This is a genomic window from Enterococcus sp. S22(2020) (assembly GCF_020295385.1).
Classification (GTDB): Bacteria; Bacillota; Bacilli; order Lactobacillales; family Enterococcaceae; genus Enterococcus_L; species Enterococcus_L dunnyi.
This window is the reverse complement of sequence record NZ_JACFUD010000003.1, coordinates 346,028-403,698: the sequence shown is the minus strand read 5'-3', so window position 1 is coordinate 403,698 and position 57,671 is coordinate 346,028. Positions and strand designations below refer to the sequence as shown.

At 38.3% G+C, this 57,671-nt stretch carries 49 protein-coding genes (1 of these 49 cut by a window edge); 40 read left to right on the top strand and 9 right to left on the bottom strand.

All coding sequences use genetic code 11. From position 1 onward, the window contains the following. Positions 1-172: 172 nt before the first annotated feature. From H3T55_RS07615 to H3T55_RS07590, 6 genes are all read left to right on the top strand, one after another. The gene (locus tag H3T55_RS07615) at positions 173-1,513 is read left to right on the top strand and encodes an aldehyde dehydrogenase family protein (RefSeq protein WP_225533989.1); all 1,341 of its coding nucleotides are present in this window, start codon (positions 173-175) and stop codon (positions 1,511-1,513) included. A 182-nt stretch (positions 1,514-1,695) separates the two neighbouring features. Beyond that, a complete protein-coding gene (gene der, locus H3T55_RS07610) occupies positions 1,696-3,006 on the top strand; it encodes a ribosome biogenesis GTPase Der (protein WP_087640043.1) in 1,311 nt (436 codons plus the stop codon). A 247-nt stretch (positions 3,007-3,253) separates the two neighbouring features. Further along, a complete protein-coding gene (locus tag H3T55_RS07605; protein WP_010761417.1) occupies positions 3,254-3,529 on the top strand; it encodes an HU family DNA-binding protein in 276 nt (91 codons plus the stop codon). Positions 3,530-4,005: 476 nt separating this feature from the next. Beyond that, entirely contained in the window at positions 4,006-5,070 is a 1,065-nt protein-coding gene (locus H3T55_RS07600; RefSeq protein WP_225533988.1) for a hypothetical protein, read from the top strand. Beyond that, positions 5,057-6,319, top strand: a complete 1,263-nt coding sequence (locus H3T55_RS07595; RefSeq protein WP_225533987.1) for a tetratricopeptide repeat protein — start codon at positions 5,057-5,059, stop codon at positions 6,317-6,319. The genes H3T55_RS07600 and H3T55_RS07595 overlap by 14 nt, the downstream gene beginning before the upstream one ends. A gap of 9 nt (positions 6,320-6,328) precedes the next feature. Beyond that, positions 6,329-6,868 (top strand): ReoY family proteolytic degradation factor, encoded by a 540-nt coding sequence (locus H3T55_RS07590; RefSeq protein ID WP_225534150.1) that lies wholly within the window; start codon positions 6,329-6,331, stop codon positions 6,866-6,868. Between the two features lie 56 nt (positions 6,869-6,924). Here the strand turns inward: H3T55_RS07590 and H3T55_RS07585 are convergent, their stop codons facing one another. Then, positions 6,925-7,815, bottom strand: coding sequence for a YitT family protein (locus tag H3T55_RS07585; RefSeq protein WP_225533986.1), 891 nt, complete (start codon positions 7,813-7,815; stop codon positions 6,925-6,927). Positions 7,816-7,977: 162 nt separating this feature from the next. Between H3T55_RS07585 and H3T55_RS07580 the strand changes: the two genes are divergently transcribed. The 22 genes from H3T55_RS07580 (at position 7,978) to H3T55_RS07475 (ending at position 28,799) form a co-directional block, all read left to right on the top strand. After that, positions 7,978-8,325 (top strand): nucleotide pyrophosphohydrolase, encoded by a 348-nt coding sequence (locus H3T55_RS07580; protein ID WP_225533985.1) that lies wholly within the window; start codon positions 7,978-7,980, stop codon positions 8,323-8,325. Further along, a complete protein-coding gene (gene dapB, locus H3T55_RS07575; protein ID WP_225533984.1) occupies positions 8,318-9,106 on the top strand; it encodes a 4-hydroxy-tetrahydrodipicolinate reductase in 789 nt (262 codons plus the stop codon). Before H3T55_RS07580 ends, dapB begins: the two co-directional genes overlap by 8 nt. Further along, on the top strand, positions 9,103-10,314 hold the full coding sequence (locus H3T55_RS07570; protein WP_225533983.1) for a CCA tRNA nucleotidyltransferase: 1,212 nt from the start codon (positions 9,103-9,105) through the stop codon (positions 10,312-10,314). Before dapB ends, H3T55_RS07570 begins: the two co-directional genes overlap by 4 nt. A 5-nt stretch (positions 10,315-10,319) precedes the next feature. Then, the gene (locus H3T55_RS07565) at positions 10,320-10,691 is read left to right on the top strand and encodes a thioesterase family protein (protein WP_225533982.1); all 372 of its coding nucleotides are present in this window, start codon (positions 10,320-10,322) and stop codon (positions 10,689-10,691) included. A gap of 81 nt (positions 10,692-10,772) precedes the next feature. Beyond that, on the top strand, positions 10,773-11,225 hold the full coding sequence (locus H3T55_RS07560) for a hypothetical protein (protein WP_010772458.1): 453 nt from the start codon (positions 10,773-10,775) through the stop codon (positions 11,223-11,225). Positions 11,226-11,695: 470 nt separating this feature from the next. Further along, entirely contained in the window at positions 11,696-12,565 is an 870-nt protein-coding gene (gene aroE / locus H3T55_RS07555) for a shikimate dehydrogenase (RefSeq protein ID WP_225533981.1), read from the top strand. Positions 12,566-12,594: 29 nt separating this feature from the next. Beyond that, on the top strand, positions 12,595-13,617 hold the full coding sequence (gene aroF / locus H3T55_RS07550) for a 3-deoxy-7-phosphoheptulonate synthase (RefSeq protein ID WP_087640052.1): 1,023 nt from the start codon (positions 12,595-12,597) through the stop codon (positions 13,615-13,617). A 69-nt stretch (positions 13,618-13,686) separates the two neighbouring features. Next, positions 13,687-14,748: a 3-dehydroquinate synthase gene (gene aroB, locus H3T55_RS07545; RefSeq protein WP_225533980.1), complete on the top strand. Its 1,062-nt coding sequence runs from the start codon at positions 13,687-13,689 to the stop codon at positions 14,746-14,748. Between the two features lie 12 nt (positions 14,749-14,760). Continuing rightward, on the top strand, positions 14,761-15,927 hold the full coding sequence (gene aroC, locus H3T55_RS07540; protein WP_225533979.1) for a chorismate synthase: 1,167 nt from the start codon (positions 14,761-14,763) through the stop codon (positions 15,925-15,927). A gap of 28 nt (positions 15,928-15,955) precedes the next feature. Beyond that, entirely contained in the window at positions 15,956-17,053 is a 1,098-nt protein-coding gene (locus tag H3T55_RS07535) for a prephenate dehydrogenase (protein ID WP_225533978.1), read from the top strand. Positions 17,054-17,085: 32 nt separating this feature from the next. Next, positions 17,086-18,369, top strand: a complete 1,284-nt coding sequence (gene aroA / locus H3T55_RS07530) for a 3-phosphoshikimate 1-carboxyvinyltransferase (protein ID WP_225533977.1) — start codon at positions 17,086-17,088, stop codon at positions 18,367-18,369. A 12-nt stretch (positions 18,370-18,381) separates the two neighbouring features. Beyond that, the gene (locus H3T55_RS07525) at positions 18,382-18,882 is read left to right on the top strand and encodes a shikimate kinase (protein WP_225533976.1); all 501 of its coding nucleotides are present in this window, start codon (positions 18,382-18,384) and stop codon (positions 18,880-18,882) included. Positions 18,883-18,894: 12 nt separating this feature from the next. Then, positions 18,895-19,743 carry a prephenate dehydratase gene (gene pheA, locus H3T55_RS07520; RefSeq protein WP_225533975.1) on the top strand — a complete coding sequence of 283 codons (849 nt, stop codon included), beginning with the start codon at positions 18,895-18,897 and terminating at the stop codon, positions 19,741-19,743. A 114-nt stretch (positions 19,744-19,857) separates the two neighbouring features. Further along, positions 19,858-20,985, top strand: coding sequence for an LCP family protein (locus H3T55_RS07515; RefSeq protein ID WP_225533974.1), 1,128 nt, complete (start codon positions 19,858-19,860; stop codon positions 20,983-20,985). Between the two features lie 75 nt (positions 20,986-21,060). Then, positions 21,061-21,909: a DegV family protein gene (locus H3T55_RS07510; RefSeq protein WP_087640060.1), complete on the top strand. Its 849-nt coding sequence runs from the start codon at positions 21,061-21,063 to the stop codon at positions 21,907-21,909. Between the two features lie 189 nt (positions 21,910-22,098). Next, a complete protein-coding gene (locus H3T55_RS07505) occupies positions 22,099-22,290 on the top strand; it encodes a hypothetical protein (RefSeq protein ID WP_087640061.1) in 192 nt (63 codons plus the stop codon). A 136-nt stretch (positions 22,291-22,426) separates the two neighbouring features. Further along, positions 22,427-22,813, top strand: coding sequence for a hypothetical protein (locus H3T55_RS07500; RefSeq protein WP_225533973.1), 387 nt, complete (start codon positions 22,427-22,429; stop codon positions 22,811-22,813). 181 nt (positions 22,814-22,994) lie between these two features. After that, positions 22,995-23,273 carry a hypothetical protein gene (locus H3T55_RS07495; RefSeq protein WP_087640063.1) on the top strand — a complete coding sequence of 93 codons (279 nt, stop codon included), beginning with the start codon at positions 22,995-22,997 and terminating at the stop codon, positions 23,271-23,273. Between the two features lie 26 nt (positions 23,274-23,299). Next, positions 23,300-25,354 (top strand): cation:proton antiporter, encoded by a 2,055-nt coding sequence (locus H3T55_RS07490; protein WP_087640064.1) that lies wholly within the window; start codon positions 23,300-23,302, stop codon positions 25,352-25,354. 69 nt (positions 25,355-25,423) lie between these two features. Next, positions 25,424-27,310, top strand: coding sequence for an ABC-F family ATP-binding cassette domain-containing protein (locus tag H3T55_RS07485; RefSeq protein ID WP_225534149.1), 1,887 nt, complete (start codon positions 25,424-25,426; stop codon positions 27,308-27,310). 12 nt (positions 27,311-27,322) lie between these two features. Then, on the top strand, positions 27,323-28,270 hold the full coding sequence (locus tag H3T55_RS07480) for a thymidylate synthase (RefSeq protein WP_225533972.1): 948 nt from the start codon (positions 27,323-27,325) through the stop codon (positions 28,268-28,270). 19 nt (positions 28,271-28,289) lie between these two features. Further along, the gene (locus H3T55_RS07475) at positions 28,290-28,799 is read left to right on the top strand and encodes a dihydrofolate reductase (RefSeq protein WP_225533971.1); all 510 of its coding nucleotides are present in this window, start codon (positions 28,290-28,292) and stop codon (positions 28,797-28,799) included. Positions 28,800-28,842: 43 nt separating this feature from the next. Here H3T55_RS07475 and lexA read toward each other — a convergent pair whose 3' ends face one another. Then, complete coding sequence (lexA, locus tag H3T55_RS07470) at positions 28,843-29,463, bottom strand: transcriptional repressor LexA (RefSeq protein ID WP_176372773.1); 621 nt, start codon at positions 29,461-29,463, stop codon at positions 28,843-28,845. A gap of 246 nt (positions 29,464-29,709) precedes the next feature. Here lexA and H3T55_RS07465 point away from each other — a divergent pair, with 246 nt between their 5' ends. From H3T55_RS07465 to H3T55_RS07455, 3 genes are all read left to right on the top strand, one after another. Further along, positions 29,710-29,952 (top strand): DUF896 family protein, encoded by a 243-nt coding sequence (locus H3T55_RS07465; RefSeq protein ID WP_087640068.1) that lies wholly within the window; start codon positions 29,710-29,712, stop codon positions 29,950-29,952. A gap of 98 nt (positions 29,953-30,050) precedes the next feature. Beyond that, positions 30,051-32,045 (top strand): transketolase, encoded by a 1,995-nt coding sequence (tkt, locus tag H3T55_RS07460; RefSeq protein WP_225533969.1) that lies wholly within the window; start codon positions 30,051-30,053, stop codon positions 32,043-32,045. Positions 32,046-32,477: 432 nt separating this feature from the next. Beyond that, complete coding sequence (locus tag H3T55_RS07455; RefSeq protein WP_225533968.1) at positions 32,478-33,305, top strand: glucosaminidase domain-containing protein; 828 nt, start codon at positions 32,478-32,480, stop codon at positions 33,303-33,305. Positions 33,306-33,355: 50 nt separating this feature from the next. Here the strand turns inward: H3T55_RS07455 and H3T55_RS07450 are convergent, their stop codons facing one another. After that, on the bottom strand, positions 33,356-34,351 hold the full coding sequence (locus H3T55_RS07450) for a 4-hydroxy-3-methylbut-2-enyl diphosphate reductase (RefSeq protein WP_225533967.1): 996 nt from the start codon (positions 34,349-34,351) through the stop codon (positions 33,356-33,358). Positions 34,352-34,636: 285 nt separating this feature from the next. On the opposite strand from H3T55_RS07450, the gene cysK reads away from it, so the two are divergent. The 8 genes from cysK (at position 34,637) to H3T55_RS07410 (ending at position 48,555) form a co-directional block, all read left to right on the top strand. Next, positions 34,637-35,566 (top strand): cysteine synthase A, encoded by a 930-nt coding sequence (gene cysK / locus H3T55_RS07445; protein ID WP_225533965.1) that lies wholly within the window; start codon positions 34,637-34,639, stop codon positions 35,564-35,566. 190 nt (positions 35,567-35,756) lie between these two features. After that, positions 35,757-36,194, top strand: a complete 438-nt coding sequence (gene perR / locus H3T55_RS07440; RefSeq protein ID WP_087640071.1) for a peroxide-responsive transcriptional repressor PerR — start codon at positions 35,757-35,759, stop codon at positions 36,192-36,194. 8 nt (positions 36,195-36,202) lie between these two features. Next, positions 36,203-36,583, top strand: coding sequence for a RidA family protein (locus tag H3T55_RS07435; protein ID WP_087640072.1), 381 nt, complete (start codon positions 36,203-36,205; stop codon positions 36,581-36,583). Between the two features lie 253 nt (positions 36,584-36,836). Continuing rightward, the gene (locus tag H3T55_RS07430) at positions 36,837-38,192 is read left to right on the top strand and encodes an NADH oxidase (RefSeq protein WP_225533964.1); all 1,356 of its coding nucleotides are present in this window, start codon (positions 36,837-36,839) and stop codon (positions 38,190-38,192) included. A gap of 144 nt (positions 38,193-38,336) precedes the next feature. Beyond that, positions 38,337-38,966 (top strand): YczE/YyaS/YitT family protein, encoded by a 630-nt coding sequence (locus H3T55_RS07425; protein WP_225533963.1) that lies wholly within the window; start codon positions 38,337-38,339, stop codon positions 38,964-38,966. A 434-nt stretch (positions 38,967-39,400) separates the two neighbouring features. Further along, positions 39,401-45,841: an Ig-like domain-containing protein gene (locus tag H3T55_RS07420; RefSeq protein ID WP_225533962.1), complete on the top strand. Its 6,441-nt coding sequence runs from the start codon at positions 39,401-39,403 to the stop codon at positions 45,839-45,841. Positions 45,842-46,067: 226 nt separating this feature from the next. Then, positions 46,068-47,003 (top strand): homoserine O-acetyltransferase MetA, encoded by a 936-nt coding sequence (metA, locus tag H3T55_RS07415; RefSeq protein ID WP_225533961.1) that lies wholly within the window; start codon positions 46,068-46,070, stop codon positions 47,001-47,003. Between the two features lie 208 nt (positions 47,004-47,211). After that, positions 47,212-48,555, top strand: a complete 1,344-nt coding sequence (locus H3T55_RS07410; RefSeq protein WP_225533960.1) for an FAD-dependent oxidoreductase — start codon at positions 47,212-47,214, stop codon at positions 48,553-48,555. A 786-nt stretch (positions 48,556-49,341) separates the two neighbouring features. On the opposite strand, the gene cls is transcribed toward H3T55_RS07410, so the two are convergent. Continuing rightward, positions 49,342-50,802, bottom strand: coding sequence for a cardiolipin synthase (gene cls / locus H3T55_RS07405; protein ID WP_225533959.1), 1,461 nt, complete (start codon positions 50,800-50,802; stop codon positions 49,342-49,344). A 205-nt stretch (positions 50,803-51,007) separates the two neighbouring features. Here cls and H3T55_RS07400 point away from each other — a divergent pair, with 205 nt between their 5' ends. Continuing rightward, a complete protein-coding gene (locus H3T55_RS07400; RefSeq protein WP_225534148.1) occupies positions 51,008-51,547 on the top strand; it encodes a DUF2179 domain-containing protein in 540 nt (179 codons plus the stop codon). A gap of 84 nt (positions 51,548-51,631) precedes the next feature. On the opposite strand, the gene H3T55_RS07395 is transcribed toward H3T55_RS07400, so the two are convergent. The 5 genes from H3T55_RS07395 to parC form a co-directional block, all read right to left on the bottom strand. Then, the gene (locus H3T55_RS07395) at positions 51,632-52,549 is read right to left on the bottom strand and encodes a DUF1803 domain-containing protein (RefSeq protein ID WP_225533958.1); all 918 of its coding nucleotides are present in this window, start codon (positions 52,547-52,549) and stop codon (positions 51,632-51,634) included. 91 nt (positions 52,550-52,640) lie between these two features. Continuing rightward, positions 52,641-53,567, bottom strand: coding sequence for a manganese-dependent inorganic pyrophosphatase (locus tag H3T55_RS07390; RefSeq protein WP_225533957.1), 927 nt, complete (start codon positions 53,565-53,567; stop codon positions 52,641-52,643). Between the two features lie 96 nt (positions 53,568-53,663). Further along, entirely contained in the window at positions 53,664-54,428 is a 765-nt protein-coding gene (gene pflA / locus H3T55_RS07385) for a pyruvate formate-lyase-activating protein (protein WP_225533956.1), read from the bottom strand. A 66-nt stretch (positions 54,429-54,494) separates the two neighbouring features. Further along, positions 54,495-56,741 (bottom strand): formate C-acetyltransferase, encoded by a 2,247-nt coding sequence (gene pflB / locus H3T55_RS07380; protein WP_087640082.1) that lies wholly within the window; start codon positions 56,739-56,741, stop codon positions 54,495-54,497. A 285-nt stretch (positions 56,742-57,026) separates the two neighbouring features. Continuing rightward, on the bottom strand, positions 57,027-57,671 hold the end of the coding sequence (gene parC / locus H3T55_RS07375) for a DNA topoisomerase IV subunit A (protein WP_087640083.1). 1,821 nt of this gene lie beyond the right edge of the window; only the last 645 of its 2,466 coding nucleotides appear in the window; its start codon lies beyond the right edge, outside the window; the stop codon is at positions 57,027-57,029.

Genomic DNA, 57,671 nt, shown 5'->3' with positions numbered 1-57,671 from the left:
TTACAATCTTATCATACATTGAATAAGTAGCGCTTTCAAGTGTAATTCTTTGTGAAATAATTACAGGAAAAAGTAAATATTGTCCATAATCTTCTTAAATTTGTCCCTAACAAATTGGCTAAAATAGATTAAACTCTATTTGTAAGCGTTTAAAAAAGAAGGGGTGGCCGATATGACAGAAGAAATCAAAGTAAAAGAAATCGAAGCTCTTGTTGAGACAGCAAAAAATGCGCAAAAGAAGTACGAGCACTTTACGCAGGAACAAGTAGATGCGGTTGTTAGAAGTGTTTACCAAGCTACGCTAAAGAATGCAGAAAAATTGGCTATAGCGGCAAATGAAGAGACAGGATTTGGGAAAGTATCTGATAAAATAATCAAGAATACTTTTGCAAGTGAACAAGTGTATGAGAGCATCAAAGATTTAGCGACAGTTGGAATCATCAATCGCCTTGAGCAGGAAAAAATCATCGAGATCGGTATACCTTTAGGAGTGGTTGCTGGCTTGATTCCATCAACAAATCCAACGGCAACGGTCATTTTTAAATCATTGATTGCTCTAAAAACTGGAAACGCAATTATTTTTTCACCACATCCGAAAGCATTGAATGCGATTTTATTAGCTGCTGAAATTATTGAAAACGCAGCTGTTGCTGCTGGCGCGCCGGCAGGTTTGATTCAAGTGATCAAAGAGCCCACTTTAGAAGCAACAGGAGCTTTAATGAAGCATCCGGATGTCTCTTTGATTCTTGCGACGGGTGGCAAGGCAATGGTCCAAGCAGCTTATAGCTCGGGAAATCCAGCAATTGGTGTAGGGCCTGGCAATGTTCCTGTATTGATCGATCACTCTGCAGATATTAATCATGCAATAAACTGTATTGTCAGCAGTAAAACTTTTGATAATGGTATCATTTGCGCTTCAGAACAGGCTTTAGTCGTGGAAGCATCTGTCAAAAATGACGTCATTGAACAATTAAAAGCGAAGAATGCTTATTTTATGAATGAGGAAGAAGCGGCTAAAGTCAGCCGTTACATTTTGAGAGAGACAGGCACTCTGAATCCTGAAATAGTTGGAAAAAGTGCAGTCGATGTAGCGGAATTAGTAGGTATTAATGTACCAGCAAGTACCAGTATTTTAATTTCAGAACAGACAGAGATCGGTCGGCACAATCCATACTCTAGAGAGAAACTAACACCGATCCTAGGGCTGTATACTGTAACTTCTTTCAAAGAAGGTGTCGATACATGTAAAGCTTTACTAGCAAATGAAGGAACAGGTCATACTGCTGTTCTTCATACGACAACGGATGCGAATGCGGAAACGTTTGGTTTAGAAATGAAAGCCTCTCGTATTTTAGTCAATACACTTGGCGCTTTAGGCGCAATCGGAGCGACGACAAAACTGGCACCTTCGATGACTTTAGGGTGTGGTGCCATGGGTGGCAGTAGTACAACGGATAATGTAACAGCACGTCATTTGATGAATATCAAACGTATAGCTTATGGTATAGAATGATCGATCATTAGAAGAATGACAGGGATAGTTGAACGGTACTGTAATTAATGACGAATGAAGTCATTTATACAGTACCGTTCTTTTTTCATCTTTAAACATATATTTCACTAGTTTTTCTTGCATCTTCGACAGGCATTAGGTAAACTAGTAAAGATTGAAAACTTGTCAAGGAGGTAGTTTGAATGGCAAATCCAACAATTGCAATTGTCGGTCGCCCGAATGTAGGAAAGTCGACGATTTTTAACCGTATAGCTGGTGAACGAATTTCTATCGTTGAAGATACACCAGGTGTCACCAGAGACCGTATTTACGCCACAGGAGAGTGGTTAGGTCGCGAATTTAGTATAATCGATACAGGTGGTATCGATCTTAGTGACGAGCCGTTTATGGAACAAATCAAGCATCAGGCAGAAATCGCGATCGAAGAGGCCGATGTCATCATTTTCGTTGCCAGCGGCAGAGAAGGCGTGACAGATGCAGATGAACTTGTAGCAAAAATTTTATACCGTAGTAAAAAGCCAATCATTTTGGCTGTGAATAAAGTCGATAACCCAGAAATGCGTAATGATATTTATGAGTTTTATGCGTTAGGATTAGGAGATCCATTTCCAATTTCAGGAAGTCATGGACTTGGTATCGGTGATGTACTGGATGAAGCAGTTAAGCATTTTTCAACTGAAATCGAAGAAGAAGAGGAAGGCATAATCAAGTTTAGCCTGATTGGACGTCCGAATGTAGGGAAATCCTCATTGATCAACGCAATTTTAGGTGAAGAACGAGTGATCGTTTCTGATATTGAAGGCACGACGAGAGATGCCATCGACACACACTTTGAATCTGAAAATGGGCAAAAGTTCCTGATGATCGATACAGCAGGAATGCGTAAACGCGGAAAAGTCTATGAAAGTACTGAAAAGTATAGCGTAATGCGTGCGATGCGTGCGATCGAACGTTCAGATATTGTTTTGATGGTTCTAAATGCGGAAGAAGGTATTCGTGAACAAGATAAAAAAGTTGCCGGTTATGCACATGAAGCTGGACGAGGCATCATCATCGTCGTCAATAAATGGGACACGTTGAAAAAAGAAACAAATACCATGCGTGATTTTGAAGAAGAAATTCGTGATGAATTCCAATATTTGGATTATGCACCGATCATTTTCGTTTCAGCTGTAACGAAGCAGCGTTTAAATAAGCTGCCTGAGCTGATCGAAACTGTCAGCATGAACCAAAACCTACGAATTCCGTCAGCGTTATTGAACGACGTAGTGATGGATGCGATCGCGATCAATCCAACACCGACCGATAAAGGGAAACGTTTGAAAGTTTTTTATGCTACACAAGTGGCTATCAAACCGCCAACCTTCGTGATTTTCGTGAATGAAGAAGAATTGATGCATTTTTCTTACGCACGCTTTTTAGAAAATCAAATTCGAAAAGCATTCACTTTTGAAGGAACACCGATCAAAATTATTCCAAGAAGACGGAAATAGCGCATTTTACCACACTTTTTTCAAATGTACAAACAAATTCATTGAGTTCTAAAAAAAAATGACATTTTTTGAAAAAACTGGTTAAAAAGCATCAAAAACCTTGCTATTACAAGCTTCCTATGATATCGTGATAACAGAATATTGAACCAAATCAATATTTGTACGTCATTTTTGGACCACTCAAAAATGAACGTAAATTCGATATCTATTAGATATCCTATCCCTTGTGGAGGAGGTGAAATAATCCATGGCAAATAAAGCAGAATTAATCGAAAACGTTGCATCTTCAACTGGTCTAACTAAAAAAGACGCAACTGCAGCAGTGGATGCTGTATTTTCAACAATCCAAGAATCTCTTGCTAAAGGTGAAAAAGTTCAATTAATCGGTTTTGGTAACTTTGAAGTTCGCGAACGTGCGGCTCGTAAAGGACGTAACCCACAAACTGGTAAAGAAATTCAAATCGCTGCAAGTAAAGTACCTGCGTTCAAACCAGGTAAAGCCTTGAAAGATGCTGTTAAATAAGACAGTTCTTAGAACCCTTGATATTCAGGGGTTCTTTCTTTATTTTGGAATGATAAAAAGCTGAGATAAGTGCTGCTTCCATAATAGATGGATGTTGACAGCATTTATCTCAGTTTTTTAAGGATAAGGAATAATTAGTTATGTCAAAAACAAGTTTACCTATGAACAGTTAAAGCGACTAATTATTCAAATTAGATCGAACCACTATGCTCCTAGAAAGTTGTATGTTTAAGGAGTGCGCTAAAGTCCACATCATACATTTTCTTTGAAGCAATTTTATTATAAGTTGCATATGAGAATTTTATATGCTGGAAAAAGGAATATTTTGTAGGGAAATGTGAATCAATAATGTCTGTTCTTTAAGAAACCCTAAAGAAGCATTATTATTGGGTCAAAGTGATCGTTTGGGAAAATAGTCCCTCCCTCTTTATGTTTTCCGGCAAATAATGGTAGAATAAAGAAGAGGGGTGACAGCGATGGAGTTCACTTACGCAAAGAATGATCAAGAAACCACGATTACATATGGAAAAACCTTCGCTTCTCAGCTCAGAGCAACGACGGTGAAGGCAACACATGTTTTTTTGATCACCAATCAACGATACTATGATTTGTTTGCGGATAAATTTATTCAGTTTTTTGATGAGGGACAGGAGATCGATTGGTTTATTTGTAAGAATGATGCGCATTGCAATAATATGAATGAACTTGAAAGTCTTCTCACGTTTATCGCAGATTTTGACCAGCAACAGGACTTCTTGTTTTTAGGTATCGGAAATGAAGGAGTAATTCAATTGACTAGTTTTTTGCACAGTACCTCAGTGCTGACATCGGCCTGCTGGTTACTCCCTTTATCAGTTCGTGCACTTAGTAAGAGCTTACTTGGTGATGCTGAAATAGAACTAAGCAATCATCCTGTATTAAAAAATACAGTGCTCCCAGAACAAATTATCTATGATCATACGCTGATCACAGACCATGGGGATGGAAAATTAGTGGATTTTCTGATTTTTATCCGATGCGGTATTGTGCGAAGTCATGATTATTTAAGAGTCCTTTTTAAAAACTATAATGATCGTTCAAAATTAAATCAGCAGTCATTTGCTGCTTTATTGAATGAAATGATTCATTATTATGAGATAGATGGACAAAAAATCGATCAGTTTGGTACACTATTCGAGCACGGCTTTTCTGAAGCAGCCAATGGACATCTTTTATCTAGAAATATGAAGCGTCTTTTAGGTTGTTTATTACAGTTACTTTGGGCACAGAAAATTAGTGGTTTTTCTTTTCATTATAAAAATTTTGTCATCTGGTTGATCCACTTAGGCTTTCCTGTCGATTTTCCAGAACAAATTTTGACTAGCGATTATGTGGAAGGGATTTTGACCTGTGTTGACCGAGGAGAGCGGGCACTTTTGTTAAGCGAAATCGGCAATGGTGATCAGCTTGAAAAGCCAAAAGCAGAAGACTTGTTACAGACTGTTGAACAATATAGACGAATAATAAACGAAATCAGAGGGCAGAACGATGACAACATATAGCGAAAAAATGCTACAAGCATTACATGAAGATGATTTAGCGCAAGCGCAATTGATGCTTGCAGAAGCAATTAGAAAAGATGATGATGATGATACTCTTGCAGATTTAGGTGAAGAGTTGTTGTCATTAGGTTTCCTAGAAGAAGCAAAATTGATTTTTGACCATTTACTATCGATTTTCCCAGATGCGGAAGGATTAAATATTCCGTTGGCAGAGATTGCGATCGAGAATAATTTGATCGATGAAGCCTTTGAATATTTAGAAAAAGTAACGAAAGACAGTGATAGCTATGTTCAAAGCCTGCTTGTTACAGCAGATTTATATCAAGTGATCGGTATTCCAGAAGTCAGTGAAGCAAAATTGAAGGAAGCACAACAGATTTTACCGAATGAACCACTTATTTTATTCGCTTTAGGCGAGTTATATTTTGTAAATGGACAATTTGGTGAAGCTGTAGAAGCATACACTACTCTGCTTGAAGAACAAGTAACAGAAATTTCCGGAGTTTCGATCAATGAACGCCTTGGAAGCTGTTACAGTATGACTGGTGAATTTGAAGAAGCTATTCCCTACTTGGAAAAGGCTTTGGGAGAAGGGCAGACAGATGAGCGTCTATTTCAGCTTGCGTTCACGTATTTACAGCTGCACGAAAATCAAAAAGCTATTGCATTGCTGCAGCAATTGAGAGCTTTAAATCCTCATTATCAGTCGTTGTATCTTTCATTAGGGGAAGCGTTACAAGAAGAGGAACAACTTGAAGAAGCTCAAAGCGTTTTGACAGAAGGAATCAAAGAAAATCCATTTCAAGTTGATTTATACCATCTTGCTTCTGAAAATGCTTATCGTCTACATGATACAGAACAAGCAGAAGAGTTATTGAAAAAAGCTCTAGAACTTGGGGAAAAAACAGATGAAACGCTGCTTACCTTAAGTAATTTGTATTTAAATGAAGAACGCTTTGATGAAGTTGTCGAAGTCGTTCAAAAGATGGAAGAACAAGGACATCCTTATGCTGAATGGAATCTCGCTCATGCATATAATGAACTGGAAGAATTTGCATTGGCAAAAGTTCACTACGAGCAGGCATATCAAGAGCTTAACCACGAACCTGATTTTTTGAAAGAATATGCGGTATTTCTACGTGAAGAAGGTCAGTTGGAAAAAGCGAAGGAATTATTACAGCATTATCTCCACCATGAGCCTGGTGATACAGAAGCACAATCATTACTGGATGATATAGAAGAAAGATAGGTGATGACGATGTTTGTCAATGTCTCTGATAAGAAAGAATTTTTACTTTGGTTAGTGAACAATGTTTCTTTTAGTCAAAGAGAAGTTTTATGGATCTTGAATTATTTGATCAACCATGAAGCGATTTTAAATAATGTGCATTTTGTTGAGCATGCAGATAAAGCGGTGCGAGGAATAAAAGTTACATCAAAGGAAATGGAAGACGATCCTATTATTTTATTTCTTTCAGGAAAAGAGTTTACAGATACGGATCAGATTTTCCATGAAATTCGTATGAACTGGAAAGAAGCCCTGTATATTGAATGCATATTCGATGGTTCTTGGCAAAATAGCCAATATTTATCCATTTTGGAGGATAATCCGTATGCTCGCTGGAATGAACAGGTCAGTGAAGAGATCGTGAAAAATATCAATACTTTTTTTGCTCAAGAAGAAAAACAAGCTAAAATCGACTTATTGTATAGTCAAATTGATTTAGCGTTGGAAGATGATAATTATGAAGCGTTTCTTGAATTATCAGATGAACTGAATCATTTGAAAAATTCATGATAAATATTAAAAGGAGTGAAACGAAAGGCTAGCCCTTTTCTTCACTCCTTTTAAGGTCAATTTACGACCTTTTTCTTTCTAAATAATGTTTTAGTTGGACGGGCATAAGTAAAGCCTTCACCAATGGCCTCATGAACATTGATGACTGAGATGAACGCTTTCGGATCCAGTTCATGAACGATTCGTTTGATTTCCATCAATTCACTTGGGCTAACGACCATATAAAGCACTTTTTTCTCTCCCTGAGAGTAACCACCTTGACCATTCAAATAAGTAACACCACGTTCTAAAATAGCCATAACGACTTCACCGATATCTTCTGTATGATCAGAAATGACCAACATCCCTTTTGCAGCATATGCTCCATCCAGCACAGAATCAACCACGCGGCTAAATACAAACGATACGATCAGTGTATACATCATTCGTTTAACATCAATGTAACTTAGTGACAGAACAAGGACTAAAATATCAAAAATCAGTAATGAGCGTCCCATGCTGACCCCATAATTCTTTTCTAAAATCCGAGCAATAACATCTGTTCCACCAGTGGTTCCGCCAACACGATAGACAAAACCGCTGCCTAAGCCTGCAGCTAACCCCGCAAGTAAAGAGGCAATCAACAAATCGTGATCTAGATTAATGTCGATCGGGAAACGTTGCCATAGCCATAAAAAAACGGATAAAGAGACCGTTCCTAAAATAGTATAATAAAATGAATGTTTACCAAGAACTTTGCCACCGATCAAAATCAGTGGAATATTGATGATCAGCGTTGAGTATGCTGGATCAATATGAAATAATGCTCGTAAAATCAAGGTGATCCCTGTCACGCCGCCTTCGGCTAAGTCATTTGCAATATTGAAAGTAACTAAACCAAACGCATAGAGGCAGGTCCCGGCTAAAATCAGCAAAACGTCTTTCATATAAAATTTCTTTTCTTCCATAACTCCACTCCCTAACAACTCAAGATTTAGCTATTATTCTTTATGATAAGTTGTCTATATCCAGTACTCACTTTAGCATTCTACAGATAAAACAACAAGTAGAACCTTTCCAGATCACAAAGTTTTTGATAAGATGAATAGAGTAAGAAAGGTTGCGATAAAATGAAAGAGAATAAACAGTCATTGTACTCGATGCAGCAAGAAGTCGATGCGTATATCCAGCAATTTAAAACAGGCTATTTTTCTCCATTGAGTCAGATGGCTCGTTTGACTGAAGAGGTCGGGGAACTAGCAAGAGAAATCAACCACTATTATGGTGAAAAGCCTAAAAAGGCAAACGAGCAGCCAAAAACAGTTGCCGAAGAATTAGGAGATGTATTGTTTGTGACGATGATCATGGCCAACTCTCTAGATATAGATTTAACAGAAGCATTTCAAAAGAATATGGAAAAATTCAATCAGCGAGACAAATATCGTTTTGAACGAAAGGATGGTCAGACAAATGATTAAAGTGTTAGTAGCAGGTTTCAAAGGGAAAATGGGCGCTACAGCGACCAAAATGGTGTTAGACCATGATGATTTTGAATTAGTAGGTGTATTAGATCCGTTTGAGGAAAAAAATCATCTGAATGAATTAGCTGAATATAAAGGGATCGATGTCCCTATTTTTAAAAATAAAAAAGAAGTAGTATCTGTTAAGCCAGATGTGTGGATAGACTTTACTATTCCGGCAGTTGCTTATGAAAATACTCGTTTTGCGATCGAAAACCACATTTCACCAGTAGTTGGAACGACGGGGTTAACAGAAGAACAACTGTCTGAATTAACGACACTCTCTGAAGAACTTAAAGTCGGTGGGTTAATAGCTCCTAATTTTGCTGTTGGTGCAGTTTTGATGATGCAGTTTGCTCAAAAGGCGGCAGCCTATTTTCCAGATGTGGAAATCATCGAGCTTCATCATGATAATAAGCTGGATGCTCCGAGCGGAACTGCACTTAAAACAGCTGAAATGATGAGCGAAGTTCGCCAAAAGAAAGCGCAAGGACATCAAGAAGAAAAAGAGCTGCTTGCCGGTGCACGAGGCGCAGATTTTGATGGGATGAAAATCCATAGTGTGCGCTTGCCGGGATTGATCGCACATCAGCAAGTTCAATTTGGCGGTGTTGGTGAAGGATTGACGATTAGACATGATTCTTATGACCGTAGCTCGTTTATGACTGGAGTCGCTTTAGGTTGTGAAAAAGTGATTCATTTAGACAAATTAGTTTATGGATTGGAAAATCTTCTATGAAATTAGAGTTAGTTCCAGATGAATTTATCAAATCATCTGATATTTTAAAAGAAATCCACTCGCATGGATATGAAGCTTATTTTGTTGGGGGCAGTGTTCGTGATGCTTTATTAGGTCAAGAAATTCATGATGTAGACATTGCTACTAGTGCTTACCCAGAAGAGATCAAACAAATATTTAAACGGACGATCGATGTTGGGATCGATCATGGAACGGTTCTAATATTAGTAGGCGAAGAACAATATGAGATTACGACTTTTCGAACGGAATCTACCTACCAAGATTATAGAAGACCGGACAAAGTTACTTTTGTCCGTACACTAAAAGAGGATCTGAAACGACGTGATTTTACGATCAATGCATTGGCAATGACTGTCGAAGGTGAAATCATTGATTTATTTGATGGTATGTCAGATCTGAATCAGCAAATCATTCGAGCAGTAGGAAACCCGAAAGAACGGTTTCATGAAGATGCTTTACGTATGATGCGCGGTTTACGGTTTGCCAGTCAGCTTGATTTTTCGATTGAAGATAATACTCTAGCTGCGATCCAAGAATTTCATTCGTTACTTGAAAAAATCTCGGTGGAGCGGATCGCTGTTGAGTTCAGCAAATTGTTATTAGGGAAAAATAGACGAGCTGGAATCTTACCTTTTGTCGAGACGGAATGTTATCAATATTGTCCAGGATTAAAACAATCAGGTGACGCTTTACTAAGGTTTGCTGATTTCCCAGAACGAAGGATAGAGACGGAAGCACAAGCGTGGACATTACTGATCAAAACGATCGGGCTAAAAGAAAATGACCTGCGCAGCTTTTTAAAATCATGGAAGCTTTCCAATCATTTACTTCAGGAAGTACAACAATTATTATATGGTTTAGAGAAACGTCTCGTTGCTGATTGGCAAGCCATCGATTTGTTCGATTTAGGATTAGAAGCGGTTGTATCCGTTGAAAAACTATTGTTTTATTATAACCAAAAGAGTAAAATTGAAGAAGCAAGTAAACTATATTTAAGTCTACCTATCCATGATCGCAAAGAGCTAGCCATTACAGGCAATGACCTGATGAAGTCTTTTGACAAAAAGCCTGGAAAATGGTTGGGTGATCTAATTCAAACGATCGAGAGAGCGGTTGTTGATGGACAGGTTGAAAATACGCGGGAAGCATTACTTTCTTTTGCAAAAGACGATCTTGAGAAGGAGTGAGCGCCATGGAAAAATTTTCTAAGTCGTTTATTGTCAGTCAAAAAGATACTGCAAAAGTGATCGGATCAGGTGATCTAGATGTTCTTGCAACACCTGTATTGATCACGATGGTTGAAAATACAGCCAAAGATTTCTTGGCTAAAGAATTGACACCAGAAGAATCGTCAGTCGGTACGATGATCAGTGCGAAACATTCAAGACCTTCAAAAGTAGGAGCTGAAATTTTCGTTCATATCAAGGTTGAAACAAGAGAGAAATCTAAAGTCGACTTTTCTTTTGAGGTTTTAGACAATGAGCAAGTCGTAGCTTCTGGAACGCATCAAAGAGCTGTTATCTTAACAGATGTATTTTTAAGCAAATTAGCGCTTTCTAAATGATGAAGCGAATAGAGTGACCTAGTTTAAAAGTTATGCTAAACTTAAAAATGTATAAAATATTTTAGTAAGGAGACTTATATCATGAGTAGAGAAATGACAGGATTGAAGTTTTATTTTAGAAATGGTGAAACATGGACGATCGGACGCCGCTTTATCGGAGACCTATGGATCAAACAAATTACAACAAGTTTTGGTCGTATCCACGGAAGCGAGTTTATGGAAATCCATCCATGTGAAGGCTTTAAAATCGAAATTTTCCAAGAAGGGGATCATGTTCAAACACATGACATCAACCTTGGTGGATTAGAATTAGGTATGTTCGCCCGTGCCTTAAAATATGAAGATATTGAACGTATGGAAATTTTATACAAAACAGGTACACCTGACTTAGTATACTTCCCATATAAAGACAAAACTGACGAAGGTTTAGACAACGTATACCAATCAACTAAAGTCAGCGAAAAAACAAAAAGCTTGTATATCGTGATCGATCCAACACAAACAGTTGATGATGTTTATGGTGAAGAGCTTTAATAGTAAATGATCTAATGAAGAGGCAAATCTCATAGTTTTGCCTCTTCATTTTACGATCAGAAATAATTAGAAAAATAAGAAAATTCAGATAAAATGAACGGCAGTTTTAAACATGCCCGAAAAAAATTGTTGACACTTGTAAATTTGAGGTATATACTAAGAACAATTCTTAAATAAATCAGTTACGGAGTGATTCATATGACAAGCATGAAGCATAACCAATTACAACTGAATAATTATTACTTTAGCTATTTTAGATGAGTTTGTGTTCATGAACATTGTGGATGCAAACAGACGCGTTTGTATCTATGATGGCTAGGGAATTTTGAGATGACTTTCAGCCGCGTAGATGAGAAATCTATAGTGGCTTTTATTTTACCTATTTTTTTGCAAGGTGTTCACTGTAGATTTTTCTGAAAATTTACGTGAACCCTTTTTTTGTTGAAAAGATTGTTAGAGGAGGAGATGAGTTGGGCAATAAAATTACAGGAAATACGAGGTTGACTGCACTATTTGCCACACCGGCTCGACATAGTGTTTCGCCAATGATCCATAATACAGCATTTCAGGCATTAGGGATCGATGCTGTATATCTAGCTTTTGATGTTGGGACAAGTAGTCTTGAAAGGGCGATCGATTCAATCAAAAACTTAGATATGCTAGGTGCCAATTTATCGATGCCGAATAAAATTTTAGCGGTTGATTACATGGATGAGTTAAGTGAGTCGGCCCGATTGATCGGGGCGATCAATACGATCAAAAATGACAATGGTCGACTAATTGGCCACAATACGGACGGCATCGGCTTTTTAAAAAGCCTAACAGATATGAATGTCAATATTATTGGTCGAAAAATAACCATTCTCGGAGCAGGCGGAGCGGCAGCGGCTATCATAGCACAAGCAGCACTGGATGGAGTGAATGAAATTGCAGTATACAACCGCAAAAGCCCTTCATACGAAAAAGCTCAATTGAAGTTAAAAGCCATCGCTGAACAGACGGGTTGCAGTATTATTTTAAATGACTTGGCTGACGAACAAGCTTTAGCTAAAGATATCGAAGAAAGTATTTTACTATTGAACACAACTTCTGTTGGGATGAAACCATTAGAAAAAGCGATGCCTATTCAAGATTTTTCAGTTATCCGATCCGATTTAGCAGTCTATGATGCTATTTATACACCAAGAGAAACTGAATTTTTAAAGCAGGCACGATTACGTGGTGCAAACACTGCAAATGGCTTGGGAATGCTGCTTTATCAAGGAGCAGAAGCATTTAAAATATGGACTGGACAAGAATTACCTATTGAACTAGTTAAACCCATTATTGAGAATATATAAAAAGAACGAAACTAGAGGAGAGAATTAGAATGATCGTAATCATGAAATCAGAAGCAACGAAAGCACAAATTAAATCAGTGATTGAACGCGTAAAAAAAGAAGGACTTGAGGTCCATTTAAGCGAAGGAAAAGAACAAACGATCATTGGATTGGTCGGAGATACACGTAAAATGCAGGATGTAGCGTTTAACAGCTATGATGGAGTAGAAAATGCAGTAAGAATTTCTTTGACCTACAAATTGACAAGTCGTGAGTTTCACCCAGAAAATACAATAGTCGATGTAGATGGGGTAAAAATCGGTGACGGAAGCATGACAATGATGGCTGGTCCTTGCTCGATCGAAGGGCTGGATCAAATCCGTGAATGTGCTAGAATCGCTAAAGCTGGCGGCGCGACTATTTTGCGCGGAGGTGCTTTTAAACCAAGAACATCTCCATACGCATTCCAAGGCTTGGAGGAAGAAGGGCTAAAATACATTCGTCAAGCAGCAGATGAACTAGATATGAAAGTCATCACAGAAGTAATGGATGAAGCGCATATCGATATGGTAGCTGAATACAGTGATATCTTACAGATCGGTGCCAGAAACATGCAAAACTTTAAGCTGTTAGAAGCAGTTGGGAAAACAGGAAAACCGATTGGTCTGAAACGCGGGATATCTGGTACAATTGATGAGTGGTTGAATGCTGCTGAATACATCGCGGCGCAAGGTAACTTTAATGTGATTTTCATTGAACGTGGGATTCGGACATACGAAACAGCTACACGAAATACGTTAGATTTAAGTGCGGTGCCGCTGATCAAAAAATTGAGCCATTTTCCGATCATCGTCGATCCTAGTCATGGGGTAGGTATTTGGGATCTCGTTCCGCCAATGGCTCGTGCAGGTGTTGCAGCTGGTGCTGATGGTTTGATCGTTGAAATCCATCCAGATCCAGTCAATGCTTGGTCAGATGGTCCACAATCGTTAAATGAAAAAACATACATGCGTATGATGAAAGAAGTGCATATCATGGAAAAAGCGATGAAGGAAATCAATGCATTAGACTAATCCGAAAAAAAGAAGGCAGAATGTTCCAAGACGGTCATTCTTCCAATCAAATACAGGAGTTGAACGAAAATGAAATTGACTGTAACCTTACCAAATCATTTCTATGATTTGACGATTGAAAAGGGCTTGTTGACTGAAATAGGTTCATGGGCTGCGGCTATTTGGTCTCCACAAAAGGTTGTTATCATAACTGATACGAATGTTCAGCCTTTATATGGAGCTCAGGTTGAGACAAGTTTGAAGAATGCCGGATTTGAAGCAGCAACGTTTGTTATAGAAGCTGGAGAGCAAAGCAAGTCGTTAAAAGTCGCTGCTGAGCTATATGACTTTTTAGCAGAGGAAGGTTTAACTAGAAGTGATGGGATCATTGCCTTAGGTGGAGGTGTGGTCGGTGATTTAGCCGGATTTGTAGCATCGACTTATATGCGCGGACTGCACTTTTTACAAGTGCCGACTACTTTGTTGGCTCAAGTTGACAGCAGTATCGGCGGCAAAACAGCAGTCAATACATCTAAAGCAAAAAATCTAGTTGGAACATTTGCTCAGCCAGATGGCGTTTTGATCGATCCAGACACCTTGAATACATTGGAAGTCCGTCGCGTTCAAGAAGGAATCGCTGAAATCATCAAATCTGCGGCAATTGCTGATAAACAACTTTGGCAGCAATTAGCTACTTTAAAAGATGAACACGACTTATTAGCTCATGCAACTGAAATTATTGCAGCTTGCTGTAAGATCAAGAGAAAAGTTGTAGAGGAAGATGAGCTTGATAACGGTGTACGACTGTTGCTAAACTTTGGGCACACGATTGGTCATGCATTGGAAAATACAGCTGGTTATGGTAAGTTGACTCATGGAGAAGGAGTAGCTATCGGGATGCTTCAAATTACTCGTATAGCAGAGCAAAAAGGGTTGACACCTGTAGGGACAACGGAACAATTGAGCCAAATGATTCAAAAATTTCATTTGCCTACTTCATCTAAAAATTGGGACAAACAAGCACTGTATAATGCATTGACGCATGACAAAAAGACACGCGGCGGGAAAATCAATATTATTTTATTAGAATCAATTGGTGAAGCTAAGATCGTTCGTATGCCGATTGAAGAAATGAAGAGTTATTTAGACTAGGGAGGAATAGATATGCGTTTTATTACTGCAGGAGAATCTCATGGACCAGAATTGACAGCAATCATTGAAGGTTTGCCAGCCGGTATGCCTTTATCGCCTGAAGATATCAATTTTGAATTGGCGCGAAGACAAGGCGGATATGGGCGCGGCGGCAGAATGTTGATCGAAAAAGATCAAGTGAAAATCACATCTGGTATTCGACATGGCAAAACACTGGGATCGCCAGTGACGTTAGTCGTTGAAAATAAAGATTGGAAGAACTGGACTTCAGTTATGTCTATTGAAGAAGTGACTGAAAAAGAAAAGAAAATTCGTCGTGTCAACAAACCAAGACCAGGGCATGCAGATTTAGTTGGCGGAATCAAATATCAACATGACGATCTTAGAAATGTTTTAGAGCGTTCTTCAGCACGTGAAACAACGATGCGTGTCGCGATCGGTGCTGTTGCCAAAAAGTTATTGAAAGAGCTGGATATCGAGGTAGCTGGCCATGTGGCTGTTTTGGGCGGGATCAGAGCTGAAATCCCGGAAAATCTGACTGTTTCTGAAATCCGTGAGCGCTCCGAACAATCAGATGTTCGAGTGTTAGATCCTGAGGTTGAAGAAAAAATGCGAAACTTGATCGATCAAACTAAGAAAAACGGAGATACGATCGGTGGAGTTGTTGAAGTCATCGTTGGCGGAGTGCCGATTGGTTTAGGTAGTTATGTCCAATGGGACCGGAAACTAGATGCTAAAATTGCTCAAGCTGTTACGAGTATCAATGCTTTTAAGGGTGTTGAATTTGGTATCGGTTTTGAAATGGGCAATCGTCCGGGGAGTCAAGTCATGGATGAAATCGTTTGGGATAAACAAACTGGATATACTCGGACATCAAATAATTTGGGCGGTTTTGAAGGCGGAATGACCAACGGTATGCCGATTATTGTTAGAGGGGTGATGAAGCCGATCCCAACGCTCTACAAACCATTACAAAGTGTCAATATCGACACGAAAGAGCCATACAAAGCAAGTGTGGAACGTTCTGATAGCACCGCTGTCCCAGCTGCCAGTGTTGTTTGTGAAGCTGTCGTTGCAACAGAAGTTGCTCAAGCAATGCTTGAAAAATTTGGCAGTGATGCCTTTGAACAAATGAAAGAAGAGGTTTCAGCATATCGTCGTTATACTCAATCGTTTTGATCAAAAAATAAGTGGAGAGTGACACGATATGAAAAAAAGAGTAGTAATTGTTGGATTAGGATTGATTGGCAGTTCTATAGCATTGTGTATCAAAAGAATACATCCTTCAGTAACGATCATTGGTTTAGACAAAGAAGAAACTTCGGTGGCTTTTGCTTTGAAAAGGCAGATCATCGATCAAGAAGCGGATTCATTAAAAGAAGCAGCTGCCAAAGCGGATATAATTTTTTTATGTACCCCAGTCAAAAGTACTTTAACACAACTAGAAATTTTAAGTAGTGCAGACCTTAAAAGTGGTGTGGTGATCACAGATGTCGGCAGTACAAAAAAAGAAATCGTAGCTAAAGCCCGATCATTAGGACTAGATTCTTTTATTGGCGGTCATCCAATGGCTGGTTCACACAAGTCCGGAGTAACAGCAGCTGATGAAGATTTATTTGAGAATGCCTATTATATCCTCACAAACTCAGATCAAACAAATGCAAAGAATGTTCGACAATTGCAGGAATTACTGCAGGGGACTAGAGCAAAATTTGTCGTTTTAACAGCAGAAGAACATGATCAAATCACAGGGATGCTTAGTCATCTTCCACATATTATTGCTGCAGGTTTAGTGAACCAAAGTAAGCAATTTAATGAAGAACACCCTCGGTCTAAGCAATTAGCTGCAGGTGGTTTCAGAGATATTACGAGAATTGCTTCATCAGATCCGCAAATGTGGACAGATATTTTATTAAGTAATAAAGAAGCGCTGTTGGACTTGATGCATCTTTGGCAAAAGGAAATGACACAAGTGGCGGACTGGATCGCTTCTGAAAATTCTGAAGCTATCTTTCAATTTTTCTTTGAGGCAAAAGAAACGAGAAACCAGCTGCCTGTCCATAAAGAAGGGGCGATTCCGGCATTCCATGATCTGTTTGTAGATGTACCGGATGTTCCAGGTGTGATTGCTGAAATCACGGGCTTACTAGGAAAAGCGGAACTGTCATTGATCAATTTAAAAATTCTTGAAACACGAGAAGATATTTATGGTATTCTACAATTGACGTTTAAACGACAAAAAGATGTAGAAGCAGCCAAAGAATATATAGAAAAACAAACAAATTATTTATGTTATGAAAAATAAGTATGAAAATAGTTAAATCAAGGAGGGATATTTTGGAACTAGTAGTGAACCAGATTGGATTGAATGGAGAAATCGATATACCTAGCGATAAATCAATTTCTCACAGAAGTATTATGTTCGGAGCGATTGCAAATGGGAAAACAACGATCAAGAATTTTCTGCGTGGTGATGATTGCTTAAGTACACTAAAAGCCTTTCAAGATCTTGGTGTTTCGATTGAAGATGATGGCGAAACAATTACCGTTCATGGAAAGGGAATTTCCGGTTTGACCCAAGCAAAAAAAGCAATCGATGTAGGAAATTCTGGAACAACGATCCGCTTGATCACCGGAATTTTAGCTGGAACAGATTTCAGTACGGAATTATTCGGTGATCACTCCATAGCTAAGCGTCCGATGAATCGAGTGATGCTCCCCATCAATCAAATGGGAGCAGAATGTTCTGGACATGATGGTACAGAGTTTCCACCGTTGACGATCAAAGGCACAAGAACATTGAAACCCATTCATTATCAAATGCCGGTTGCTAGTGCACAAGTCAAGTCAGCTATTTTATTTGCAGCACTGCAGGCGCAAGGCGAGTCAGTAATCATTGAAAAAGAAAAGACGCGAGATCACACTGAGGATATGATTCGTCAATTTGGCGGTGAGATTGCAATTTCAGGCAAAGAAATTCGCATTAAAGGACCGCAAAAACTGACTGGTCAAGAGATAAATGTCCCAGGAGATATTTCATCCGCTGCTTTTTTCCTTGTTGCGGGCTCCATCATTGAAAATAGCCGAATCATTTTGAATAATGTCGGATTGAATCCAACTCGGACGGGTATTCTTGAGGTCATTGAACAAATGGGTGGTAAACTAACCGTAGAAGAAACTGGTAATAAAGAAAACAAAGCGGGCAAACTGATTATTGAAACAAGCGATTTAAAAGGGATCGAGATCGGTGGAGAAATCATTCCTCGTTTGATCGATGAATTACCGGTTATTGCTCTTTTAGCAACACAGGCACAAGGAACAACGATCATTCGCGATGCGGAAGAATTAAAAGTCAAAGAAACAAATAGAATTGATGCTGTAGCAACAGAATTGAACAAAATGGGAGCTTCGATCGAACCTACCGATGATGGATTGATCATCCATGGAAAGACACCGTTACATGGGGCAAAAGTGACTAGTTACGGGGATCACCGAATCGGGATGATGTTACAGATCGCAGCGCTTTTAGTTAAATCTGGTACTGTTGAACTTGAAAAAGCAGAAGCCATTTCCGTTTCTTATCCAGCCTTTTTCGATGATTTAAACAAGTTGTATCAATAGGCGGTGATATAAATGAAAGGTATCATTTTAATAGGATTCATGGGGTCAGGAAAAACGACCGTCGGAAAATTGTTAGCTGAAAAAACAGGAATGCAGCACGTCGATTTCGATGAACAGTTAGTCATCGAACTGGGAATGACGATCCAGGAATATTTTGATCTTTATGGAGAAAAAGCCTTTAGAGATCAAGAAACAAAATTATTGAAACGTTATATCGATCATGAACAAATCATTTCTACTGGCGGCGGTATTGTTTTAAAGCCAGAAAACCGCCAATTATTGAAACAATTGGCGCCGGTCATTTATCTAAAAACAGAACCAGAAACTTTTCTTTCCCGGTTAAAAGAAGATCAGGAAAATGTACGGCCTTTGATCATATCAAAAACAGCGGAGGAGATCCAAGAAATCTTTGAACCACGGATTCCATTTTATGAAGAAAGTGCAAGTCTGATCATTCCAACAAGTGATCGAACACCAGAAAGCATTGTTCAAGAGATTCTAGAAAAAATATAAGTAGGTGAGCAAATGAGAGTGGGTTTTTTAGGACCAGAAGCTTCTTTTACACATAATGCAGCAAAAACAGCTTTTCCACAAGAAGAATTGGTTCCTTTTCATTCAATTCCAGCCTGTATCAAAGGGGTCGAATTTGGCGAAGTCGATCTTGGCGTTGTACCAATCGAGAATACGATCGAGGGCTCTGTCAATACAACAGTAGATTATCTGTTTCATCAGACGACGATTCCAGTTGGCGGTGAAATCGTTCTGCCGATCTATCAACAATTTATGGTCGCTAAATCAAACCAACAAGATTGGCAGCAAACAACACGGATTTTGTCTCACCCGCAGGCGTTAGCTCAATCACAAGAATTTATCCGGATGTATTTTCCGAATGCTCGATTAGAAGCAACACCTTCAACCGCTTATGCTGCGAGTTTTGTGGCTGACCATCCGGAGCAAAAAATGGCGGCGATCGCACCGAAAAAGTCTGCAGAAACATATGAACTTGCTGTTGTTGGGGAAAACATTCAAGATGTTGCAAGCAATCAGACACGTTTTTGGATCTTGGGTGCTGAAGATGTTCATTTGCCGTTGGCTATCGAAAACCAAAAGATGACTATTGCTGTGACGATGCCGAATAATATGCCGGGTGCGCTGCATAAAGCACTTTCCGTATTTAGTTGGCGAGAGATTGATCTAAGTAAAATCGAATCTAGACCTCTAAAAACAACCTTGGGAGAGTATTTCTTTCTTATCGATATCAATATCCAGCAACCACGATCATTGATTGACTATGCACTTGAGGAACTGCGTTTAATGGGTGGAACGGTCAAAGTATTCGGTAACTATAATGTTCATTTGATAGAAGGTGTATAAAAGATCTGCAAAGGTCTTTTTATTTTTTTGTTAAAATTTTAACGAAGCATTAGGCTTTTAGTGTAAAATAAGGTATGCTTGTTAGTGTTGTAATATTTAAGTGAGGTGGAAATGATGAGCCGAGTGGATCGTTATAAACATATCCATGAAAAAGCAAAACCAATTGAAGAGAAAAAATCATTCAATCCAAGAAAAGAAAAAAATTCCAGTGATGAAGCATCCTACAAGGAGTCCGATTCATTTAAAGAACCGGTAATAGAATCACGTTCAAATGAACCTATGGATCAACCGAATGAAAAGAAACGTTTTTTTAAAAAAGAAAAGTCGCCTAAAAAACCAAAAAAGAAAAAAAGGTTTAGTTGGCCGAAGAGAATTTTACTTGTATTGCTATTATTGATCGTATTAGCTGTTGGCTTCTTTTTCAAAGGTAAGTCTTATGCTGAAAATGATACTTCTCTTCCCAAAGAAGAACTTGAAACATTTAATGGAGTGAAAAGCTCCAACGGTGCTCACAATATTTTGATTTTAGGAAGTGATACACGGGGAGAAGATAGCGGTCGTGCAGATACGATCATGGTCCTACAGTTAGATGGACCTTCTAAAAAACCTAAGTTGGTTTCTTTCATGCGTGATACCTTTGTTGATATTCCAGGCTATGATGATAATAAAATCAATGCTTCTTACGCTTTAGGTGGTGCAGAGTTAGTTCGCCAAACCTTAGCCGAAAACTTTAATATCCAATGTAATTACTATGCAAAAGTCGATTTTCAATCATTTGAAAAAATCGTTGACTCGATGTTTCCTAGCGGTGTCAAAATAGATGCAGAAAAAGATTTGAATCTAGATGGTGTCGATATTGCTAAAGGCAGTCAGAAGATGGACGGGCATACGTTATTACAATATTCACGCTTTAGAATGGATGAAGAAGGTGACTTTGGCCGAGTTCGTCGTCAACAACAAGTGATGACGGCAGTGATGGGACAGTTGAAAAATCCATTAGCATTATTGCGTACACCAGAATCGCTTGGGCGTTTAGTAGGATATATGTCAACCGATGTTCCAACTAGTTTTATGATCAAAAATGGTCCGTCTCTTCTTTTAAAAGGCGGCAGCGGCATCGAAAGATTAACAGTTCCAGTGGAAAATTCTTGGCAGAACGTCGATTATGATTACGCTGGCAGCGTGCTTCAAATCGATCCAGATATGAACCGTGCAGCTGTACAAAATTTTCTTGATCAATAACTATTTTATTTAAATATCAGGTAATCTATGCTATATTTATAATATCGTGTAAAATTAGTGAAACGAGGTTACAGAATGAAAATCGCTATTGTGACAGATAGTACCGCTTATTTACCTGAGCGAATTAAGAATTCACCTGATTTGTTTGTAATACCGATCCCAGTCATTTTGGACGGTAAAATATATAACGAAGGAATCGACATTGAAGCAGATGAATATTACAGCTTATTGAATAGCAGTAAAGAATTCCCAACGACGTCTCAGCCAGCTTTAGGAGAAGTCATCGATTTGTATGAAAAGATTGCAGAAAAAGGCTACGATACGATCATCAGTATTCATCTTTCTGCTGGAATTTCTGGTTTTGTCAATACATTGTTTTCTTTGACAGATGCAGTGAAAGGAATCACTCTTTATCCTTATGATTCTAAGATCACAAGTGTGCCGATGGGCCATATGGTAGAGGTCGCACTTGATTTAGTCCAAGAAGGCGCTAGCCTAGAAGAGATCTTTGCACGATTGGATATTATTAGAGATAATACTTACGCTTATCTGATCGTTGATGATCTAAATAATCTAGTTCGTGGCGGACGTTTGACAAATGGAGCAGCACTGATTGCCGGTTTATTGAAAATCAAACCGATTTTGACCTTCGAAGAAGGGAAAATAGTCCTGTTTGAAAAAATTCGTTCGACTAAGAAAGCTTTTGCTCGAGCGGAAAAAATTATCGGTATGCGTGATAAAGAAATTGATCGTCCAGTAAAATTATATGTGATCCATGCAAATAATTTGGCAGTCGCTGAAGAAGAAAAAGCAAAGCTTGCAAAACAATATCCTGATGCAATTATTGAAATCGGTCATTTTGGTCCTGTTATTGGGACACATTTAGGTGAAAAAGCAATTGGTTTATGTATCTCAGCTCAATAATAATAGGTGACATAGGATGAAGTAAGACGGATCGATCGTTTTACTTTATCCTATGTTTTTCATATAATTCAACAGATAATGAATAGTATGTTAAAATAGAAGACAGATCCTATTTTTTAATAAAAATAACGGTTCGATAGTCATTTTTCTTTAAAAGTAAGGTATACTTAAAGAAAAGGAGGCGAGTGGATGAATCTAAATGAAGAGCGGTTACAGAAAGAAAAAATGAAGCAGGTTCAACTGCTCGCTGCATATTACCAGGTGATCAACCGTTTGCCCCTTGGAGACGAGAGAGACCAGATGATCCGCGATATACTCGCATGTAAAGATAGAATAAAAAAAATCAATCAAAAATTAACAGAATTAAATAATAAAGAATAGTCTCTGATGTAGGCGGTTATTCATCAAAAAGGAGCTTGATTTGATTATCGACTTTTTCACTGTAATACTTTTCATTTTTGTCGTACTTTTATACGTTTATTTGTTTTTAGTCAGAAAAAGTATTCTGATCAAAAGTGTGAAGAAAAAAATTATTTATGTTCTTATCAGTATAGTCAGTTTGCTGATTTTATTTTTGGCTTTAAGTGTTGAACAAACTCTCGATCAGCGGATCCGCAGTTTTCTTGCGATTTTACTTGTCTTAAGCTTCTTATTAGATGCAAAAGGCTTTTCAGATGATCGCTTGATCTTAGGACCTTTTGACCGTAAAGGGATAGAGTATCATGAGATCGACAAGATGGCTTTGTTGTTAAAAGAAGAAGAAATTTGGTTGAATTATTTCAAAGATGACAGGAGAGGTCCGATGTTGAAATTTTCTATTCCATTAGAAGAATTGCTGACCTTTCTCTCTGGCCGATTGAATGAAGACGCAGAAATCAACATACTTGTTGATGAAAATCAATAAGTAATAGCCAAGTAAAGGTGAAATCGCGTATGCAATAAGGTACGTTGTTTTCACTTTTATTAAATTATTAAGAGAAAAGAGTAAAAGAACTTTCCTTTTCAAAATAATGATCAATTTTGATAGGTATTTTCTCAACAGTTTGCTATAATGTGTCAGAGAAATTCTGAAAGGAAGTATCATTGTGCATAAAGAAATAGAAGAGCGGCTTGCTGAATTACGTGAAAAGTATAAAGCGTTGCCGCCAGAGAAAAAAGCAGAGCTGGAACGCCATATTAAAAAGAAAAATTTCCTGAACTATAAGAAGATTGAGCACATTAAATCTGATTTGCTTCGTTTGGAAGCTCGACGTGCACAACTGGAACTTTGTGATAGAGAAAAAGAACTAGGCTTGATTGAGAAAAAAATCAGCTGTAAAAAAGAGAAATTACTTCGTTATTTAGGAAAACAAATCGATCAATAAAACCATTAGTCAAAGGGGGATACAAGATGGAGTTTGTCTATTTAATTATTGTATTTGCTTTTGCTATTACTTTTTCTAATGTCTTTAACCGTATCTTTCCGATCATTCCGTTGCCGATCGTACAGATCATCGTGGGTGTACTGATCGGAATCACTGAGATCGGGCATGAAATCGTATTTGAACCAGAAATATTTTTAGTAATGATCATTGCACCTTTGTTATTTCGAGAAGGTGAGAGAAATGATATTTCATCCACACTGAAAAATTTTAGTGTGATCTTGTTTTTAGCATTCTTCGGTGTGCTGATCACACTGATCAGTGTTGGCTGGGCCTTACATATAATTCTCCCAGCGTTGCCGATTGCAGCGTGTTTTGCTTTGGGAGCAGCTTTAGGACCTACGGATGCCGTGGCAGTTGGTTCATTATCAGGGAAAATTCAAATCCCGGAAAAAGCGATGCACATTCTTGAAGGTGAAGGACTGATTAATGACGCGTCCGGCGTTACTGCCTTTCAATTTGCATTGGCTGCGTTGCTTACAGGCTCTTTTTCTGCAGCAGATGCAGGAATCATGTTGATTGTTTCAAGTATTGGCGGTGCTGTCGTTGGTGCAATTTTAGTGATGATCAAAAGACAAATAGTTATGATATTAGAAAAAGCATCAGCAAGAGATGTAACTGGGTATTTATTATTAGAATTATTACTGCCATTTTTAGCTTATATGGTAGCAGAATTATTCAATGTTTCAGGAATTATTGCTGCGGTAGTCGCTGGGGTCATGCAAGCTGCGACTTTCAAAAAAGTATCGTTATTTGAAGCAGAACTTTCTAGTGTGTCTGAGACTACCTGGGGCACGATCACATTTACATTGAATGCGTTAGTCTTTTTATTTCTTGGGATCGAGTTATCTCAAGTATTTTCACCGATTTGGAATAGCGAGACCTATTCAAACAGCTTTTTGATGCTGGTCATTTTACTTTTGAGTGTAACGTTATTTGTTGCGCGCTTCCTTTCGATCGTTTTGATTTATAGTGTAAAAAAAGGAATCAAAAATCTTTGGCAATCTATGAATGAAATGTTGATTTTAACGTTTGGCGGTGTAAAAGGAACGGTCAGTCTAGCCACTATTTTTATTTTACCGATCACGATCAATGGGCAAACGTTTGAAGAACGTTCCTTACTATTATTCATAACGGCCTGTGTCATTTTAGTTACACTAGTTGGGGGTATCTTAGTATTACCTTTTCTGACAGATTCAGAAGAAGTAGAGGAGATAAATCCTCAAGGAATCACCTTGTTGCAAGAAGTGATTGAAAAACTGAAAGTTATCAACAAAGAAGATCCTCACGTAGAAATGAACGTGGTCATTGAGAATTACCAAGACCGCTTAAAAGAACTGTATACCAGTCAACTGCCTTCTGATCAGAAACAAGAAGTTCAGGAACTGCGGGCCTTGATCGTTTCTATTGAGCGTGATGGTTTGGAAGAAAGTTTTCGTCAAAAAGAAATTGGCGTTGACGGCTATCGCCTTTATGCCCGTCTGATTTCTAGAATGGAACGATCCATTGCGCGACAGCTTCTTTCAATTATTGGTTTTTGGCTGTTGTTCGTCCGGCAAATCGTTGCTTTTTTCGTTCATCCAAATTTTCTTTTTGCACGTAAAAATGAAGAAGACAGACGGGAGCTGCAATCAGAAGAATTAGAAAATGTCCGACAAGTTTTCTTACAAAATACGGAAGTTATTTTAAAGAGTTTGGATAATTTAAAAGGTGTCTATGACGATGAAATCATCCGTTTCTTCATTGATAGCCGCCTACAATTAGCACAGCGTTTAGAAGATGGAACATTTATCGATTCCTTTATTGTTCATTCTCAATCAAATTATGTCAAAGAGCTATTGATTGGTTATCAAGAAGAACGAAAAGTGATCGATGAATATGAATTATGTGATAAGATATCTTCAATAGAAGCAAACGAGTTTAGAAAAAATGTTAATTTACTAGAATCGTATTCGATCAATGATGTTTCTAATACGATCCCATTTAGAAAGTTAGCGAAAAAATTAGAAAAAGAAGCTGAGTGAGAAAACAAGCTTCTTTTTTTTGTTTATTTTTGATACAATAAGCAGGATGAAAAGGGTGTGAGCAAACAGATGAAAGAATTAAAAGTGACAGAACTAACCAAAACATATGGGGAAAAAACATTATTTGATCATATATCCTTCCATATCCACGAAAAAAATCGTATTGGTTTGATTGGGACGAACGGAACTGGTAAAACTACTTTATTAAATATATTAGCTGGTAAAGATAGTGGAGATGGTGATGTTCAAGCAATCCAGCAACCAAATGATTATCAAATCGGCTATCTTTCTCAAGATCAGTTCTTTGATCCAGAATTGACAGTCGTGGATGCTATTTTCCAAGGAGAAACGCCGATTATTCAAGCGGTCAAGCGTTACGAGCTGGCACTTATTGCTTTGGCAAAAGACGGCAGTAGTGAAGCTGCTCAAAGACAATATGCTCAGGCCGAAGAATTGATGAACAAAGAAGATGCTTGGACAGCAGATACAGATGCTAAAATCATTTTACAAAAATTGGGAATCGAAACACTTCATAAAAAAATTGGAGAATTATCCGGCGGTCAAAAAAAGCGTGTTAGTTTAGCACAGGTATTGATCGAGTCACCAGACCTACTGATTTTGGATGAGCCGACCAATCACCTGGATTACGAAGCAATCAGCTGGCTTGAAAGCTTTTTGAATGGTTATCGCGGAGCCATCTTGATGGTGACACATGATCGTTATTTTCTCGATCGAGTAACCAATCGGATTTTTGAGCTGTCATTTGGACAATTATATGAATATAAAGGAAATTACGAAGCATATATTTTAGCTAAGGCTGAACGTGAGCGGATCGAGGTCGATCAAGAAGAAAAACGAAAACAACTGTATAAACAAGAGCTTGAGTGGATGCGCGCAGGAGTTCAGGCTCGTGGAACCAAACAACAAGCTAGACAAGATCGGTTTCATGATCTTAAGGAAAACTTGCATCAGGTCAATCAAAAAGGGCAATTAGAGATCGATATCGCTGGACAGCGGCTTGGGAAAAAAGTACTTGAAATAAAAGACGGAAATTATTCAATTGAACAGAAGGTTATTTTAAGGCAGTTTGACCTTCTAGTACAGGCAAAAGACCGCATTGGGATCACAGGAAAAAATGGTGCAGGAAAATCAACTTTGTTAAATATCTTAGCTGGGCGTCTACCTTTAGATAGCGGTCTCTATTCGATCGGTGAAACAGTGAGACTAGCATACTACACCCAACAAAATGAAGCCATGGACCCAAATCAGCGGATGATTGCGTATCTTCAAGAAGCTGCTGAACAGGTACAAAGAAATGACGGCAGCAGCATTGGAGTCGCTGAACTGCTTGAACAATTTCTTTTCCCGCGTTTTATGCATGGCACCATCATAGGTAAGCTCTCCGGTGGAGAAAAGAGACGTTTGTATTTATTGAAGCTACTGATAGGACAGCCAAATGTTTTGCTGCTTGATGAACCGACAAATGATTTAGATATCGACACATTGACAATTTTAGAAGATTATATTCGTACATTCAAAGGTGCAGTTATTGCCGTATCACATGACCGCTATTTTCTTGATAAAACAATGGAAAAACTACTTGTCTTTGAAGGAGAAGGGCAGATAAGTACGTATTTTGGTTCGATGAGTGATTACTTGACACAAAATAAGGAATCTGCTAAAAAAACAGTTAAATCTGAGCCGAAACAAGTTCAGGTGACCGAAAAAAAAGAAAAAGTAAAATTGACCTATATGGAACAAAAAGAATGGGCTACAATTGAAACTGAAATCAGTGAACTAGAAAATCGTTCAGCTCAACTTGGAGAAGAGATGAATCACCAAGGAGATGATTTCACAAAGCTTCAGCAATTGCAGGCAGAATTGACGTCTGTTGAACAACAATTAGAAGAAAAATTGGAACGTTGGGAATATTTGAGTGAATTTGCAGAAAATTAGGAGGCAATAACGATGGAAGAAGCATACTTAGCGCTGGGCCGTAAAATTTTAGAAGAAGGTCATGTAAAAGAAGACCGGACTGGAACTGGAACCAAAAGTATTTTTGGTCATCAAATGCGTTTTGATTTATCTCAAGGGTTTCCGTTGCTTACGACAAAACGAGTTCCTTTTGGCTTGATCAAAAGTGAGTTGTTGTGGTTTTTAAAAGGAGACACGAATATCCGCTACTTATTGGAGCATAATAATCATATTTGGGACGAATGGGCTTTTGAGCGATACATCAAGAGTGAAGACTATCAAGGGCCGGATATGACTGGTTTTGGTCGTAGAGTGTTAGTGGATGACGAATTCAAAATAAGCTATGAGGCTGAACATAAAGCGTTTTGTGAAAAGATCGTATCAGACGACGAATTTGCAGCTAAGTATGGAGAACTTGGTAATATTTATGGTGCACAGTGGCGGCATTGGGAAACAAAAGACGGTGGATTTATCGATCAATTGAAAAATGTCATTGAGATGATCAAAACAACACCGGATTCTCGTCGATTGATCGTTTCTGCTTGGAATCCAGAAGATGTACCGTCAATGGCTTTACCACCTTGTCATACCATGTTTCAATTTTATGTGAATGATGGTAAATTAAGCTGCCAATTATATCAACGTAGCGGGGATGTTTTTTTGGGAGTACCATTTAATATTGCTAGTTATGCGTTATTGACTCATTTGATTGCTCATGAAACTGGCTTAGAAGTTGGGGATTTCGTTCATACACTAGGTGATGCGCATTTGTATACAAATCATGTTGATCAAATGAAAGAGCAGCTATCGAGAGAGCTTCGTTCATTTCCTACACTTAAATTAAATCAAGAGAAAGAATCTGTTTTTGATTTTGAAATGGAAGATATCGTGATTGAAGGATACGATCCTCATCCAGCAATCAAAGCACCTATTGCCGTCTAAGATTTGAAAGGAGCACCTTATGTTAGCAGCTATCTGGGCACAAGATGAACAGGGAACGATCGGAAAGAACAATCGATTACCATGGCATCTGCCGAATGATCTAAAATTTTTTAAGCAAATGACGGAGGATAATACAATCGTCATGGGAAGAAAAACTTTTGAAGGGATGGGCGGTCGTCCGCTGCCTAATCGCCAAACAATCGTTATGACTAGGGACAAAGATTATCAGGCTTCTGGTGTTATTGTTGTTCATGATATAGACGAAGTATTGGCCTATGCCCAAGAATTTTCAGGAATTACGTTTATTGCTGGAGGTTCCGCAGTCTACAAAGAATTTTTGCCGTACTGTGACGTTTTATATCGTACAGTAATCAACCATACTTTTGATGGAGATTCAGTATTTCCAGAAGTTTCTTGGGAAGATTGGACATTGATCAATCTTAGCCCAGGTGAGCAGGATGAGCAGAATCACTATCCTTATCAATTTGAAACATATCAAAGGAAAGTCTGCCCAGAGCAGGAAAATTAGAAAAAGTTAGCAGATCTTTTTATAAGATCTGCTAACTTTTTTATTAAATATGATTGCGATATAAACCAACAACTTTACCAAGGATACTGACATTAGGCAGAATAATTGGTTCTAATGCGTCATTTTCAGGTTGTAGGCGAATATGGTCTGTTTCCTTAAAGAACCGTTTGCATGTTGCTTCATCTTCATCCGTCATCGCAATAACGATGTCCCCATTTGCTGCAGCACTTTGTTTGCGAACGATGACTTGATCGCCGTCTAGTATTCCCGCATTGATCATACTTTCTCCGCGGATTGTCAACATGAATAGGGAATTTTCTTCGGATTGTAAATCAGGAGGCAATGGGAAAAAGTCAGATGCCTCTTCAACAGCCAGAATTGGTTCACCGGCGGTAACTACTCCTAACATAGGAATGACGGATGGCTTGATGCCGATTTTTTCTAAACCTTCAGCAGTCAACTCGATTGCTCTAGGCTTTGTTGGATCTCGTTGGATCAACCCTTTTTTCTCTAAACGTGCTAAATGTCCATGAACGGTAGAGGTAGAAGAAAGATCTACTGCTTTTCCGATTTCTCGAACGGTTGGGGGATATCCTTTAAGTTCAACTTGCTCATATATATATTTTAATACTTCGACTTGTCTTGTATCTGTACGTTTCACCAAAACCCGCACCTTCTTTCAATTTATAAATTTAGTGTACCATAGATTTCTTCAGGAATCAAACAAGCGTTCGTATTTTTTGTTGAAAGTATTATTAAATGTGAAAAATGGGGCGAGAACATGGTTTTATCTAGAATATAGTTGTATTTTTATAGCACATCTTATAAGATAGACATGGAAAGTAAACTCTTATTTCTTATGTAATTACTATCTTAATTTTGATGACCTTTTATTAAAGGAGGACAATGAATGCTATCAGCAGAAAAAATGAACCGTATCAACGAGCTTGCTAAAAAAGCAAAAGAAAGCGGATTATCAGAAATTGAAAAAGAAGAACAAAATCAACTTAGACAAGAATATTTGGCTACATTCCGCAGCGGTATGCGTCATCATATCGAAGGAATGAAAGTTGTAGACCCAGAAGGAAAAGATGTGACCCCGGATAAATTAAAGAAAATCCAAAAACAAAAAGGGCTGCATAATAGAAAATAATTTCAGTTTTTTTTACTGAAAGTAATTGCTTTCATAAAAGAAATACGATAAAATGTACTTAATAAAGGTAAAAAAAACCTAAATAGGAGATGATTTTTTTGTTCGACAACACTGATCAATTAGGCGTCAATACCATTCGTACCTTAAGTATCGAAGCGATCCAAAAAGCTAATTCAGGCCATCCTGGATTACCAATGGGGGCAGCACCTATGGCCTATGCACTTTGGACAAAACATTTAAAAGTAAATCCTAAAACTTCAAGAAATTGGGCTGACAGAGACCGGTTTGTTCTTTCTGCTGGTCATGGTTCGGCGATGTTATATAGTTTGCTTCATTTAGCAGGCTATAACCTTTCTATCGATGACTTGAAAGGGTTCCGTCAATGGGAAAGCCTAACTCCTGGTCACCCTGAAGTCCATCACACAGATGGTGTTGAAGCAACGACTGGTCCATTAGGTCAAGGTATTGCGATGGCTGTAGGAATGGCAATGGCTGAAGCACATACTGCTGCAGTTTATAATCGTGACAGCTTCCCTGTGATCGATCACTACACTTATGCACTTTGCGGTGATGGTGACTTGATGGAAGGTGTTTCTCAAGAAGCAAGTTCAATGGCTGGTCATATGAAACTCGGTAAATTGATCGTGTTATATGATTCAAATGATATTTCATTAGATGGTCCAACGTCTAAAGCATTCACTGAAAATGTCGGTGCACGCTATGAAGCTTATGGCTGGCAGCATATCCTCGTAAAAGATGGAAATGACCTAGAAGCTATTTCAAAAGCAATCGAAGCAGCCAAAGCTGAGACTGACAAACCCACATTGATCGAAGTGAAAACAGTGATTGGATTTGGCTCACCTAAAGAAGGAACGTCAGCTGTTCATGGAGCACCCTTGGGAGCAGAAGGTATTACTGCAGCGAAAGCAGTGTACGGCTGGGATTATCCAGATTTTACAGTTCCAGATGAAGTTGCAGCGCGTTTCAAAGAAACGGTAGTTGATGAAGGCGAAAAAGCTGAGAACAAATGGAATGCAATGTTTGAGAACTATACAAAAGAACATCCTGATCTAGCAAAACAATTCAAACAAGCTTTTGCAGATGAACTTCCTGAAAATTGGGATAGTGAGTTGCCAAGTTATGAAGTTGGAACTAGTGCAGCAAGCCGTGTGACTAGTAAAGAAACGATTCAAGCTCTATCTAAAGCTATTCCTAGCTTCTGGGGCGGATCTGCTGATTTATCGGCTTCAAATAATACAATGGTTGCTGCTGAAAAAGATTTTGAACCTGGACAATATGAAGGCCGCAATATTTGGTTCGGTGTTCGTGAATTCGCTATGGCGGCGGCTATGAACGGTATTCAGCTACACGGAGGAAGCCGTATTTACGGAGGAACATTCTTTGTATTTACTGATTATCTCCGTCCAGCAGTTCGTTTAGCAGCTATCCAGCATACACCTGTGACGTATGTTTTGACACATGATTCAGTTGCGGTCGGAGAAGACGGCCCAACACACGAGCCTGTGGAACAATTGGCAAGTATTCGCTGCATGCCTGGTGTCCAAGTTATTCGTCCAGCAGATGGTAATGAAACAGTTGCAGCATGGAAGATCGCAATGACAACAAAAGATGCACCTACTATTTTAGTATTGAGCCGTCAAAATTTACCAGTCATTGAAGGCACTAAAGAACATGCAGGTGATCTTGTTAAAAAAGGTGCCTATGTGATATCAGCTCAAAAAGGAGCGAAACCTGAAGGTATTTTGAGTGCAACAGGTTCTGAAGTTAATTTGGCAATCGAAGCGCAAAAATTGTTGTCAGAACAAGGAAAAGATGTTTCAGTTGTTTCAATGCCAAGTTTCGACTTGTTTGAAAAACAATCAGATGAATACAAAGAATCTGTTCTCCCTAAAGAAGTAACTAAGCGAGTAGCAGTTGAAGCGGCTTCTTCATTCGGTTGGGAGCGTTATGTTGGCACTGAGGGTACAACAGTAACGATCGATCATTTCGGCGCTTCTGCACCAGGTGATCTAGTCTTAAAAGAGTTTGGTTTCACACCAGAAAATGTTGCTGCCAAATTCAACTCCTTATAATTGCTAAATAAAAAAAAGGCTGAGACAGAACGGTCAACTTCCGAGGAATAAGAAAGATTGACTTCTGATATTGCCGTTTTCAAAAGTTAAAGAGACTAAAACGCAACTCTAAGAGTTATGTTTTAGTCTCTTTTTTTGTTTGATCAAGTTTGTGTAACAAATGTAATGAAACAGCAATGAGCAGAAAGTTTTTCTACTTTATTAATATTTTTCTCAGAAAGCTATCAGTGAGCGTTTTATTCAATAATTAGTCATAAATATAAAAAACACAGTGTGAAAAATGTAAAACAAATGACAATAAAATAATAAAACAAACATTTCAACAGGATTACACTAGCTTTAAATATCTATTTTTCGAATCTAAATGATTGTTTATAAAAAAAACTCCTAGTAGAATGATTGTACGATGTTCTATTGAGGAGGAACAAATGGATGGACAAGAAAATGACAAGAAGTAGCAGGCATCAACTTAATTCGAAGCAACGTAACAGCAAAAAAGCTGCATCGGTGATTGGAACGTCATTAATATTTTTACCAATTGCTGGGAATTTACTTCCATTAGGTGCGCAAGCGACAGAGTATGAACAACAAGAAGCGGTTTCTGAACAAGCATTTATTGATTCTATTGGTTATTCAGCTGCTTCTGTAGCTAGTTCGAATGATTTATATGCATCTGTTATGATTGCCCAAGCTTTGCTGGAAAGTAGCTACGGTACATCAGGCTTAGCATCGGCGCCTAATTATAATTTATTTGGAGTGAAAGGTAGCTATGGTGGACAAACTGTCTACATGCCTACGAAAGAATATTTAAATGGAGAGTGGGTCACTCTTACCGAACCATTTAGAAGTTATCCTTCTTATGCAGATTCATTCCAGGACCATGCTAATGTTCTTATGAGCGCACACTATGCGGGTGCTTGGAGAAGCAATACGACGAGCTATATGGATGCTACAGCTGCTTTGACAGGACGTTATGCGACTGATCCCAATTACGCAGATAAATTAAATTGGTTGATTTCTACTTATGGATTAACAGCATACGATTGGGGCTCCTCTGAAACTTCGGTGACCGCAACTGATCAATCGACGATTGGCCAAAGCACTGAAACAGCAACTATTTCAGGACAATCTTACACAGTTGCTTCAGGAGATACCTTATGGGGGATTGCAGAAAACTTCGGTGTTTCTGTTGATCAACTGATGGCAATGAATGGATTATCTGCTGAGTTGATCACTGTTGGCCAAACTTTACAAGTATAGCATATAAAAAAGCAACAGCATTTCACATATTCTGTGAAGCTGTTGCTTTTTTAACGTTTTCCTGAGCGTAATTCTTCTAAACGTCGTTGTCGATTTTTGGTCAAGTCCTTGATTCTAGGCCTTGGTAATATTGCTTCAGGAACCGTTGTGGACTCCCTTTTATATGTTTGCGGATCATTTGGATCAAATTCTTTTAAATACTCGATTACTTCTCGAACGATTTGAGTTGGGGTTGAGGCCCCAGCGGTCACGGCGATCGTCTCAACATTCAAAAGCCAAGCGGGATCTATTTGAGAAACATCCGAGATACGATAAGCATTGACACCTGCTTGTTCGATCGAAACTTGAGCTAATCGATTACTATTGTTGCTTTTAGGATCTCCTACAACGATCGTCAGGTCACAACCCTTCGCTTGTTCGACAACTGCTTCTTGTCGAACTTGTGTTGCTTTACAAATATCTTTGTGAATCAACACATTGGGATATTTTTCTTTGATCAAATCCATTAAATCACTGACGTCCCATTGGCTCATTGTTGTCTGGTTCGTAACAAAAATCTTATCAGCAACTAATTCTAAATGTTTGATTTCATCGCTATTCGATACTAGATGAACATGTTCAGGAGAAACACCGAGTGCTCCTTCTGGCTCTGGGTGATTTTTTTTACCGATGTAAATAATTTCATAGCCTTCAGCGACTTTCTCAGCAATCAACTCATGAGTGATCATCACGTCAGGGCAAGTCGCATCAATAACCGTCAAGCCTTTTTCAATAGCCATTTCTTTTACTTTAGGGGATGTTCCGTGAGCAGTGAAAATAACAGTCCCTTGATCGACTTGCGCTAAGATATCTTCACGATTTTCACCTTCTAATGTATGGATACCAATACTTTCAAAGGCATCAGTGACATGCTTGTTATGAACGATCATTCCTAAAATATAGATAGGGCGAGGCAAGCTTTCATCAAGAGAAGCATTTCTGGCAATGACCATAGCATCAACAACGCCGTAACAATAGCCTCTAGGACTAATATTTACTATTTTCATAAATAAAATAACTCCTATTTTTAAGTTTTTACTATCTTTACTACTATACACTATTTTTATTAAGTTTGTCTTAAATGATAAGAAAGGGGAATGAGTGTAACTATTTAGACAGCAATTATATCATAAAAAATTGGTTGCTAAGGCTGTCCAAACGTTTTTTAATGCACAAAAACGAGAAACCCATTTATAATGCTCGTTAAATACTTGCAAAATGATAGCCATACGAAAAAATATGAGCTATTATAAAATTACCAAGTCTCATAATAGAAAATGGAGGAATAGCTAATGACTCAAATTTTTCATTCAGTTACAGAATTAATCGGAAAGACACCCATTGTCAAGTTAGGTAAAATTGTTCCTGAAGATGCCGCAGATGTATTTGTGAAACTGGAATTCTTTAATCCTGGTGGAAGTGTCAAAGATCGAGTTGCCCTTAGTATGATCGAAGCGGCTGAAAAAGATGGTCATCTAAAAAAAGGGGATACGATCGTAGAACCAACAAGCGGCAATACAGGTATCGGCTTATCGATGGTCGGTGCAGCTAAAGGGTATAAAGTGGTCATTGTCATGCCTGACACAATGAGTATTGAGCGTAGAAAGTTGATGCAGGCTTATGGTGCACAGCTATTATTGACTCCAGGATCAGAAGGGATGAAAGGCGCTATTGCTAAAGCTTCTGAGTTAGCAGAGCAAGACGGTTATTTCATGCCAATGCAATTTGAAAATCCAGCAAATGCACAAACTCATGAAAAGACAACTGGAAAGGAAATTCAGGATGCTTTTGGCCCTTCTGGTTTAGATGCTTTTGTGGCAGGCGTTGGTACTGGTGGAACGATCACTGGTGTCGGGAAAGAATTGAAACGTGTGTACCCAACGATCTCCATTATTGCAGTAGAACCTTCAGAATCTCCTGTTTTAGAAGGCGGTAGTCCATCTCCTCACAAAATTCAAGGGATCGGTGCAGGCTTTGTACCGAAAATATTAGACACAGAAATTTATGAACAAATCGCTGCTGTTCCAAGTGAAACGGCTATGGAAACAGCACGCCAGTTAGCCACTCAAGAAGGTCTATTAGTTGGGATCTCTGCTGGTGCAGCAGTTTACGCTGCGATTGAAAAAGCAAAAGAATTAGGCAAAGGGAAAAAAGTCTTGACTGTTGTTCCAGATAATGGCGAACGTTATCTATCAACAGCACTATACAATTTTCCTGAATGATTGATCATTTAAAAGAATGAACACGCAAAACGGGGTGCGTCTATATATTTTGTCAAAAAGCAAGTATTATTTCTTTTTTATGTGGAAAATTGAAATAAAAGCGAGATTTTCCCGCTTTATTGCTCAATTATTCTTGTCAAGTCAGATTAGAAATAGTATTATTTAAGAAAGAAGACTGGAGGGGAACAAAATGGACAATGTATTGGTTAAAAATGCACTTGAAGAGCTAAAAGAAGCCAATATCCGTATCACTCCTCAAAGATATGCGATTTTAGAATATCTAATTGAGAATCATAGTCATCCGACAGCTGACGAAATTTACCGTGCTTTGGAAGATCGCTTTCCGAATATGAGCGTGGCAACCGTATATAATAATTTACGATTATTCACAGATATTGGATTCGTTCAAGAGATGAACTATGGAGATGCATCCAGCCGTTTTGATTTTAGTTCAAAAAAACACTACCATGCGATTTGTCAAAACTGCGGCAAGATCGTTGACTTTCATTATCCAGGATTGGAAGATGTAGAGATGGCTGCTAGTAAACTAACGGGCTTTGAAATCAATGAACACAGATTAGAGTTATATGGTTTGTGTCCAGAATGCCAAGCCGCTGAAAAGAAATGAGTGAAAAAATGAGATCGATACATACTGAAAAAGCACCCAAAGCGATAGGTCCTTATGTTCAAGGAAATATTATCAATGGATTATTGTTTGCTTCCGGTCAGGTTCCTTTAGATCCTGAAACAGGAGAGGTCGTGGGAGCAACGATAGAAGAACAAACAAAGCAAGTATTGAAAAATATCTCAGCAATTTTAGAAGAAGCAGGTAGCGATTTTGATCATGTTGTTAAGACGACTTGCTTTTTAAAGGACATGAATGATTTTGTGCGGTTCAATGAAGTCTATGCTTCAGCATTTTCGGGAAAATTACCTGCTCGTTCTGCAGTTGAGGTAGCCCGCTTGCCAAAAGATGTTCTTGTAGAGATAGAAATTATTGCAGCTGTTAATCAATAGCATAGCGTTTTCACAAGTTGAGGAATGAAATATCCTCAACTTTTTTTGTTGTTAAATCAACGATTATGAGATCGTTTATTTAGATTATGCTGTGAAAATGATTAAATGAACAATAGTTTGTGAAAAAATATGTTTGTGATTCACAAGCAAAGAACTCGAAACTCGCTCCTTGCTTTGTTATATTTTAAGTAGACCAGTGTAGAGTACAGCTTATATTGGTGAAAAATTTAACTTGAAAGAAGGGATTTACAAAATGAAAGTCGTAGTCGTAGGATGTACGCATGCAGGAACAGCTGCAGTCAAAAGTATTTTAACAAATCACCCAAATGCGGAGGTAACCGTTTATGAACGAAATGATAATGTATCATTTTTATCATGCGGTATCGCTCTATATGTTGGCGGGGTAGTGAAGGAGGCTGATAGCTTATTTTATTCAAGTCCTGAAGAACTAGCGTCACTAGGTGCTACAGTTAAAATGGAACATGAAGTCGAAACCATCGATGTTGATCATAAAACAGTTACAGCGAAAGATTTAACAACTGGGAATGTTGAAACAGTTTCATATGATAAATTAGTAATGACCACAGGTTCTTGGCCGATCGTGCCTCCAATCAAGGGCATTGAAGCGGAAAATATTTTATTGTGTAAAAACTTTAATCAGGCGAATGTTATTATCGAACGTGCCAAAGATGCGAAAAAGGTTGTCGTAGTAGGTGGCGGTTATATCGGTATCGAATTGGTTGAAGCTTTTGTAGAGTCTGGTAAAGAAGTCACTCTAATCGATGGCTTGGATCGTATTCTAAATAAATACTTGGACAAGCCTTTCACTGATGTATTAGAAAAAGAACTTGTTGATCGTGGTGTGACTCTAGCGCTTGGAGAAAATGTTCAAGAATTTAAAGCTGATGCGTCTGGCCATGTGAATAAAGTAATTACTCCTAGTCAAGAATTTGATGCTGATATGGTAATTATGTGCGTAGGTTTCAGCCCTAATACAACGCTGTTGAAAGATAAAGTTGATATGTTGCCTAATGGAGCAATTGTTGTAGATAAGTTTATGCGCTCAAGTAATCCTGATATCCTTGCTGCAGGGGATAGTGCAGTTGTACACTATAACCCAAGCAGTTCGACAAATTACATTCCTTTAGCAACGAACGCTGTTCGCCAAGGGATGCTCGTTGGGTATAACCTAGTTGAGCAAAAATTAGCGTATCGTGGTACTCAGGGAACTTCTGGTTTATATTTATTTGGTTGGAAAATAGGTTCAACTGGGGTCACTTTAGAAAGTGCGAAAATGAACAATTTAGAAGTAGATGCAACTTTATTCGAAGATAATTATCGCCCAGAATTTATGCCAACGACTGAAAATGTTATGATGGAATTAGTCTACGAAAAAGGAACAAATCGAATTGTTGGTGGACAATTGATGTCTAAATATGATATTACACAATCTGCCAATACATTGTCATTAGCGGTTCAAAATGAAATGACTGTTGAAGATCTTGCTTTATCTGATTTCTTCTTCCAGCCGTATTTCGATCGTCCTTGGAACTATTTAAACCTATTAGCACAAGCAGCGTTAAAAGATATTGCTGAAAATCAAAAATAGTATCAAGTTTTAGAGTGCGGGGCAAAACTAAATTTTGGTTTTGCTCCGAGCTTATTTTTTTTGACTTTTTTGAGTTTGTTTTTTTGCTTTTTTTTAATTAGTTTGAGATGCTTTATCTATATAAGAATGGGGAGATCGAATAGAATGAAAAATATAAAAGAAATTAGTATACGAACTGCTTACGCTTTCTTAGGAGTAGCTATTTTGGCATTCGGTGCCGCGACCTTACGTGTTGGTAAAGTGGGATTGGATCCCTATACAGCTGCAAATATCGGGATCGGTAAGAGTTTAGGTCTTTCTTTAGGTGTTTACCAATTGATTGTGAATTGTATCATTTTAGTGATAGTATTTCTATTTGGAAGAAAATACATTGGAATCGGTACGGTTGTCAATATGGTTCTTACAGGTTTTTTTATTGATTTCTATACATGGGTTTATGAAACATTTATTCCGTTTGAGATCACACGTTTTATACAGGTGTTGTTACTATTGATCGGGGTGATAGTTTTTACTTTCGGTGCATCATTATATATGTCTGCTGAATTAGGAAATGCTCCTTATGATGCGATTGCGCCGATCATCGTAGATAGAACACATGGTTCATATAAAATCGTTCGAATTTCACAAGATGTCTTTTTTGTCTTGTTAGCCTTTATATTCAGCGGACCTGTTGGAATCGGTACAGTTATCAATGCGTTCTTGACTGGCCCACTGATCGATTTTTGGAATAAGAAAGTCAGCTTGCCACTGATCAAGAAAAGTACGAAAGTTTAATATTTATCGTTTGAAAATCAAAAAAATGAGTCATCGTAGTTGTTATTTTTACAAAAAGAAAAATGTAAGCGAATTCTTAAAAGTCCGAAAGAACCAACATATTAATTGATTAATATGTTGGTTCTTTTTTTTATTATTTTTATTAAATATAGATTAGTTTAAATATAGCCAATTAACATTGATTTAAAGGCTTTCCCAAGATTGTTACAGTCTTGTTTTCTACTTGATTTTTTATCTTTATTAAAAAAAACGTTGGTTTTCAGTACATATTATTTCCAAAAATATTATAAAGGTTATAAAATCCTTTGGTAGAAGCTTAAATAAATTTTTATGTTGCTCACAATTTATGAAGGGAGAGTGTCTTACGGGTTTTGGAAAGCTTCTATCTGTTTGTTTTGTGTTATTAAGTCTTATAAGTAAAGAGGAGGACAACCATGAAAAATGATCAGCAAAAAAAGAAAAGCACTTCAAAATCAAAAAAACAAAATAAGTATCGTGCATTATCTTTAGTGATGACGAGTAGTTTAATCATTGCTCCGTTGACTGTTCCGTTATCATTTTATCTACCAGGAGGAATTACTGCTTCAGCAGCGGTTTTAGATGCCGAAATCTTATCTAATATTTCTAGTTCAAACAATAGTGGAACAAGCACGGCGAATCCTTGGACAGCCGATGGTTCTTCCCAAAATGTTGATTTTTCCATTTCCGGTGGTGAGCTAGTTGGTGGTTCAGTTATCACAAACGGAACAAAGCAAGCAGTTTTAGCTATACCAAATGAATTACAAGGACGTGTATCTCCTAATGGAGCAGCACAAATAGATACGAACGTTACAATAACCGTTGGTGATTTAACATTTTTGACAGGTACTTTAAATGCCATTAATCAATTGACTAATTTATTAACGGATATTACTGATGGGACCCTCGGAAGTCTAACAGGTGTTACACTTAATTTAACGACAGTCAACCAAAAAATCGATGCGTTGAATAATCTTGAAAACTTTGGAAGTGCTTCGTTCTCTAGTAATGCAGTACTTTCACCAGATGGTTCTTATATTCACGCCAATATTGATGACGGATTAGGATTAGTCTTAGCACAAAATGTTTCATCTTTGCTACAAGACTTAAAAGCAGCAGTCGATGCTTTAAATGCGACTGGAAGTGGCATTGCAAGTAATGTTGTTGCAGCTGGTATCAATGCGGCATTACTTCCAGTGAAAGGAACGGTTGACACAGCGATCAATGCTGCTCTACCTCTAGTTGCAATTGGCGGCTCAGGAGTTAATGAATTAGCTGATGCATCTGTTTTAGGTGGAACAACTATCAATATTCCAACAACTGTACTTAGCCCACAAAACTTAACACAAGATTTAGACGCTAAATTTGTTGGAACAGTTATCAAAGCAGATGCTATCGATGTTTCTTTGATAAAAACGGCGAATGGTGTATCTGATATTTATTATGCTGGAACAGCAGCAGCTGTTGCCCCTCCAGTTGTTACAAATACAACTGGAACATCTACAACTGGGTATACAGTGACAGGTACTGCAACAGCAGGAAATTCAATCGCCATCAGAAATGCAGGAGGAACAACGATCGGGACAGGACTTGTTGATGGAAGTGGTAATTTCACTGTTACGATTCCACAAGGAGCTGCAACTGCGAATGAATCGTTGAATGCGATCGCTATTGATGGAACGGATGAAAGTACACCAACAGCCTTTACAACACCAGCAGATGCAGTAGTAGTTGCTCCGCCGGTAGTTACAAGTACAACTGGCACTTCGTTGACTGGTTATACAGTCAAAGGGACAGCAACAGCTGGGAATACAGTGGATATTCGTAACGGAAGTGGCAACACTATCGCTTCAGGAGTCGCAGATGCAAATGGTGATTTCACGATTACACTTCCTTCAGGACAAGCAACTGCAGATGAATCATTGACTGCTGTAGCGAAAGATGGAACGAATGAAAGTACACCAACTCCATTCAAAACTCCGCTAGATGTCGCTTTAGTCGTTCCGCCAGTAGTTACAAGTACAACTGGAACATCTGCAACTGGCTATACGGTTAAAGGGACAGCAACAGCTGGAAATACAGTGGATATTCGTAATATTGGTGGCACAACGATCGGTACAGCAACAGCAGATAGCAACGGGGACTTCACGATCACAATCCCTCAAGGTGAAGCTTCCGCAAACGAAGCATTAACAGCTGTAGCAAAGGACGGAGCAAATGAAAGCTTACCAACACCGTTTACAACACCGGTAGATGCAGTAGTAGTTGCACCGCCAGTGGTTACAAGTACTACAGGGACATCTGCAACAGGTTACACCGTTAATGGTACAGCAACGGCAGGAAATACAGTGGATATTCGGAATCTTGGCGGTACAACGATCGGTACAGCAACTGTAGATGCTAACGGCGACTTCACCATTACTATCGCACAAGGCGATGCAACAGCTCTTGAACCATTGACTGCTATAGCGAAAGATGGGACAAATGAAAGCTTACCAACAGCCTTTACGACACCAGCAGATACAGTAGTAGTTGCCCCACCAGTGGTTACAAGTACAACAGGTAATTCAACGCTTGGCTATACAGTTAAGGGAACAGCAACTGCAGGTGATACAGTTGATATCCGGAATCTTGGCGGCACAACGATCGGTACAGCAACTGCAGATGGGAATGGTGATTTTACTGTTACGATCCCTCAAGGACAAGCAATGGCTCTTGAGCCGCTGACTGCAGTAGCCAAAAATGGTGCAAACGAAAGTTTACCAGTATCGTTTATCACACCAGCAGATCCAATTGTGGTTGTTGCACCTCCAGTTGTGACGGATACAACAGGTACTGCTGCAACTGGCTATACGGTCAAAGGAACTGCCGAAGCAGGTGCAACCATTGAAATCCACAATATTGGTGGAACAACAATCGGTTCAGGTATTGCTGATGGAAATGGTGATTTCACCGTTACGATCCCTCAAGGACAAGCCACTGCAAATGAAGCCTTAACTGCAGTAGCTATAGTGGGAACTGACGAAAGTTTGCCGACAGCATTTGTGACACCAGCAGATCCGGTCGAAGTTACAGCACCAACTGTTGATAGTGTCACAGGAACATCAACAACAGGTTATACGGTCAAGGGAACTGCAACACCTGGTGATTTTATCGATGTCAAGAATACGGGTGGTACGGTAATTGGGACAGCACTCGTTGATTTGAATGGTGATTACACAGTGGTGATACCAGTTGGCGCAGCAACACCAAATGAACAATTGTCAGCAGTTGCAAGAGACCTCTTAGGTAATCAAAGCTCACCAACACCATTTACAACACCAGCAGATCCAGTCGAAGTTACAGCACCAACTGTTGATACGGTAACAGGAACCTCTTCTACTGGCTATACTGTAACAGGAACTGCAACACCAGGTAATACAGTAGAAATCAAGAATACTGGCGGCACAGTTGTTGGTTCAACGATTGCTGACGGTAGCGGTAACTATACAGTCTTGATTCCAGTTGGATTAGCAGGAGCAAATCAACAGCTTTCAGCAGTAGCGAAAGATTTAGATGGCAACCAAAGTTCTGCAACACTATTCACAACACCGGCAGATCCAGTTTTCGTTGCGGCACCAACTGTTGATACAGTAACAGGAACCTCTTCTACTGGTTATACAGTGACAGGAACTGCAACTCCTAGCAATACAGTAGAGATCAAAAATACAGGTGGCACAGTGATCGGTACAGCAATCACTGATTTAAACGGGAATTATACGGTAGTCATCCCGGTTGGTCTGGCAACACCAAATCAACAACTTTCAGCAATTGCCAAAGATTTATTAGGCAATCAAAGTACTGCAACACCGTTTATCACACCAGCAGATCCTGTTTCAGTTATGGCACCAACTGTTGATTCAGTATCTGGGACATCTGCAACTGGTTATACAGTGACAGGTACTGCAACTCCTGGTAATACTATCGAAATCAAGAATACAGGCGGCACCGTCATCGGTACCGCTATCGTAGACGGCAGTGGCAATTACACAGTTGTGATTCCGACAGGACAAGCAACGCCAAATCAACAATTAACAGCTGTAGCAAAAGATTTAGATGGCAACCAAAGCCCAGCAACACCATTTACGACCCCAGCAGATCCAGTCGTTGTCACAGCGCCAACAGTAGATAATGTAACAGGAACCTCTACAACAGGCTATACAGTGACAGGTACTGCAACAGTCGGAAATACTGTTGCAATCAGAAATACTGGTGGTACAGTGATTGGGTCAACGATTGCTGATTTAAATGGTGATTACACAATTGATCTTCCAATTGGTTCTGCCACTCCAAGTCAACAATTGGCAGCTGTAGCAAAAGATTTATTAGGAAATCAAAGTACAGCAACGCCATTTACGACCCCAGCAGATCCAGTAGCTGTCACAGCACCAACAGTAGATAATGTAACAGGTACATCATCAACAGGCTATACAGTGACAGGAACTGCAACACCAGGAAACACTATTGAAGTGAAAAACACAGGTGGTACAGTCATTGGTTCTGCAATAGCAGATGGAAATGGTGACTATACAGTGACGATTCCAGCTGGATCAGCGTTGCCAAGTGAACAATTAACGGCAACTGCAAAAGATGCAGATGGTAATACAAGTCCAGCAACACCATTCACTACTCCGGCAGATCCAGTTGTTATTACAGCGCCAACAGTAGATAGCGTAACAGGAACTTCATCTACTGGTTATACTGTAACTGGTACAGCACCAGCAGATAGTACAGTAGAAGTGAGAAATACAGGCGGCACAGTCATCGGTTCTGCAACGGCAGATGCAAATGGTGATTACACTATTACAATCCCAACTGGGGCTGCATCAGCAAGTGAACAATTAACTGCAACTGCGAAAGATGCAGATGGTAATACAAGTCCAGCAACACCGTTCACTACTCCAGCAGATGCAGTTGAAGTTACAGCACCAACTGTTGACAGTGTCACAGGAACTTCATCTACCGGCTATACAGTGACAGGTACGGCAACACCAGGCAACACTGTAGAAGTGAAGAATACGGGAGGCATGGTGATCGGTTCTGGTTTAGCAGACGGGAGTGGGAATTACACAGTCACTCTTCCAACAGGCTCTGCAGTGCCAAATGAACAATTAACTGCAGTAGCAAAAGATGGCAGTGGTAATCAAAGTCCAGCAACACCGTTCACTACTCCAGCAGATCCAGTTGAAGTTGTAGCGCCAACTGTTGATAGTGTCACAGGAGATTCATCTACTGGCTATACAGTGACAGGTACGGCACCAGCTGGCAGCACTGTAGAAATTACAAACGCAGGTGGTACAGTGATCGGTTCAGCTACAGCTGATGAGAATGGTAACTACACAGTAACGATTCCAGCTGGTTCTGCTACACCAAACGAACAACTGACTGCAACAGCAAAAGATGAGGACGGCAATTCAAGTCCAGGTACTACATTTACGACACCAGCAGATCCTGTAGTCGTTGCAGCACCAACCGTAGATAGTGTCACAGGAACTTCATCTACCGGCTATACAGTGACAGGTACAGCACCAGCGGGCAGCACTGTAGAAATCAAAAATAGCGGTGGTACAGTGATCGGTTCAGCTACGGCTGATGAAAACGGCGATTACACGGTAACAATTCCAGCTGGTTCTGCTACACCAAATGAACAATTGACTGCAACTGCGAAAGATGCAGATGGTAACACAAGCCCAGGTACTACATTTACGACACCAGCAGATCCTGTAAATGTCCTTGCACCAAGCGTTGATACAGTAACAGGAAGCTCAACTTCGGGCTATACAGTGACTGGTAAGGCAACAGCAGGAAATACAGTTGAAATTCGCAATACGAATGGAACTGTGTTGGGAACAGACGTAGCAGATTCCAACGGAGACTACACAATTGTACTTCCAGTAGGTGCTGCATCTGCTAGAGAACAATTGAGTGCTGTAGCGAAAGATGGAGCTGGCAATACAAGTTCGGCTACATCATTTACAACGCCGGCAGATCCTAAAATAAATATCGCTCCGCCGATTATCTTAGACGTTGAAGGAACTTCACTTACTGGATATACTGTTTTCGGTAAAACCACATTTGGTAATAAAGTTGAAATCTACAATGCAGATGGTGACTTATTAGGGCAAGCAGTAGCTGACGGAGAACTTCCCACAGCCACTAATGCTAGAGCAGCAGCGGCAGAGGGTAGCTTCACGATTACTATTCCAATGGGAATGGCCTCTCCAAATGAACAGTTGACTTCAATTGCAAAAGATAACGCAAATAACGAAAGTGTTCCTACATTATTTGAATTACCTGCAGATCCTGGCGCAAGTGTTTCTGCACCAATTGTAAATAATGTTACTGGATCATCAACAACTGGTTATACAGTAACTGGAACAGCTGACCCAGGCAACACTGTCAATTTATATAGTGATGAAGGTATGTTGGTAGGTGCCGGCCAAGTTGATGAAAACGGAAATTACACAATCGCTATCCCAAAAGGTATGGTATCACCTAGAGAAACAGATACGGCCGTTGCTTTTGATGAAGATGGTAATCAAAGTTTACCAACTGAATTCTTAATCCCAGCCGATCCTGGATCAGGAAATGGTAACGGGAATGGTAATGGTAATAACAACAACGGCAACGGAAATGGTACCGGTAATAACGGGTTGAGCAATAATGGTTCTGGTTTGAAGACTCTAAGCTCAGGCTCTAGAAAAGACCTCCCTAACAATGGTGAGATCGTAAACAACTGGGGCTTAGTAGGCGCATTATTATTAGGCACACTAGGAATCTTTGGTCTTAACCGTAGAAACAAAAAAGAAGAAGAATAAAGAAAGGATCACTTTATACTTCCATAAGTTACATGAGATGAAGATTATTTCTTCATCTCATGTTTTTTCTATTTAGCATGCAAAAACTGTATGGTGTTCATACAGGTGACTAGAGAGAATCAGCTATTATTTATTTAAAAGACAGCGTTTAGCAATAAGTAGCTTCCTTTAAAGCTGTTTATAGCGTAGAATAGATTTACATAATAAGAAAGGGAGGAATATGTGTATGCCGATTCGAGTGCCAAAAGAACTGCCAGCAATTAAAGTTTTAGAGAAAGAGAATATTTTTGTAATGGACGAAGATCGCGCCATGCATCAGGATATTCGTCCGTTACAACTTCTTATTTTAAATTTAATGCCGAAAAAAGATGAGACAGAAGTTCAATTATTACGTTTGTTGAGCAATACGCCTTTACAGATCAATGTTGATTTTTTGCATATGAGTAGTCATATAGCGAAAAATACTTCTAAAGATCATTTAAAACGATTTTATCATCGATTTGATGAAGTTAAAGAAAATTATTACGATGGATTGATCATTACCGGAGCTCCTGTGGAACAGTTACCTTTTGAAGAGGTTGATTACTGGTCGGAGTTGTCGGATATTTTTAAATGGAGTAAAACCCATGTTTTTTCAACGTTTCATATCTGTTGGGGAGCGCAAGCAGGTCTGTATTATCATCATAATATCAACAAACATCAATTAAATAGAAAATTGTCTGGAATCTATCTACACGATGTGCTCGATTCAACTTGGAGCATTATGAAAGGCTTCGATGATGTTTTTTTCGCTCCTCATTCTCGTTATACAACTATTCAAAAAAAGGACATAGAAGCGACGGTTGAGCTGGAAATTTTGGCTGAATCACAAGAAGCTGGTATTTTTTTAGTAGGTAATAAAAACAACCGAGCTTTCTATGCAATGGGTCATTTGGAATATGATAGAGAAACTCTAGAACAAGAATTTAAAAGAGACTTAGAGAAGGGGATCGACCCAAATATTCCTGAGCATTATTTTCCTAATGATGATCAAGGAAAAACGCCTCAATTGCGTTGGCACATGGCTGCGTCGTTGCTTTTTTCTAATTGGCTAAACTATGCAGTATATCAAAATACACCTTATGATTTATCGACTTTATCCAAAGAACAAGCGCAAGAGTAAGAGATTAAATAGCAACTGATTCAGGGGAGATCTCCCCTGAATCAGTTGCTATTTTTTAGTTACAATAAAACTATTATGTTCATTTAGTTAGCTGTATATTCTCATTTAATTACACTTAATTGAGAATATATATGTAAATGACTTGTTCTATAAACTGTTTATATGATACTATTTATTATATAATAAATAGTATTGGAGGAATAGAAGTATGAAAGTTATCGTTTTAGGTTCATCCCACGGAGGTTATGAAGCAGTAGAGGAGTTGTTGATTTCTCATCCGGACGCAGAAATTCAATGGTACGAAAAAGGGGATTTCATTTCTTTTCTCTCTTGCGGAATGCAGCTTTATCTAGAAGGTAAAGTTAAAGATGTAAATTCCGTTCGTTATATGACAGCAGAAGGTATGGAAAGTAGAGGAGTCAACGTATTTTCAAATACAGAGATCACTGCGATCAAACCTGAAGATCACTATGTTACTGTGAAAGATTTAGTAACTGGAGCTGAGCGTACTGAGCAATATGACAAGCTTATTATCAGTCCTGGAGCTGTCCCATTTGAATTAAATCTTCCTGGAAAGGACTTAGATAATATTTATTTGATGCGCGGCAGAAAATGGGCAATCAAATTAAAACAAAAAACCGTAGATCCAGAAGTAAATAATGTGGTAGTGATCGGTAGTGGTTATATCGGAATCGAAGCAGCAGAATCATTTGCAAAAGCTGGTAAAAATGTTACTGTCATCGATATTTTGGATCGACCACTAGGCGTTTATCTTGATAAAGAATTTACCGATGTATTGACTGAAGAAATGGAAGCAAATAATATAAAAGTAGTAACAAACGAAACAGTTCAAAGCTATAAAGGCGATGGGCATGTTCAAAAAGTTGTCACAGATAAGGGTGAATATGACGCTGATCTAGTTGTTGTAGCTGTTGGCGTTCGTCCAAATACAGAATGGCTGAAGGATACCCTTGAACTTCATCCTAATGGATTGATCAAGACGGACGAATACATGCAGACAAGTGCTCCGGATGTATTTGCTGTCGGTGACGCAACCTTGATCAAATACAATCCTGGACAAACAGAGGTAAATATTGCATTAGCTACGAATGCTAGAAAACAAGGTCGCTTTGCAGTGAAAAACTTAGAGGCTCCTCTAAAACCATTCCCAGGAATTCAAGGTTCATCAGGACTAGCCGTATTTGACTATAAATTTGCTTCAACTGGTATCAATGAAGAGATGGCCAAAAAATTAAATAGACAAACGAAATCAGCATTAGTGGTTGAAGATTATTTAATGGACTTTAATCCGGATAAACAAAAAGCGTGGTTCAAATTAGTTTATGATCCAGAAACAACACAAGTTTTAGGTGCGCAATTGATGTCTAAAGCCGATTTAACAGCAAATATCAATGCCATTTCCTTAGCAATCAAAGCGAAAATGACGATCGAAGATTTAGCTTATGCAGATTTCTTCTTCCAACCTTCATTTGATAAACCTTGGAATATTATCAACACAGCAGCCTTAGAAGCAATGAAAAACGAAAGATAGCATCAATATTAATATAAAAAAACTGGAGCTTAACTTTACTTTCAAAAGTTTTGTTTCAGTTTTTTTACTATACATTTATTACCTGAACTTAGTTGTTTTAAAAGAATAATTTCATTATAATTAAGAGGTTCAAACGAAAAGTCTTTTTGAACTTCCCGAAATACTCCTCTTATTTTGAAAAGACTTTTTCTGAAAAGTCAGACAATATAGAAGGGGATTCATATTTCACGAAGTTAAGGAGTGAAAAAATTGATTACTAAAACTGCCTTGAGTCATAAAGGGGATGAATCGTCGCTTATTCTTTAGATTATGATAGTAAGCTAAAATTGATTTTGGCAATGAATTATGTAGTTATACTTTGAACAGACAAAGATATGCTAACCTAAAAGTGCCTGATTTCTACAAAGATCACACATGTTATAGACGGAAAAAGTTTTAGTAAAAGAGCGTTGGGCTGACAACAAGATCGTAATTTACACTTCAGCATTGGAACTTTTAACTATTTTGAAGCCACAGGTTATTACGAATATTAATCAATAAGAACTAGCTAGCATCGATTGAAGATCAAGTTCAAGAGTAGTTTCATGTCATAATTAGTGATGTTATTGAAAGGTAGCGATAATTGTTTAATCGTAACTACTTTGTATAATGTATATTATGTTAACTAGAATAAAATAAAAAATTATCACTCAAGTCCCTTTCGCATATTCACCTAAGATCCTATACTCCAGTCTAAAAAAACTGAAAAGCAAATAGATTTAGAGGTCTACTTGCTTTTCAGTTTAACTATAGGATTGGTGATAATAATCTTGAGAAATTTTGCTTAAATCGTAACCAATGGGACTGTCCTTTGATCATCTCATCAGTCAGTAAAAGACTTTGCTCTATGTCTTCTTTGAATATTTGAGTGAGCTTCCAAGAAAACTTAGTGTCGTAGATAAACGTGCTTACTTCAAAATTCAATGCATAGCTTCTGATATCTTGGTTTGTGGTGCCGACCATACAGATTTCATTGTCGATGATCATTGTTTTCGCATGTAAAAAACCGTTTTGATACAGATAAATTTTTATGCCCCGTTTATGAAGATAGTTTGCATAGTACTGAGTTGCGCGATAAATAAACGGATGATCTGGCATACATGGGATCATGATACGTACATCGATTCCAGATCGAACAGCAATCAGCAGCGCATTGATCATGCTATCATCCGGTATTAAATACGGTGTTTGAATCCAGACGGATTTTTCGGCCGCTAAAATCATTTTTATAAAACCGCTTTTTAGAATTTCTTCTTCTGAATCAGGTCCATCAGAAACGATTTGCAATGATAAATCTTCTAATTGATCATCAGCAGAAAGTTGGAAATACTTATCTACATAGTCCATTTTCTTTGTTTTATCTGCAACAGACGCATTCCAATCCATGATAAAAATCTCCTGAAGAGAAAAGACTGAAGAACCGACAATTCGAATATGTGTATCTCGCCAGTAACCAAATTTTTTACTTTCACCCAAGTACTGATCACCGACATTAAAGCCGCCAGTCCAGCCTATCTTTCCATCGATCACAACGATCTTACGGTGCAAATGATAGTTTAGCCGGGTTTTACTGATCATATTTTTTGAGGTTATAAAAGGTGCGACATTTCCACCAGCAGCAACAAATGAAGCAAAGAATTTTTTATCAGCACCAGGTGAGCCCCATGGATCATAGATTAAATAGACCTCTATCCCCTCTTTTACTTTTTCCTCCAATAGATCAAGAAATTTATTACCGATCTTATCGTTGAAAAAAGAATAATATTCGACATGAACCGTTTCTTTTGCTTTACGGATATCATCAAATAAGGCCTCGAATTTTTCCTTACCGTCCGTATAAAGCTGTATACTGTTGCGCTTGCTTAAAGGCGATGAATCCATATTTCTGAAATAGCGATTCAGTACACGTGCATCTGTCAATAAATTGATATTTAATCCGCTATCAGCTTTTAAATTATCTTTATCAACAATTTTTTTGATTTCTGCTATTTTTTCGTTATCATAGTCAGTTAATTGAAATACTTTTTGCCCATCGATCCCTCTACCGCAAAAAAGATAGATAATAAAGCCGATTCCTGGTAAAAAAATCAAGGTCATGATCCAGGCCAAAACACTGGAAATACTTCGCGGCTTTCTAAACACGGTAATAAGTGCTGCTGTTGTATTTAATAACAATAAACCCACAAGTATGAGGATAAAAATTCTCATCTAATTTCATTTCTCCCTTATACACATAATACATTGATTATAGCAAAAAGTATCTCCTGCTCCAACATATAACACTCTGATTTTTCATAATCAATTTTGAATAAAATAGAGCATAAGTTTTTTTCTTTAATTTTGTTCAACCTATTTAATTTCAGTGAATAGTGTACTATAATATGCAGATATCTTTAATTGAAAAGAGGAATTAATCGGAATGGATGTCAAGATGCTTGCAACTATCTTTTTTGTGAATTTTTCGTATATTACTTTGAACACTATCCGCTTTATGCTGACAATGAAAGGTTATCGTTTGATTGCACCATTAGTCAGCATGGCCGAGATCACGATTTACGTTTTAGGCTTAAGTATGGTATTGAATCGTTTAGATGAGCCCATCAATTTAATCGTGTACGCTTTAGGGTATGCTGTCGGAATCAGCGTTGGAATCAAAATCGAAGATTACTTAGCTTTAGGCTATATCATGGTTACAGCGATCTTGCCTTCTTCTACAGAACAACTGAATTTACCGGAAATATTAAGAGAAAACGGATATGGTGTGACCCAAAGCTTTGGTGCCGGTCGTGAAGGTGAACGAATGATTCTTGAAATTCTTTCTCCTCGCAAAAATGAACGTAGTTTGTATAAACTGATCAATGAAAAAGAACCTAGAGCATTTATCATTTCTTATGAACCTAAGTTTATTTCAGGTGGTTTCTGGACTAAAAAAGTACATAAACGAAATAGTTAAGTTAAAAAGCAGGATCTATTCTACTTTAGATGCTGCTCTTTAGTTAATCGATTTCAAAGTTTACATAATATTTTTATAGGTAACTTAATATTTTAAGTAGTGTAAAAATTCTATCTCAGGAAAATAATAATGAAACAAGTAAGAATATAATTGTTTCTTATAGAATATGCGTTCATTATCGTCTTTGATATTTTCCCAAAGTGGCGGTAAGATTTTTTTGAGTTCGTCTAGTTCGTCTGCTGTCGCTAAACTACCATTTTCTAAGATGGGCGAAGTCAAAGAAAAAGTGGCATCAGCTCTTTCTTGCAAGTCATTTGTGATTACAAGAGTCTCCTGAAAAATATTTCTCTTCATTTGTTTGGACTTTGACCTGATACTAGAACGTATCACTTTTAGTGCTTGAGTGATGAAATAATCAATATCAACATCTCCGATCAATTGCTCTATTGACTTGAATGTATCTGGTAAAGCTGTTCTTTTAGAGAGTAGAGAAAAATAGTCGGCTAGAGAAAGCGGAAACGTATCTTTCAGATGAAGAGAAACAAATTTCAGCTTCTCATTCCCCTCTTCTATTTTTTTCACGAAAGTAGTCGAAGAATCCGCCATTTGTACACCAAAAAAATAGTCCGTATCGTCATCAAAGAACACCGACCATAAAACTTCGCCAAAAAACTGGTCTTGGTTGCTGGATTTTTTCATTAAATCATCTAAGAATAATTGGGTAGAAGCTGGTATCTCTAGGCGATTTTGCTGAGAAAAAATCGGTATGGATAAGTAGTAGCGTCGATTTACTCTTTGGATGATCCCCTGACTGATCATTTGTTCTAAATAGAGTTCTAAATTTTCTGTTGTTGGAATAGCCGCTTTTAACTGTCGTAAAATAAGTTCTTGTTGCTGATTCCGTATCAAATGCAGCATGATTTCTTCAAATAATGGTGTGGAAATCAACTTGTTCAGCTGTGCGGTGTTTTCTCTTTTATAATAGTAGGTTACCTTTTCCAAAGCTCGACCACGCTTTCTTTTTATAATAAGAAAAAGCTTAGAAAATAACCCGAAGAGTTATATCCCAAGCTCTTTCATTGATATGTCCAGATTAACTAAATACTTCTGTTAATTGAGGAACTACTTGTTTTTTACGCGAAACGACACCATTTAAAAATGCACGATTGTTATCCAAGGTTACATTGAAAGCTGATTCTACTTTATCTAATGACTCTCCGATCACTAGTAATTCAGAGTCACTATTCAAAATATCTGTGATGATCAGAACGAATAAATCATATCCATTTGTCGCATTTTCATTTTTCATAGCTGCTTCCAGCTCTTCTTGGCGGTCTAAAACTTCATTCAGGTCAACAGTATTAACTTGAGCGATTCGGACGTTTTTAGAGCCCATTGGGAAGCTTTTAGCATCTAAATCTAGTAAGACTTCAGCTGATTTGTCACTTAGATTCGTTCCGGCTTTTAACATATCTAGTCCGTAGCCGTTCAAGTTTATTTCTGCGATATCTGCTAGCTCGTGAGCGGCATCGATATCTTCTTGAGTACAGGTTGGTGACTTAAATAATAAAGTGTCAGAGATGATCGCTGATACCATCATTCCTGCGATTTGTTTTGGTACAACAATGTTATTTTCTTTAAACAACTTCAAAACGATCGTACTTGTACAGCCAACAGGTTCTGCACGATAATACAATGGATCAGCTGTCTCGAAGTTTGCGATACGATGATGGTCAACAACAGCTAAAATCGTTACATCTGCAATATCTGAAACGCTTTGCTGAAATTCATTATGATCAACTAACATCACTTGATTCGTTTCTCCAGCTGCACTCTCAATTACCCGAGGTGCATCTACGTTAAAATAATCTAAAGCATATTGTGTTTCTTCACTTGGTGCACCTAAAGCTACAGCTTCAGTATCTTTTCCAAGTTCTTTTTGTAAATAGGCAAAACTGATCGCTGCACCGATTGCATCAGTATCAGGATTTTGGTGTCCAAAAACAAGAATTTTTGACATTATAAGGGTTCACTCCTTCTTTTTTCTTCATTATTAATAATAACAAAAAATAGAAAAGAAACAACAATATTTGCTGCACTTTTCTATTTTTAATACTTATCTCGTTGCATATCCTTGATAATCTGCAACATGTAATAGTTTTTTTGCGTTAGTCACACGCTCTTCTGTTGGTGGATCGATTCCTTTTAATGGATAGTCTAACCCTAATTCGTCCCATTTATATTTCCCCATTACGTGATAAGGTAAAACTTCTACTTTATCGACATTTTTAAGGGTTTTGATAAATGAATCTAGGCGAATCAAATACTCATCATAGTCACTACGCTCTGGAACTAATACGTGTCTGATCCAAACTGGTTTTCCAATTTCAGAAAGGTACTGAGCCATTTCTAAAATATTTTCATTTCCTAAAGAAGTCAATAATTTGTGTTGTTCATTATCGATATGTTTGATATCGAATAATAACAGATCAGTATAGTTCATTAGTTCTTGAAATTGGCTGAAAAATGGTTCTTCTCTTGTGAAAGGTTTCCCACAAGTGTCGATCGTTGTATGTATGCCTTTGTCTTTCGCTTTTTTAAATAAGTCTGTGAGAAATTCCAGCTGTAGTAATGGTTCACCACCACTGACAGTGATTCCTCCCTTTTCGCCCCAATATGAACGATACTTGATAGCTTCTTCTAATACTTCATCCGTTGTAACTTCGCGGCCGCCTGAACCTATTTTCCATGTATCAGGATTATGGCAAAATTGACAACGCATGCGGCACCCTTGCGTAAACACGATGAAGCGGACACCAGGTCCATCAACCGTTCCAAAATTTTCTGTAGAGTGGATTCTACCAATTACAGGTGTCGTCATTTCGATTCCTCATTTCTTTTTTAGAAAAAAGGGATGACACGAGGTCACCCCTTCAATTGTATGTTCTTACAGTCTATCGTGTGAAGTTCTAGAAATAACGTCTGCTTGTTGCTCAGGAGTTAAGTCACGGAATTTCACGGCATATCCAGATACACGGATCGTTAAGTTTGGATATTTTTCTGGATGTGCTTGTGCATCTAAAAGCAATTCATTTGTGAATACGTTAACGTTCAAGTGGTAACCACCTTTATCGAAGTAGCCATCCATTACGTTACGTAGATTTTCGATTCTTGTTTCATCATCTTTACCTAAACCGTTAGGATTGATCGTTTGTGTATTAGAGATACCATCTAATGCACTTGTGTACTCAAGTCTAGCAGTTGAGTTAAGTGAAGCTAAAAGACCATTTTTCTCACCTAAGAATTTGCCATCTTGATAACTTGGGTTAGCACCTGGTGCCAATGGTTTACCTGCACGACGTCCATCTGGTAAGTTACCAGTTGCTTTACCGTAAACTACATTAGAAGTGATTGTCAATAATGAAGTTGTTGGTCTAGCGTTACGGTACGTATGTTGACGTCTGATTTGAGTCATGAAGTACTCAAGGATCCAGTTAGCCATTGCATCTGCTTCTTCATTGTCGTTACCATAAGTTGGGAACTCATTTTGAGGAACATAATCAACCGCTAAGCCGTCTTCATCACGAATAACTTTTACATTACCATGTTTGATAGCCATTACTGAGTCAGCAGCATGTGAAATACCTGCGATACCAGTTGCAAATGTACGTTGTAAGTTACTTTCCATGAAGGCTAATTGTGCTGCTTCATATGAGTATTTATCATGCATGTAGTGGATAACATTCAATGTATTTACATACAATTCAGCTAACCAATCCATGATGTCTTTGTAACGATCGATAAATTCGTTGTAGTCTAAAGTATCGCCAGTCATTGGGCGGAATTTAGGAGCTACTTGCATTTTTGTTTTTTCGTCTACACCACCATTGATCGCGTAAAGCACAGCTTTAGCTAAGTTGGCACGAGCACCGAAGAATTGCATATCTTTACCCATAACTGTTGCAGATACACAACATGCGATCGCACAGTCATCTGATCCCCAGTTAGCACGTAATAGATCATCATTTTCGAATTGGATCGAAGAACTTTGTTTTGCGATTTTAGATGCAAATGTTCTGAATCCTACTGGTAAATGAGATGAATACAATACAGTTAAGTTTGGTTCTGGTGATGGTCCCATGTTTGTTAAAGTATGCAGGATACGGAAATCATTTTTAGTTACTAATGAACGTCCATCCAAGCCCATACCAGCGATCGATAATGTCGCCCAGATTGGGTAACCAGAGAATAATTGGTTGTATTCTGGTGTACGAGCGAATTTAACCATACGTAGTTTCATGATCAAGTGATCGATCATTTCTTGCGCTTCAAATTCAGTGATCAATCCAGCTTCTAAATCACGTTGGATATAGATATCTAAGAATGCAGAAATACGTCCGATAGACATTGCTGCTCCATTTTGTGATTTGATTGCACCTAGGTAACCAAAGTATAACCATTGGATTGCTTCTTTAGCATTTGCTGCTGGTTTAGAAATATCAAAACCATAAGTTGAAGCCATTTCTTTAAGATCTGCCATTGCTCTGATTTGTTCAGAGATTTCTTCTCTTAAACGGATAACATCGTCAGTCATCACTTTGTTTCCTGTGTTGCTTAAGTCTTTTTTCTTCTCAGCGATCAAGAAATCCATACCGTATAAAGCAATACGACGGTAATCACCAATGATACGTCCACGTCCGTATGCATCTGGAAGACCTGTGATGATTTTGTTTTTACGAGCTGATCTCATTTCTGGTGTATAAGCATCGAAAACACCTTGGTTGTGTGTTTTTCTCCACTCAGTAAAGATTTTAGACATTTCAGCGTCTACTTCGTAACCGTTTGAAGTTAAAGAGTTATTCGCCATGTTGATACCGCCGAATGGCATGAATGCTTGTTTCAAAGGTACGTCAGTTTGTAGACCTACGATTGTTTCTTCTTCTTTGATCAAATACCCAGGTTCATGAGAAGTGATTGTTGCAGGAATATTATTGTCCATGTCGTACACACCATTTTGTTCATGCTGTACTTCAAATAATTCCTGTAATTTTGTCCATAATTTGTCTGTGCTTGGTGCGATCGGTTCTAGGAAAGAGTCATCACCTGTATACTCAGTATAGTTTCTTTGAATGAAATCACGTGTATCTACTGATGTTTTCCACTTGTCGCCTTTAAAGCCTTTCCATTGCTCCATTGATGGGCCTCCTTAGTATGCTGTTGATTACTGTAACAGCTTTATGTGATTAGTATAACACATCGCTATTTTTATGCAAGCCTTTCCTTATTATATTTTGAGCGAAATCGCTATTTTTTTTAATAAAACAGTATGAAACGTTGATTTATAGGGATTTGATTTTTGTGATATGATTAACGAACTAGAATCAGTTTTATATAAAAAGTAAGAAATCTGTAATACAAAAAGCTAGAACTGTATTAGTACAGTTCTAGCTTTTTTCTAATTCTATAGAACAGAATTGATTTATTCAGTCTCTTCTTTTTCAGGCAACTCTGCTGTATGCATTTCATGGACTTCTAGGATTTCTCCATCTTGTTTCTCATCCAACATAAATGAACCATTAGAAGTTCTGTCGTTAATTGGGTATGTTTGAGAATCAATCGTATATTGTTTGCCGCTTTGAGTAGTTACTAAAAGCTCTAGCGTACTGCTTTCTGACATAAAGCTCACACGATGTGGATTTTTCTTTAGTTCCCTTAAGACCATCAGTCCTCGTTTTGCTCTACCTAACTGTGTGAGTTCTTGTGCAAGCATTCGCTTGATACTTCCACGCTGCGTTAAGATCACGACCGGTGTATCTCCTTCTTGATAAACTAATAAACCGTTGACCACATAATCTTGGTCTTTTAAGTTCATCGCTTTTACCCCAGCAGCTTTTGCTCCGACGACTGGCACCTCTTCTAATGGATAACGGAGGCCAAATCCTCGATGACTAACTAAAAAGACATCCAAGAGCTTTTGCTCATTCGTCAAATAAACATTGACGATTTCATCTGTATCGGATTTCAGTTTCATACAGTTTGTTGGTCGACTCTTATAGGTTCTCCAAGGTTCAAAATCAGTCATTTTTGTTTGCTTGATCATACCTTCTTTTGTCATGAAAACAAA

What these genes read in the sequence shown, in the direction of transcription:
- H3T55_RS07615 (WP_225533989.1), top strand. Translation starts at nt 173, where the DNA reads ATGACAGAAGAAATCAAAGTAAAAGAAATCGAAGCTCTTGTTGAGACA.
- der (WP_087640043.1), top strand. Translation starts at nt 1,696, where the DNA reads ATGGCAAATCCAACAATTGCAATTGTCGGTCGCCCGAATGTAGGAAAG.
- H3T55_RS07605 (WP_010761417.1), top strand. Translation starts at nt 3,254, where the DNA reads ATGGCAAATAAAGCAGAATTAATCGAAAACGTTGCATCTTCAACTGGT.
- H3T55_RS07600 (WP_225533988.1), top strand. Translation starts at nt 4,006, where the DNA reads ATGGAGTTCACTTACGCAAAGAATGATCAAGAAACCACGATTACATAT.
- H3T55_RS07595 (WP_225533987.1), top strand. Translation starts at nt 5,057, where the DNA reads ATGACAACATATAGCGAAAAAATGCTACAAGCATTACATGAAGATGAT.
- H3T55_RS07590 (WP_225534150.1), top strand. Translation starts at nt 6,329, where the DNA reads ATGTTTGTCAATGTCTCTGATAAGAAAGAATTTTTACTTTGGTTAGTG.
- H3T55_RS07585 (WP_225533986.1), bottom strand. Translation starts at nt 7,815, where the DNA reads ATGGAAGAAAAGAAATTTTATATGAAAGACGTTTTGCTGATTTTAGCC.
- H3T55_RS07580 (WP_225533985.1), top strand. Translation starts at nt 7,978, where the DNA reads ATGAAAGAGAATAAACAGTCATTGTACTCGATGCAGCAAGAAGTCGAT.
- dapB (WP_225533984.1), top strand. Translation starts at nt 8,318, where the DNA reads ATGATTAAAGTGTTAGTAGCAGGTTTCAAAGGGAAAATGGGCGCTACA.
- H3T55_RS07570 (WP_225533983.1), top strand. Translation starts at nt 9,103, where the DNA reads ATGAAATTAGAGTTAGTTCCAGATGAATTTATCAAATCATCTGATATT.
- H3T55_RS07565 (WP_225533982.1), top strand. Translation starts at nt 10,320, where the DNA reads ATGGAAAAATTTTCTAAGTCGTTTATTGTCAGTCAAAAAGATACTGCA.
- H3T55_RS07560 (WP_010772458.1), top strand. Translation starts at nt 10,773, where the DNA reads ATGAGTAGAGAAATGACAGGATTGAAGTTTTATTTTAGAAATGGTGAA.
- aroF (WP_087640052.1), top strand. Translation starts at nt 12,595, where the DNA reads ATGATCGTAATCATGAAATCAGAAGCAACGAAAGCACAAATTAAATCA.
- aroB (WP_225533980.1), top strand. Translation starts at nt 13,687, where the DNA reads ATGAAATTGACTGTAACCTTACCAAATCATTTCTATGATTTGACGATT.
- aroC (WP_225533979.1), top strand. Translation starts at nt 14,761, where the DNA reads ATGCGTTTTATTACTGCAGGAGAATCTCATGGACCAGAATTGACAGCA.
- H3T55_RS07535 (WP_225533978.1), top strand. Translation starts at nt 15,956, where the DNA reads ATGAAAAAAAGAGTAGTAATTGTTGGATTAGGATTGATTGGCAGTTCT.
- H3T55_RS07525 (WP_225533976.1), top strand. Translation starts at nt 18,382, where the DNA reads ATGAAAGGTATCATTTTAATAGGATTCATGGGGTCAGGAAAAACGACC.
- pheA (WP_225533975.1), top strand. Translation starts at nt 18,895, where the DNA reads ATGAGAGTGGGTTTTTTAGGACCAGAAGCTTCTTTTACACATAATGCA.
- H3T55_RS07515 (WP_225533974.1), top strand. Translation starts at nt 19,858, where the DNA reads ATGAGCCGAGTGGATCGTTATAAACATATCCATGAAAAAGCAAAACCA.
- H3T55_RS07510 (WP_087640060.1), top strand. Translation starts at nt 21,061, where the DNA reads ATGAAAATCGCTATTGTGACAGATAGTACCGCTTATTTACCTGAGCGA.
- H3T55_RS07505 (WP_087640061.1), top strand. Translation starts at nt 22,099, where the DNA reads ATGAATCTAAATGAAGAGCGGTTACAGAAAGAAAAAATGAAGCAGGTT.
- H3T55_RS07490 (WP_087640064.1), top strand. Translation starts at nt 23,300, where the DNA reads ATGGAGTTTGTCTATTTAATTATTGTATTTGCTTTTGCTATTACTTTT.
- H3T55_RS07485 (WP_225534149.1), top strand. Translation starts at nt 25,424, where the DNA reads ATGAAAGAATTAAAAGTGACAGAACTAACCAAAACATATGGGGAAAAA.
- H3T55_RS07480 (WP_225533972.1), top strand. Translation starts at nt 27,323, where the DNA reads ATGGAAGAAGCATACTTAGCGCTGGGCCGTAAAATTTTAGAAGAAGGT.
- H3T55_RS07475 (WP_225533971.1), top strand. Translation starts at nt 28,290, where the DNA reads ATGTTAGCAGCTATCTGGGCACAAGATGAACAGGGAACGATCGGAAAG.
- H3T55_RS07465 (WP_087640068.1), top strand. Translation starts at nt 29,710, where the DNA reads ATGCTATCAGCAGAAAAAATGAACCGTATCAACGAGCTTGCTAAAAAA.
- H3T55_RS07455 (WP_225533968.1), top strand. Translation starts at nt 32,478, where the DNA reads ATGGACAAGAAAATGACAAGAAGTAGCAGGCATCAACTTAATTCGAAG.
- H3T55_RS07450 (WP_225533967.1), bottom strand. Translation starts at nt 34,351, where the DNA reads ATGAAAATAGTAAATATTAGTCCTAGAGGCTATTGTTACGGCGTTGTT.
- cysK (WP_225533965.1), top strand. Translation starts at nt 34,637, where the DNA reads ATGACTCAAATTTTTCATTCAGTTACAGAATTAATCGGAAAGACACCC.
- perR (WP_087640071.1), top strand. Translation starts at nt 35,757, where the DNA reads ATGGACAATGTATTGGTTAAAAATGCACTTGAAGAGCTAAAAGAAGCC.
- H3T55_RS07435 (WP_087640072.1), top strand. Translation starts at nt 36,203, where the DNA reads ATGAGATCGATACATACTGAAAAAGCACCCAAAGCGATAGGTCCTTAT.
- H3T55_RS07430 (WP_225533964.1), top strand. Translation starts at nt 36,837, where the DNA reads ATGAAAGTCGTAGTCGTAGGATGTACGCATGCAGGAACAGCTGCAGTC.
- H3T55_RS07425 (WP_225533963.1), top strand. Translation starts at nt 38,337, where the DNA reads ATGAAAAATATAAAAGAAATTAGTATACGAACTGCTTACGCTTTCTTA.
- H3T55_RS07420 (WP_225533962.1), top strand. Translation starts at nt 39,401, where the DNA reads ATGAAAAATGATCAGCAAAAAAAGAAAAGCACTTCAAAATCAAAAAAA.
- metA (WP_225533961.1), top strand. Translation starts at nt 46,068, where the DNA reads ATGCCGATTCGAGTGCCAAAAGAACTGCCAGCAATTAAAGTTTTAGAG.
- H3T55_RS07410 (WP_225533960.1), top strand. Translation starts at nt 47,212, where the DNA reads ATGAAAGTTATCGTTTTAGGTTCATCCCACGGAGGTTATGAAGCAGTA.
- cls (WP_225533959.1), bottom strand. Translation starts at nt 50,802, where the DNA reads ATGAGAATTTTTATCCTCATACTTGTGGGTTTATTGTTATTAAATACA.
- H3T55_RS07390 (WP_225533957.1), bottom strand. Translation starts at nt 53,567, where the DNA reads ATGTCAAAAATTCTTGTTTTTGGACACCAAAATCCTGATACTGATGCA.
- pflA (WP_225533956.1), bottom strand. Translation starts at nt 54,428, where the DNA reads ATGACGACACCTGTAATTGGTAGAATCCACTCTACAGAAAATTTTGGA.
- pflB (WP_087640082.1), bottom strand. Translation starts at nt 56,741, where the DNA reads ATGGAGCAATGGAAAGGCTTTAAAGGCGACAAGTGGAAAACATCAGTA.